General features: G+C 36.9%; 69 protein-coding genes and 1 tRNA gene (2 of these 70 only partly in view). 47 read left to right on the top strand and 23 right to left on the bottom strand.

Features of this window, described 5'->3' with window-relative positions; translation table 11 throughout:
* The 9 genes from K0A91_RS00990 to K0A91_RS00950 form a co-directional block, all read left to right on the top strand.
* On the top strand, positions 1-254 hold the 3' portion of the coding sequence (locus K0A91_RS00990; RefSeq protein WP_295007253.1) for a 3-isopropylmalate dehydratase small subunit. The gene continues 250 nt to the left of window position 1, outside the view; the window shows 254 of its 504 coding nt (coding positions 251-504); its start codon lies beyond the left edge, outside the window; it ends in the stop codon at positions 252-254.
* Positions 254-1,321, top strand: a complete 1,068-nt coding sequence (leuB, locus tag K0A91_RS00985; RefSeq protein WP_295007251.1) for a 3-isopropylmalate dehydrogenase — start codon at positions 254-256, stop codon at positions 1,319-1,321. The genes K0A91_RS00990 and leuB overlap by 1 nt, the downstream gene beginning before the upstream one ends.
* Positions 1,318-1,566: a hypothetical protein gene (locus K0A91_RS00980; protein ID WP_295007249.1), complete on the top strand. Its 249-nt coding sequence runs from the start codon at positions 1,318-1,320 to the stop codon at positions 1,564-1,566. The genes leuB and K0A91_RS00980 overlap by 4 nt, the downstream gene beginning before the upstream one ends.
* Positions 1,557-1,907: a hypothetical protein gene (locus K0A91_RS00975; RefSeq protein ID WP_295007247.1), complete on the top strand. Its 351-nt coding sequence runs from the start codon at positions 1,557-1,559 to the stop codon at positions 1,905-1,907. Before K0A91_RS00980 ends, K0A91_RS00975 begins: the two co-directional genes overlap by 10 nt.
* On the top strand, positions 1,904-2,740 hold the full coding sequence (gene purU / locus K0A91_RS00970) for a formyltetrahydrofolate deformylase (RefSeq protein ID WP_295007245.1): 837 nt from the start codon (positions 1,904-1,906) through the stop codon (positions 2,738-2,740). The genes K0A91_RS00975 and purU overlap by 4 nt, the downstream gene beginning before the upstream one ends.
* An 8-nt stretch (positions 2,741-2,748) precedes the next feature.
* Positions 2,749-3,219, top strand: coding sequence for a tRNA (cytidine(34)-2'-O)-methyltransferase (locus K0A91_RS00965; RefSeq protein WP_295007243.1), 471 nt, complete (start codon positions 2,749-2,751; stop codon positions 3,217-3,219).
* A complete protein-coding gene (locus tag K0A91_RS00960; RefSeq protein WP_295007241.1) occupies positions 3,216-3,353 on the top strand; it encodes a hypothetical protein in 138 nt (45 codons plus the stop codon). Before K0A91_RS00965 ends, K0A91_RS00960 begins: the two co-directional genes overlap by 4 nt.
* A gap of 223 nt (positions 3,354-3,576) precedes the next feature.
* On the top strand, positions 3,577-4,236 hold the full coding sequence (locus K0A91_RS00955; RefSeq protein WP_295007239.1) for a LexA family transcriptional regulator: 660 nt from the start codon (positions 3,577-3,579) through the stop codon (positions 4,234-4,236).
* A gap of 13 nt (positions 4,237-4,249) precedes the next feature.
* Positions 4,250-5,644 (top strand): SH3 domain-containing C40 family peptidase, encoded by a 1,395-nt coding sequence (locus K0A91_RS00950; protein WP_295007237.1) that lies wholly within the window; start codon positions 4,250-4,252, stop codon positions 5,642-5,644.
* A 9-nt stretch (positions 5,645-5,653) separates the two neighbouring features.
* On the opposite strand, the gene K0A91_RS00945 is transcribed toward K0A91_RS00950, so the two are convergent.
* Together K0A91_RS00945 and K0A91_RS00940 are read right to left on the bottom strand one after the other, a co-directional pair.
* Positions 5,654-5,959, bottom strand: coding sequence for a hypothetical protein (locus K0A91_RS00945; protein WP_295007236.1), 306 nt, complete (start codon positions 5,957-5,959; stop codon positions 5,654-5,656).
* Positions 5,960-6,032: 73 nt separating this feature from the next.
* Complete coding sequence (locus tag K0A91_RS00940; protein ID WP_295007234.1) at positions 6,033-7,229, bottom strand: tetrahydrodipicolinate N-succinyltransferase N-terminal domain-containing protein; 1,197 nt, start codon at positions 7,227-7,229, stop codon at positions 6,033-6,035.
* A 76-nt stretch (positions 7,230-7,305) separates the two neighbouring features.
* Between K0A91_RS00940 and K0A91_RS00935 the strand changes: the two genes are divergently transcribed.
* Positions 7,306-7,809: an ankyrin repeat domain-containing protein gene (locus K0A91_RS00935; RefSeq protein ID WP_295007232.1), complete on the top strand. Its 504-nt coding sequence runs from the start codon at positions 7,306-7,308 to the stop codon at positions 7,807-7,809.
* Positions 7,810-7,813: 4 nt separating this feature from the next.
* On the opposite strand, the gene K0A91_RS00930 is transcribed toward K0A91_RS00935, so the two are convergent.
* From K0A91_RS00930 to K0A91_RS00920, 3 genes are read right to left on the bottom strand one after another with little or no spacing between them, the layout of a single operon-like run.
* Positions 7,814-8,473, bottom strand: coding sequence for a DUF6166 domain-containing protein (locus tag K0A91_RS00930; RefSeq protein ID WP_295007230.1), 660 nt, complete (start codon positions 8,471-8,473; stop codon positions 7,814-7,816).
* Positions 8,474-8,481: 8 nt separating this feature from the next.
* Positions 8,482-8,607 (bottom strand): hypothetical protein, encoded by a 126-nt coding sequence (locus K0A91_RS00925; RefSeq protein WP_295007228.1) that lies wholly within the window; start codon positions 8,605-8,607, stop codon positions 8,482-8,484.
* 50 nt (positions 8,608-8,657) lie between these two features.
* Entirely contained in the window at positions 8,658-9,389 is a 732-nt protein-coding gene (locus K0A91_RS00920) for a molybdopterin-binding protein (RefSeq protein ID WP_295007226.1), read from the bottom strand.
* Between the two features lie 98 nt (positions 9,390-9,487).
* Between K0A91_RS00920 and K0A91_RS00915 the strand changes: the two genes are divergently transcribed.
* A complete protein-coding gene (locus K0A91_RS00915; RefSeq protein WP_295007223.1) occupies positions 9,488-9,775 on the top strand; it encodes a hypothetical protein in 288 nt (95 codons plus the stop codon).
* A gap of 41 nt (positions 9,776-9,816) precedes the next feature.
* Here K0A91_RS00915 and K0A91_RS00910 read toward each other — a convergent pair whose 3' ends face one another.
* Positions 9,817-11,061, bottom strand: a complete 1,245-nt coding sequence (locus K0A91_RS00910) for a DEAD/DEAH box helicase (protein WP_295007221.1) — start codon at positions 11,059-11,061, stop codon at positions 9,817-9,819.
* Between the two features lie 120 nt (positions 11,062-11,181).
* Between K0A91_RS00910 and adk the strand changes: the two genes are divergently transcribed.
* Complete coding sequence (adk, locus tag K0A91_RS00905) at positions 11,182-11,829, top strand: adenylate kinase (protein ID WP_295007219.1); 648 nt, start codon at positions 11,182-11,184, stop codon at positions 11,827-11,829.
* Positions 11,830-11,850: 21 nt separating this feature from the next.
* On the opposite strand, the gene K0A91_RS00900 is transcribed toward adk, so the two are convergent.
* Both K0A91_RS00900 and aspS read right to left on the bottom strand, forming a co-directional pair.
* Positions 11,851-12,429, bottom strand: coding sequence for an adenylate kinase (locus K0A91_RS00900; protein WP_295007218.1), 579 nt, complete (start codon positions 12,427-12,429; stop codon positions 11,851-11,853).
* A gap of 36 nt (positions 12,430-12,465) precedes the next feature.
* Complete coding sequence (gene aspS / locus K0A91_RS00895) at positions 12,466-14,220, bottom strand: aspartate--tRNA ligase (protein WP_295007216.1); 1,755 nt, start codon at positions 14,218-14,220, stop codon at positions 12,466-12,468.
* 145 nt (positions 14,221-14,365) lie between these two features.
* Here aspS and K0A91_RS00890 point away from each other — a divergent pair, with 145 nt between their 5' ends.
* The 14 genes from K0A91_RS00890 (at position 14,366) to mrdA (ending at position 25,606) form a co-directional block, all read left to right on the top strand.
* A complete protein-coding gene (locus K0A91_RS00890; RefSeq protein WP_295007214.1) occupies positions 14,366-15,220 on the top strand; it encodes an NAD(+)/NADH kinase in 855 nt (284 codons plus the stop codon).
* Positions 15,221-15,235: 15 nt separating this feature from the next.
* The gene (locus tag K0A91_RS00885) at positions 15,236-15,757 is read left to right on the top strand and encodes a DUF4136 domain-containing protein (protein ID WP_295007212.1); all 522 of its coding nucleotides are present in this window, start codon (positions 15,236-15,238) and stop codon (positions 15,755-15,757) included.
* An 82-nt stretch (positions 15,758-15,839) separates the two neighbouring features.
* On the top strand, positions 15,840-17,387 hold the full coding sequence (locus tag K0A91_RS00880) for an AAA family ATPase (RefSeq protein ID WP_295007210.1): 1,548 nt from the start codon (positions 15,840-15,842) through the stop codon (positions 17,385-17,387).
* Complete coding sequence (locus K0A91_RS00875; protein ID WP_295007208.1) at positions 17,384-18,160, top strand: TatD family hydrolase; 777 nt, start codon at positions 17,384-17,386, stop codon at positions 18,158-18,160. The genes K0A91_RS00880 and K0A91_RS00875 overlap by 4 nt, the downstream gene beginning before the upstream one ends.
* Positions 18,161-18,237: 77 nt before the next feature.
* Positions 18,238-19,464, top strand: coding sequence for a lytic transglycosylase domain-containing protein (locus K0A91_RS00870; protein ID WP_295007206.1), 1,227 nt, complete (start codon positions 18,238-18,240; stop codon positions 19,462-19,464).
* Complete coding sequence (locus K0A91_RS00865; RefSeq protein ID WP_295007204.1) at positions 19,457-20,251, top strand: septal ring lytic transglycosylase RlpA family protein; 795 nt, start codon at positions 19,457-19,459, stop codon at positions 20,249-20,251. Before K0A91_RS00870 ends, K0A91_RS00865 begins: the two co-directional genes overlap by 8 nt.
* A 7-nt stretch (positions 20,252-20,258) precedes the next feature.
* On the top strand, positions 20,259-20,831 hold the full coding sequence (gene hisB, locus K0A91_RS00860; RefSeq protein WP_295007202.1) for an imidazoleglycerol-phosphate dehydratase HisB: 573 nt from the start codon (positions 20,259-20,261) through the stop codon (positions 20,829-20,831).
* Complete coding sequence (locus K0A91_RS00855; RefSeq protein WP_295007200.1) at positions 20,828-21,322, top strand: HAD hydrolase family protein; 495 nt, start codon at positions 20,828-20,830, stop codon at positions 21,320-21,322. The genes hisB and K0A91_RS00855 overlap by 4 nt, the downstream gene beginning before the upstream one ends.
* A 3-nt stretch (positions 21,323-21,325) precedes the next feature.
* A complete protein-coding gene (gene lptC, locus K0A91_RS00850) occupies positions 21,326-21,847 on the top strand; it encodes an LPS export ABC transporter periplasmic protein LptC (RefSeq protein WP_295007198.1) in 522 nt (173 codons plus the stop codon).
* A complete protein-coding gene (lptA, locus tag K0A91_RS00845) occupies positions 21,844-22,341 on the top strand; it encodes a lipopolysaccharide transport periplasmic protein LptA (protein ID WP_295007196.1) in 498 nt (165 codons plus the stop codon). Before lptC ends, lptA begins: the two co-directional genes overlap by 4 nt.
* Positions 22,334-22,945, top strand: coding sequence for a ribosome biogenesis GTP-binding protein YihA/YsxC (yihA, locus tag K0A91_RS00840; RefSeq protein WP_295007193.1), 612 nt, complete (start codon positions 22,334-22,336; stop codon positions 22,943-22,945). Before lptA ends, yihA begins: the two co-directional genes overlap by 8 nt.
* The gene (locus K0A91_RS00835; protein ID WP_295007191.1) at positions 22,942-23,403 is read left to right on the top strand and encodes an N-acetyltransferase; all 462 of its coding nucleotides are present in this window, start codon (positions 22,942-22,944) and stop codon (positions 23,401-23,403) included. The genes yihA and K0A91_RS00835 overlap by 4 nt, the downstream gene beginning before the upstream one ends.
* A complete protein-coding gene (locus tag K0A91_RS00830; protein ID WP_295007189.1) occupies positions 23,370-23,822 on the top strand; it encodes a hypothetical protein in 453 nt (150 codons plus the stop codon). Before K0A91_RS00835 ends, K0A91_RS00830 begins: the two co-directional genes overlap by 34 nt.
* Positions 23,819-25,606 carry a penicillin-binding protein 2 gene (gene mrdA, locus K0A91_RS00825; RefSeq protein WP_295007187.1) on the top strand — a complete coding sequence of 596 codons (1,788 nt, stop codon included), beginning with the start codon at positions 23,819-23,821 and terminating at the stop codon, positions 25,604-25,606. Before K0A91_RS00830 ends, mrdA begins: the two co-directional genes overlap by 4 nt.
* Positions 25,607-25,647: 41 nt before the next feature.
* On the opposite strand, the gene K0A91_RS00820 is transcribed toward mrdA, so the two are convergent.
* The 3 genes from K0A91_RS00820 to K0A91_RS00810 form a co-directional block, all read right to left on the bottom strand.
* Positions 25,648-26,574 (bottom strand): calcium/sodium antiporter, encoded by a 927-nt coding sequence (locus tag K0A91_RS00820; RefSeq protein ID WP_295007185.1) that lies wholly within the window; start codon positions 26,572-26,574, stop codon positions 25,648-25,650.
* Positions 26,575-26,580: 6 nt separating this feature from the next.
* Entirely contained in the window at positions 26,581-27,000 is a 420-nt protein-coding gene (gene ybeY / locus K0A91_RS00815; RefSeq protein ID WP_295007183.1) for an rRNA maturation RNase YbeY, read from the bottom strand.
* A 75-nt stretch (positions 27,001-27,075) separates the two neighbouring features.
* Positions 27,076-27,255 (bottom strand): putative motility protein, encoded by a 180-nt coding sequence (locus K0A91_RS00810; protein WP_295007181.1) that lies wholly within the window; start codon positions 27,253-27,255, stop codon positions 27,076-27,078.
* Between the two features lie 82 nt (positions 27,256-27,337).
* Between K0A91_RS00810 and queC the strand changes: the two genes are divergently transcribed.
* Together queC and K0A91_RS00800 are read left to right on the top strand one after the other, a co-directional pair.
* On the top strand, positions 27,338-28,012 hold the full coding sequence (queC, locus tag K0A91_RS00805; protein WP_295007179.1) for a 7-cyano-7-deazaguanine synthase QueC: 675 nt from the start codon (positions 27,338-27,340) through the stop codon (positions 28,010-28,012).
* Positions 27,999-28,661 carry a SprT family zinc-dependent metalloprotease gene (locus K0A91_RS00800; RefSeq protein ID WP_295007177.1) on the top strand — a complete coding sequence of 221 codons (663 nt, stop codon included), beginning with the start codon at positions 27,999-28,001 and terminating at the stop codon, positions 28,659-28,661. The genes queC and K0A91_RS00800 overlap by 14 nt, the downstream gene beginning before the upstream one ends.
* Here K0A91_RS00800 and K0A91_RS00795 read toward each other — a convergent pair.
* The 7 genes from K0A91_RS00795 to mobB form a co-directional block, all read right to left on the bottom strand.
* A complete protein-coding gene (locus K0A91_RS00795) occupies positions 28,645-29,874 on the bottom strand; it encodes a putative glycoside hydrolase (protein ID WP_295007175.1) in 1,230 nt (409 codons plus the stop codon). The two genes, K0A91_RS00800 and K0A91_RS00795, sit on opposite strands and share 17 nt — an antisense overlap.
* Before the next feature lie 48 nt (positions 29,875-29,922).
* Complete coding sequence (gene dctP, locus K0A91_RS00790; protein ID WP_295007173.1) at positions 29,923-31,056, bottom strand: TRAP transporter substrate-binding protein DctP; 1,134 nt, start codon at positions 31,054-31,056, stop codon at positions 29,923-29,925.
* A 16-nt stretch (positions 31,057-31,072) separates the two neighbouring features.
* Positions 31,073-32,071, bottom strand: coding sequence for a hypothetical protein (locus K0A91_RS00785; protein WP_295007171.1), 999 nt, complete (start codon positions 32,069-32,071; stop codon positions 31,073-31,075).
* A complete protein-coding gene (gene metG, locus K0A91_RS00780) occupies positions 32,068-34,005 on the bottom strand; it encodes a methionine--tRNA ligase (RefSeq protein ID WP_295007169.1) in 1,938 nt (645 codons plus the stop codon). Before metG ends, K0A91_RS00785 begins: the two co-directional genes overlap by 4 nt.
* A gap of 117 nt (positions 34,006-34,122) precedes the next feature.
* Complete coding sequence (locus K0A91_RS00775; protein WP_295007167.1) at positions 34,123-34,329, bottom strand: hypothetical protein; 207 nt, start codon at positions 34,327-34,329, stop codon at positions 34,123-34,125.
* Positions 34,313-35,155 (bottom strand): class 1 fructose-bisphosphatase, encoded by an 843-nt coding sequence (locus K0A91_RS00770; RefSeq protein WP_295007165.1) that lies wholly within the window; start codon positions 35,153-35,155, stop codon positions 34,313-34,315. The genes K0A91_RS00775 and K0A91_RS00770 overlap by 17 nt, the downstream gene beginning before the upstream one ends.
* 4 nt (positions 35,156-35,159) lie before the next feature.
* Positions 35,160-35,663, bottom strand: a complete 504-nt coding sequence (gene mobB / locus K0A91_RS00765) for a molybdopterin-guanine dinucleotide biosynthesis protein B (RefSeq protein ID WP_295007163.1) — start codon at positions 35,661-35,663, stop codon at positions 35,160-35,162.
* 96 nt (positions 35,664-35,759) lie between these two features.
* On the opposite strand from mobB, the gene K0A91_RS00760 reads away from it, so the two are divergent.
* Positions 35,760-36,248: a hypothetical protein gene (locus tag K0A91_RS00760; protein ID WP_295007161.1), complete on the top strand. Its 489-nt coding sequence runs from the start codon at positions 35,760-35,762 to the stop codon at positions 36,246-36,248.
* 5 nt (positions 36,249-36,253) lie between these two features.
* Here the strand turns inward: K0A91_RS00760 and K0A91_RS00755 are convergent, their stop codons facing one another.
* From K0A91_RS00755 to K0A91_RS00735, 5 genes are all read right to left on the bottom strand, one after another.
* On the bottom strand, positions 36,254-36,538 hold the full coding sequence (locus K0A91_RS00755) for a YggT family protein (RefSeq protein WP_295007159.1): 285 nt from the start codon (positions 36,536-36,538) through the stop codon (positions 36,254-36,256).
* On the bottom strand, positions 36,535-37,833 hold the full coding sequence (gene gltX, locus K0A91_RS00750; RefSeq protein ID WP_295007157.1) for a glutamate--tRNA ligase: 1,299 nt from the start codon (positions 37,831-37,833) through the stop codon (positions 36,535-36,537). The genes K0A91_RS00755 and gltX overlap by 4 nt, the downstream gene beginning before the upstream one ends.
* A gap of 86 nt (positions 37,834-37,919) precedes the next feature.
* A tRNA-Glu gene (locus tag K0A91_RS00745) sits at positions 37,920-37,994 on the bottom strand.
* Between the two features lie 88 nt (positions 37,995-38,082).
* Positions 38,083-38,628 carry a response regulator gene (locus K0A91_RS00740; RefSeq protein WP_295007155.1) on the bottom strand — a complete coding sequence of 182 codons (546 nt, stop codon included), beginning with the start codon at positions 38,626-38,628 and terminating at the stop codon, positions 38,083-38,085.
* Between the two features lie 87 nt (positions 38,629-38,715).
* Entirely contained in the window at positions 38,716-38,922 is a 207-nt protein-coding gene (locus K0A91_RS00735; RefSeq protein WP_295007153.1) for a hypothetical protein, read from the bottom strand.
* Positions 38,923-39,198: 276 nt separating this feature from the next.
* Between K0A91_RS00735 and K0A91_RS00730 the strand changes: the two genes are divergently transcribed.
* From K0A91_RS00730 to K0A91_RS00645, 18 genes are all read left to right on the top strand, one after another.
* Positions 39,199-39,900 carry a RepB family plasmid replication initiator protein gene (locus tag K0A91_RS00730; RefSeq protein ID WP_295007151.1) on the top strand — a complete coding sequence of 234 codons (702 nt, stop codon included), beginning with the start codon at positions 39,199-39,201 and terminating at the stop codon, positions 39,898-39,900.
* Positions 39,897-40,301 carry a hypothetical protein gene (locus tag K0A91_RS00725; protein WP_295007149.1) on the top strand — a complete coding sequence of 135 codons (405 nt, stop codon included), beginning with the start codon at positions 39,897-39,899 and terminating at the stop codon, positions 40,299-40,301. Before K0A91_RS00730 ends, K0A91_RS00725 begins: the two co-directional genes overlap by 4 nt.
* Positions 40,298-40,672 carry a hypothetical protein gene (locus tag K0A91_RS00720; protein WP_295007147.1) on the top strand — a complete coding sequence of 125 codons (375 nt, stop codon included), beginning with the start codon at positions 40,298-40,300 and terminating at the stop codon, positions 40,670-40,672. Before K0A91_RS00725 ends, K0A91_RS00720 begins: the two co-directional genes overlap by 4 nt.
* Positions 40,673-40,693: 21 nt before the next feature.
* A complete protein-coding gene (locus K0A91_RS00715) occupies positions 40,694-41,329 on the top strand; it encodes an HD domain-containing protein (protein WP_295007145.1) in 636 nt (211 codons plus the stop codon).
* A complete protein-coding gene (locus K0A91_RS00710) occupies positions 41,330-41,863 on the top strand; it encodes a metal-dependent hydrolase (RefSeq protein WP_295007143.1) in 534 nt (177 codons plus the stop codon).
* Positions 41,860-42,081, top strand: a complete 222-nt coding sequence (locus K0A91_RS00705; RefSeq protein ID WP_295007141.1) for a hypothetical protein — start codon at positions 41,860-41,862, stop codon at positions 42,079-42,081. Before K0A91_RS00710 ends, K0A91_RS00705 begins: the two co-directional genes overlap by 4 nt.
* Positions 42,074-42,955, top strand: a complete 882-nt coding sequence (locus K0A91_RS00700) for a hypothetical protein (protein ID WP_295007139.1) — start codon at positions 42,074-42,076, stop codon at positions 42,953-42,955. Before K0A91_RS00705 ends, K0A91_RS00700 begins: the two co-directional genes overlap by 8 nt.
* Positions 42,956-43,121: 166 nt before the next feature.
* Positions 43,122-43,427 carry a hypothetical protein gene (locus K0A91_RS00695; protein ID WP_295007138.1) on the top strand — a complete coding sequence of 102 codons (306 nt, stop codon included), beginning with the start codon at positions 43,122-43,124 and terminating at the stop codon, positions 43,425-43,427.
* 9 nt (positions 43,428-43,436) lie between these two features.
* On the top strand, positions 43,437-43,787 hold the full coding sequence (locus tag K0A91_RS00690; RefSeq protein ID WP_295007136.1) for a hypothetical protein: 351 nt from the start codon (positions 43,437-43,439) through the stop codon (positions 43,785-43,787).
* A 2-nt stretch (positions 43,788-43,789) separates the two neighbouring features.
* Positions 43,790-44,386, top strand: a complete 597-nt coding sequence (locus tag K0A91_RS00685; RefSeq protein WP_295007134.1) for a TraE/TraK family type IV conjugative transfer system protein — start codon at positions 43,790-43,792, stop codon at positions 44,384-44,386.
* A complete protein-coding gene (locus tag K0A91_RS00680) occupies positions 44,355-45,167 on the top strand; it encodes a type-F conjugative transfer system secretin TraK (protein WP_295007132.1) in 813 nt (270 codons plus the stop codon). Before K0A91_RS00685 ends, K0A91_RS00680 begins: the two co-directional genes overlap by 32 nt.
* 2 nt (positions 45,168-45,169) lie before the next feature.
* A complete protein-coding gene (locus tag K0A91_RS00675; protein WP_295007130.1) occupies positions 45,170-46,732 on the top strand; it encodes a TraB/VirB10 family protein in 1,563 nt (520 codons plus the stop codon).
* Entirely contained in the window at positions 46,729-46,965 is a 237-nt protein-coding gene (locus tag K0A91_RS00670; RefSeq protein WP_295007128.1) for a hypothetical protein, read from the top strand. The genes K0A91_RS00675 and K0A91_RS00670 overlap by 4 nt, the downstream gene beginning before the upstream one ends.
* Positions 46,958-47,503 (top strand): hypothetical protein, encoded by a 546-nt coding sequence (locus K0A91_RS00665; RefSeq protein ID WP_295007126.1) that lies wholly within the window; start codon positions 46,958-46,960, stop codon positions 47,501-47,503. Before K0A91_RS00670 ends, K0A91_RS00665 begins: the two co-directional genes overlap by 8 nt.
* 56 nt (positions 47,504-47,559) lie before the next feature.
* Positions 47,560-47,808, top strand: a complete 249-nt coding sequence (locus tag K0A91_RS00660) for a hypothetical protein (protein WP_295007124.1) — start codon at positions 47,560-47,562, stop codon at positions 47,806-47,808.
* Positions 47,792-48,085 carry a hypothetical protein gene (locus K0A91_RS00655; protein WP_295007122.1) on the top strand — a complete coding sequence of 98 codons (294 nt, stop codon included), beginning with the start codon at positions 47,792-47,794 and terminating at the stop codon, positions 48,083-48,085. The genes K0A91_RS00660 and K0A91_RS00655 overlap by 17 nt, the downstream gene beginning before the upstream one ends.
* 85 nt (positions 48,086-48,170) lie before the next feature.
* Positions 48,171-51,851 (top strand): EAL domain-containing protein, encoded by a 3,681-nt coding sequence (locus tag K0A91_RS00650; RefSeq protein WP_295007120.1) that lies wholly within the window; start codon positions 48,171-48,173, stop codon positions 51,849-51,851.
* A gap of 64 nt (positions 51,852-51,915) precedes the next feature.
* Positions 51,916-55,516 carry the 5' portion of a conjugal transfer protein TraG N-terminal domain-containing protein gene (locus K0A91_RS00645; RefSeq protein WP_295007118.1) on the top strand. It continues 92 nt past the right edge of the window, so only the first 3,601 of its 3,693 coding nucleotides appear in the window; the start codon lies at positions 51,916-51,918; its stop codon lies beyond the right edge, outside the window.

Here is a 55,516-nt window from a genome sequence, read left to right as displayed (position 1 = left end):
CTGTTATCGCGCCTACGTTTGCAAGAATATTTTATAGAAATGCATTTAATATGGGTCTGCCAATTTTTGAACTTCAAGAGAGTGCCGAAATTGCTGAAGGAGACGAGATAAGCGTTGACATGAATAACGGAACAATTACAAATAAAACATCAAAAAAAGTTTATAAATTTATTCCTATCCCACAGTTTATGCAAGAGCTTATAGACGCAGGCGGACTTATGAACTTTGCACAAAATGAAATTAAGGGTAAATAATGAAAACTTATAAAATTGCACTGATAAAAGGCGACGGAATCGGTCCTGAAATTATAGATGAAGCTGTAAAGGTTTTAGACGCTGTGGCTTCGTGCTGCGATATAGAGTTCTCTTACGAAGAGGCTTTAATGGGTGGCTGCGCTTATGATATGACAGGTGATCCACTTCCCCAAGAGACAATCAATATCTCACTAAACAGCGATGCGGTACTTTTTGGTGCAATCGGTGGTCAAAAATGGGACAATCTGCCTCGTGAAAAAAGACCTGAGAGTGGACTTTTAAGATTTCGTAAAGAGCTTGGAGTCTATGCAAATCTTCGCCCTGCAACAGTTTTTGACGAACTTATAAATGCTTCATCGCTTAAGCCTGAAGTTATTAAAGGCGTTGACTTAATGGTTGTGAGAGAGCTAATCGGAGGAATATACTTCGGCGAGCCAAAAGGGCGTGATGAGAACAGAGGGTGGAACACTATGGTCTACACTCGTGAAGAGATTGTAAGAATCGCTCATCAGGCGTTTAAGATTGCCATGACGAGAAGTAAAAGAGTTTGCTCTATCGATAAGGCTAACGTTTTGGATGTTTCTCAGCTCTGGAGAGAGGTTGTAATTGAAGTGGCAAAAGAGTACCCTGAAGTAGAACTCTCTCACATGTATGTTGACAATGCCGCAATGCAGCTCATCCGTGATCCTAGACAGTTTGATGTCATGCTTACAGGAAATATTTTTGGAGATATATTAAGCGATGAGGCAAGTATGCTATCAGGTTCAATCGGTCTTCTGCCATCAGCTTCGGTAGGTGCAAGGATAGGCGTTTATGAGCCTATTCACGGCTCTGCTCCAGATATTGCAGGACAAGGAATTGCTAATCCGATTGCAACGATACTATCCGCTTCAATGATGTTAAGATATGCTCTTGGTGAAAACGAGGCTGCTGATAAGATAGATTCGGCTGTAAAAAGAGCGCTTAAAGAGGGATACAGAACAAAAGATTTGGCTCAGTATGATGCCAAAGAGGTCTGCTCTACAAGTGAGATGGGTTCAATAATCGCTAACTATGCAGCAAAATGAAAACGTTAACACTAGCAAATATCTATGAACTTCAGGGGTTAAAAGAAGAGGCTCTTGAGATATATAAAGAGATTTTGAAAAAAGATTCCTCCAATAGTGATGCTAAAATTGCAATAAGAAGGCTCTCAGGCATGAGAAAAAAGTTTTTACATGTAAACAGTCAAATGAAGGATTATTTTGTAAAAATGGAAGAAGAGATTGAATTTAACGAATTTGAAAGGTGGTTATTAAAGCTATGGAATTAAAAGATGTAATCCTCTCCACTCTAGCAGAGCTGGAGGATATAAAGCCAAATGTTGATGACCAAAAAACAATAATTGATTTTGCACCAAAAGCAAAGATGGAATCTAACACAAAAATAGAGCAAAAAATAGATATAGAAGCTCAAGAAGAGCCGGTAATGAGTAACGAAATGATGTTTTTGACATCAATGCGAGAGAGATTACTAGTGCTTTTTGAGGGCTTTCAAGCGCCAAACAACACAAATATAGAAGCAAAAGTGGATATGACACTGAATTTTTTAGAGTATATTTTGGTAAGTATCGATTCTAGAGTTGAAGAGCTTGAGAGAGGAAACAGAAAATGAGCCAATACCGAGTGCTTATAGATGCAAACGACGAGAAGGGGCTTGTTCATAAAGTATCTACTGTTTTTTATCAAAATAATCTAAATATACTATCAAACAGCGAGTTTGTTGATAGAGAAAATAATAAATTTTTTATGAGAAGCGTTGTCGAGGGAGATATAGCTCTTGACAAACTGTATCAGCTTATTAATGAAGTGATGCCTCAAAATGCAAACATAGAGGTTATCGCACCTAAAAATAAAAATATAGTCATCATGGCAACAAAAGAGATGCATGCGCTTGGCGATATCTTGATACGCCATGAGGCAGGCGAATTAGAGGCAAATATTTTGGCTGTAATATCAAACTACAGCGACTTGGAATCTCTTGTCGGCAAATTTAATATCCCATTTATCGCAATTTCGCATGTTGGACTTGACAGAGACGAGCATGAGAACAAAATACTTGAGTGTATGGCTGAGTTTAACGACATTGATTATATAGTACTGGCAAAATATATGAGAATTTTAACCCCTAAGTTTATAGAGGTTTATGAGAATAGACTTATAAATATCCACCACTCTTTCTTGCCTGCATTTATTGGTGCAAACCCTTATAAGCAGGCTTATGAGAGAGGTGTTAAGATTATCGGTGCTACATCTCATTTTGTAAACAACAATCTTGATGAGGGTCCGATTATAGCTCAAGAGGTTATACATGTAGATCACGCTTACGGCTGGAGAGATATGCAGCGCTCAGGTAAAGATGTGGAAAAAGTTGTTCTATCGCGCGCTCTAAAGCTGGCTCTTGAAGATAGAATTTTTGTATATGCAAACAAAACAGTAATTTTTTAGGCAAGCAGTTGTTTAACCTAGTTTTAGTAAATCCGCAAATCCCAAACAATACCGGTGCAATAGGACGTCTATGCGTTAATGCCGGTGCATCTCTTCATCTTATAAAGCCTATTGCATTTGATATTGATGAAAAAGCCGTAAGACGTGCAGGACTTGATTATTGGCACAAACTTGATCTCCATGTTTGGGAGAGTTTGGATGATTTTTTTGCAAATAATAACATCGGCAATAATTCCCACTTTGCCACTACAAAAACAGACAGACCCTATTTTGAGGCTGAGTTTAAAGATGGCGACTATATATTTTTCGGCAGCGAAACAGCTGGAATTCCTGAGGATATATTAGATAGATACAAAGAGAAAAACATTACTATACCGATGACAAAAGAGGGCAGAAGCCTAAACTTGGCAATTAGTACAGGAATTGTCCTCTATGAGGCGATAAAACAAAACTACACCACTTTCAAGGAGCGGATGTGACTCTTTTAGATATAGCAATGATGATTTTATTTCTGATTTTTATGGTCTTTATATTTGGCGGATACCACAAAACAAAGTCGGCACATAGAGAAGCCGATGAGAAAAAAGCCAAAAATATGGATGATAGTTTCTAAAAGAGAATATCAGCCAGCTTCTCTAGAGAATTTTCAAATTTTTCAAGCAAAGTTTCTACGTTTTTTACAATAATTTTCACTCCAAATCCTTTTCGTTAATTTTCAAATAGTACAAATTTTTTCAATCAAAGATAGAAAATATTGCATTTTGTCATATAAACTTTGACTAAATTGCAAAAATATATTATAATCTTTCAAATATGAGAGATATTTAGGGGAAAGTATGAAAAATTTTCTTGAAATAGTAGAAGAGATAAAAAACATTGTCTCTACAGAGTATAACGGTAGAAAGATTTTTGACAAAGATGTTGCTGATATTTTGGGTGTAAGTCAGATGAATTTTGCCACTATGAAAAAAAGAAACAAAATTCCTTTCGGAGAACTTTTAGATTTTTGCGCAACAAAATCTATATCTATTAACTGGCTGCTTTATGGGCAATCGCCTGAGAGCCTTATAGAAGCTACAAATAGATTTTTTATGGTCAAATACTTCAGCAAAATCAACGCTTCGGCAGGCGGCGGAGCTGACTCTGATGAGGAAGAAGTGCAGGGCATAGAGATTCCGCATGAGTTTGCTATGCTGCTTGGCGGCGAGAGAGAGTTAAAAAACATAGAGGCGATAAATGTCTCAGGCGACTCCATGGAGCCTACTTTTAGCTACAATGACATAGTTTTTATAAATAGGGTAAAAACAGACCTTATAAGAGGAGGCGTTTTTACTATAAGAACAGAGGCAGGGCTATTTATTAAAAGAGTTCAAAAGAGAATAGACGGTAAAATAGACGTAATATCTGATAATCCAATCTACGCAACCCAAACCTTAAATCCCAATGAAATAGAGGTGATAGGAAGGGTTGTAAGCAGATTTGGCAGCGTTGATTAAAAGGTTTTTTAAATTGAGATATATATATATAGTTTTATCGGTAATTTTATTTGTTGGCTGTTCTTCGAGCGGAGTTGGGACAGCAGTTCATAAGATGAAAAAAGATATTTTTATAAATATCGATGAAAATCTCAGCTGTGAAGAGATGCCAAAGCAAGAGCTTGTAAGAGCATTCGAGATTGACGACTTGCAAAACATACCTCAGGATGCTGCATATTTTACGAAAAATATCTCCAATAATTCTCAGCTTTACGATATTCAAAAGAGATTTGAGGAGCACCATTTTAGCATCTGGAATATAGAGAAACCAAGAGAGGATTTAAAAGCTGTAAAGTGGCCGTTTGATGTCTACACCGTCGGTAAAAGCTACGGTGAAAATCTACAGCTGCTGGAGCAGCCTTTTTTTGAGAAGATGCTCTTTAATGCAAATTTTGACGAGTATGCTACTGTCAATGAAAGGGGAGTGACACTAAAAGAGAGCAGTGTAAGGTCGTTTCCGACAATAAGACCGCTCTTAAGAGACCCTTCTGTCGCAGGAGAGGGTTTTCCGTTTGACTATCTTCAAAATAGTGCTCTGCACGCCAATAGTCCAATATTTATTTCTCACTACTCTAAAGACAGAGAGTGGGCATATATATTTAGCAACTTTGCATCTGGATGGATTAAGACAAGCGAATTTGTAGTGCTAGAAAACGAACACGTAAGAGCTTGGCAAAAGGCGTGGCAGGTAGCTATTGTTAAGGAGAATGAGCCCATATATGATGTAGAGGGTACATTTTTATTTAAATCAAAAATAGGGATGATATTCGCTCTTATATCCGAGGATGAAGAGGCATATACTGTTCTAGCTATTTCATCTTACAAAAACTCCAAACCGCTTTTTCTAAGGTCTAAAATATCAAAAGATATAGCAACAAAAGAGATTATGAAACTAAACGATGTGAATTTAACCGCAGTTATAAACGAGGTTTCAAAAACAAATTACGGATGGGGTGGAATGTACGAACAGCGCGACTGCTCCTCCATGCTTAGAGATATGTTTGCTCCTTTTGGTATCTGGCTGCCTAGAAACTCAAATCAGCAGAGCAAAATCGGCAAGGTTATCTCTCTTGAGAGACTTAGCAACAGCGAGAAGATAAAAGTTATAAAAGAGAAAGCAGTTCCTTTTGAAACACTCCTTTATAAAAAAGGACACATTGTTCTTTATGTCGGCACATACGATGATGAGATTATTGTATTTCACAACACATGGGGCATAAAAACCAAAAAAGACGGAGTGGAGGGCAGGGTTATTATAGGAAAGCCTATCTTTAGTACACTAAAGCTCGGAAGAAATCATAAAGACTACGATGAGAGCGGAGAGCTGCTTAGAAATTTAATAAGTATGAATATTTTAACACAGCAGTGAGGCTTTGCATTAAGCTTTTGTGTCTAGAAGCGAGCCTAGCATCTCATCTTGGGTTCTGATGGCCGTAACATTTACAGCCGTAGCATTTTGCAATATTATCTGATCCGATATCTCTTTTGCCAAATCTGTCTGGCTTCTAGTTGAGCCGTTGTTATCAGCCATTCTTGTATTGGCTTTTACACCGCCCTCATTAGCCGCCATTCTCGTATCTCTTGGAATGAAACCATCACTGTTTACGTTTGCAACATTGTTCGCGTTTGTATTCATCATACTCTGATGAGCTTGAATTGATGAGATATTGTTTGATATGTTCATTGTAGACCCCTTTTCTGCTTAATGGAACTATTATAATGCCACTAAGCTAAAATAAATATAATATTTTTACTCACTAGTGAAGGTCTGCGTTTAGCTTAACTTCTCTCGTACTTCTCTGAACCACATATTGACCTGTTTGAGAGTTTTGTCTGAAGTGCAGTCCGTTAAGTCCTGCAAGCTCTGATGCTTTCATGATATTTTCAAGTTTTACATTTGGATTAACTTCTTGTATTTCAACCATCTCTTCATCGTTTACGCGTACTTTTATGCCTGCAAGAACTGCAAGCCCGCCATCAATAATACATCCATCACCAAGTGGGATTCCGCATGTTGAGTTTGCGCCAAGCAGCGTATTCTTACCGATAGTTATAGGATTTCCGTCAGTTCCGCTTAAAACACCGAGTATAGAAGCTCCGCCGCCGACGTCACTGCCTGCTCCAACTATCGCAGAGCTTGAAATTCTGCCCTCAACCATAACAGGTCCCGTAGTTCCTGCATTAAAGTTTACATATGACGCACCTGGCATTACGGTTGTTCCCGCTGCTAATTGCGCACCGAATCTAACTTTTGAAGTATCAAGTATGCGTGTGTTGTCTGCTGGAATAATGTGCTGTAGGAATCTTGGGAATTTATCTACAAAATCAATATGCGGATATTCGTTTGAGAGCTTTAGCTCAATCTCAAATTCTCTTAAGTAGTCAAGCTCGATTGGTCTGCCGTTTGACCAAGCAACGTTTGGAAGTGCGCCGAATGCGCCGTTTAGATTAATGCTTCTTATTGCAACTTTTGCCTGTGACATTGCATATAGTTTTAGGTAAGTTGCTTCAACACTCTTTAGCGGCTCATCTGCAAAAATAAATGTAACTTTGAACTCTCCGTCTTTTGAGCCGTTGGTTATGATTTGATTATAGAGTGCAGAGACTACCTGAATATTTTTATGTGCATCACCACAAGCCTCATCCGAATAAGGGGTAAATGCATTTAAACAGCTCTTCAAAAAAGCCGCATTAATATCATAAACAGCTTCGCTGGCATTAAAGTCTACATCTATCCCCTGTTCACTAAGTGCTTTTATAAAAATAGCCGCGCTGCCGAAGTTTTCATTCCAGTTGATTATCGGATAGGTAGCCTGAAGAGTTTTGCTAAGATTTAACTGTCCCATATCTACACGACATATGCCAAATGCCAAAGGATCTCTATATCCCTTTGTAGATGATTTTATGTTTTCTATAAGTGCCTTAAAAGCATCTGTAGTCTGAATGATTTCCATATATTCTCACTTAAATAATTTATTGAAAGTATTATACTTAAACATTACTAATATCTATTTAGTATATACTGTCGTTATGAATAGATGGATTGAACTTTTTAAAAAAAATGACATTACGGGCATCAAAAAATACCTAAGTGAGGGTGCTGATATTAACGAAGCAAATGAGACGGGGGAGTCTGTTTTAGCTTCGGCTCTAAGGCACAGATGCGACTTTGATTTAATTATGTTTTTAGTCGATAGCGGTGTAGATATTAATGATTTTGACGAAGAGGGCGTTACCATTTTTGATATGGCTGTCACATATGGAAATATAGATTTTGTAAAGTATCTTATCGCTCATGGCATAGATGTCGATAGCACAAAAAGAAGAAGCAGATTTACTCCGCTTATGGCTGCTGTTTGCTATGGAAGAAACGAGATAGTAAAACTTCTTCTAGAGCATGGCGCTAACAAAGATGCGGTTGATTCAAAAGGAATCAGCGTAACGGATTTTGCAAGAAAAACAAACAAGAAGAGTATTTTGGCGCTACTTGAATACGATGAAAACACCCCTAAAAACAGGAGCTACGCAAGATAGTTGTCTAACGCACATCCAGAAGTTTTACAAAGCTTTTGTAGCTGTCTATTATTTGTTGATTTTTTTGATTTTGCGTATAAAACTCGATAGCTTTTTTTCCAAGTCTAGGTATCTCATTTTTTACAGCCCAGCTGCTAACGGTTCCCTCCGGAACTTCTAAAATATTTGCAAGCTCTTTTTGTGTTATTTGAAGGGAGTTACATATATCTTTGACTACATTGCTTTTTGGTTTGGTTCTTTTTTGGCTTATATTAGACTTTAAAACCAATGTATCATTTATTGTCTCTTTTGCCAGCGCTGTTTCTACCGGCTTTTCTTGCTGTTTTACTTCCTCTTTTTCTACTTTATACTGGGTGTTTTTTGAGACCCATTTCATAACGTCTGAGGCGGTGATAACCCAATCTCTGTTATTGAATTTCGAAACTATGTCGGTTGTAAAAATAGAAGCGTTGTTTTTAGCAAACTCTTCGTTGGTCAGCTGAAAAAGCATTGAGAATGCAAGTTGCTGAGCTCCTGCACCTGTATGTCCCCAGTCAAAGCCGCTCTTTGAGAGAGCAAATAGTTCATATCTAAGCGGGAGTTCAAGTTCCCCGTATGTTACATACCTTGTTCCAAGCAGCGTTCTATGCCCCTTGAAGGCATGATTATTCCTAATGAGAGCCATTTTTTACCTTAGATTTTAAATGTGTAGTGATAATCAATCTTGCTAATTTTATCTTTTTTGTTTGATACAGAGAAACGATAAATAACATATATGGCAACGCTAAGCAGTAAGAATGCTATTAACCAAATCATCATGAGAAAATTCCTTGATTTTTACTTATTTAGCGAAATCGGCAATATTATAATTAAATTAAATTGTATTTAATATTTTTATCCTCAAGATAATCCAAAAAGAGCTTAAAATATTTTTCTACATGTAACTTATCTTCTCCAAACAGTGATATTTCAACAGAGGCTTTCGTGTCTTTTAGTATCGGCAGCGATGATAACTCAATGTCGCTCGGAACCTGTTTCATGATGTTTATAAGCGTATTTTCACTTGTCTGGGCGAGCAGGGTGAATCTATACTTTTGTACAGACGTGCTAAATAGTTTCTTAATGACGTCGCTAATCATCGGATGAGACATTTGCGGAAATCCGGGAGTAAAAAAGTATCTATCCTCTAGAGAAAAACCTGGCATGTTGTTTATGGGATTAAATAGAAGTTTAGAGTTCTGCGGTAAATCAGCCATGTAGATTCTGTGCGGAAATGCCTCTTCGCCAAATCTCTCTATGATGTTTTGCTCAAAAATTTTATGTCTCTCGAGAGGTTTAGAGGTAAATACCTCCGCGGCAATTTCCCTTGTCAAATCATCAGGAGTCGCACCTATGCCGCCAAAAGAGAACATAACACCACTCTTATCATCTTTTATAAGCTTGTAGATTTTTTTAATAAGATTTTCATCGTCTTTGATGATAAATGAGGCAAAAAGCACATGCCCATATTTTTGAAGTTCACTCTTTAAAAAGTCAAAGTGTTTGTCTTCTCTGCGTCCGTTTAGTATTTCACTGCCAATAATGCAAGCATAAAAATTCATGGAGTTCCTCTGTTTTTTACTCAATTATAGTTTAGGGATTGTTAGAATACTCTTATATAGAGTATAATTTCAGAACTAAATTATAAAAGGTGTTTTTTATGTCTTATGCACAACAATTACAAGAGTTGATAACGAAGAGCGTTATTCCAGATATTGATGAGAGATTGGATGAGATTTTTCAAGAGATTGCCGATAGCAAAGAGGCAAGTATAGATGCAAAAGATGAGATTGAAGATCTTAGAGAGTTTAAAGCAGACCTTCAAGATGTTTTAGAAGATATAGCAAACAACGATATCGATGAAGATGAGTGCAAAGAGTTGATAGCTGATATTTTAGAGGCTCAAAAGGGCGACGACGAAGACGATTTCGGATTTGAAGAGGATTAATCTTTAAATTCTTACATGTCAATTTAGTTTGACATGTAAAATTACCCTCCGCTAGCCTCTTTTAGAGCTTTTTCTCTTGCTTTGTCTTTTTTACTTTTTCCCTTGCCTTTGACAGGTTCAGGTCCTTTTAGTTTTATTGGAGCTTCTCCCCTTATTTCAAATCCCTCTATCTGCTCCATACTCAGATTTGTTTTACAACGCTTTTGAATGATATCAAAATGCGCTCTGTCCTCATGTGATATAAACGATATAGCCATTCCTGATTTTCCGGCTCTTGCAGTTCGTCCGATGCGGTGGATATAGTCAGTCGGAGAGCGTGGCAAGTCAAAGTTTATAACGCATGAGACATTACTGATATCCAATCCTCTTGCTGCTATATCCGTTGCGAAGAGTATGCGTATCTTTTTAGCCTTAAACTCATCTAGCGTAAGTGTGCGCTCACTCTGAAGCAAATCACCGTGAAAAGACTCAGCCTTGTAGCCGTACTTTTTAAACTTAGCCGCTATGTTGTCCGTGGCTCTTTTGTTCACCATAAATACAAGAACTTGCTCTAATTTTTCGCTATCGAGCAGGTGTCTTAGAAGCGGACCGCGATTTTCTCGGTTTACTAAAATTGCGCGCTGGAGAACACTCTGGACTGTCGGCACCTCTTGCTCTAGCGTTACTTGGAGTGGATTTTGTGTGATTTTTGAAGCAATATCCAAAATCTTTTGAGGATAGGTCGCCGAGAATAGGAGACTTTGACGTTTTTGCGGAATTACTTCAAGGATGGCGTTTAACTCCTCAAAAAAGCCAAGATTTAGCATCTTGTCCGCTTCATCCAGAACAAAAAACTCTAAGTGTGAAAGATTTGTCTGTTTTTTACTAAGCACATCAAGCAGTCTTCCCGAGGTCGCCACCAAGATATCGCACCCTTGCTGAATTGCGTAAATCTGCTCGCCTATGCTCTCTCCGCCGATAATGCTTACTACTTTTGGTTTTCTACTCAAACCTGCGCCAAAAGTGCAAAAAGCATCTGCAACTTGAAGCGTAAGCTCCCTTGTGGGAGTCAAAACAAGAGCTTTAATCTTTGCTTTTCCCTCACCCACACTCTTAGACCAAAGCTCCAAAATCGGCAGTACAAAGCTTGCACTTTTACCGCTTCCGGTCTGCGCCATTGCCATAATGTCGTTATGTTTTAACACAAGAGGGATAACTTCTTCTTGAATAGGAGTTGGCGTTGTAAAGCCGCTTTTTTTAAGTGCGCTTTGAATCTGCGGTGATAGTCCAAGTCTAGAAAATTGCATTTGTATTCCTCTAGTTAATTAAACGTATTTTATGAAATTTAGGCTTCAGAGTAGGTTTGTTTATAGCTAGTTTTAACTACATTTATATATAATCACATCAATAAAACAGAGAGGATAGATATGAGATTAATATTATTAGGAGCTCCAGGTGCGGGCAAGGGCACTCAAGCCCAATTTTTGACTAAAAGATATAACATTCCTCAGATTTCTACAGGGGATATGCTTCGCGCAGCTATAAAAGCGGGAACTGAGATGGGCAAGATGGCTAAGGCGGCGATGGACGCAGGCAAGCTTGTGACTGATGATATTATCATAGGTCTTGTAAAAGACAGAATCAAAGAAGATGACTGTAAAAACGGCTTTTTGCTAGATGGTTTTCCTCGTACACTTCCTCAGGCTGACGCTGTTACAAATGCGGGTATAGCGATTGACGCGGTTATAGAGATAGATGTTCCGGATGAAGAGATAGTAAAACGTATGTCAGGTCGCCGTGCACACTTGGCATCTGGGCGAACTTACCATTTAGTTTATAATCCGCCAAAAGTAGATGGCAAAGATGATGTGACTGGTGAAGATTTGGTTCAAAGAGATGACGATAAAGAAGAAGTCGTGCTCGATAGGCTAAAAGTTTATCATGAGCTTACAAAACCTCTTATCGGCTACTACAAAGAGCAGGCAAAAAAGATAGAGTCTATGACATATATAACTGTTGATGGGACTGCTGATATATCAGAAGTTGAAGCGGCTATCGTCTCAAAATTAGGTTAATTGAGCCCTTGTCGGGTTCAATTATATTTTAGAGTTTATAAAACTTTCCATCTCAAAAACTATTGTCTCAATAGTTCCTTCGCCAGATATTACATGTAAAAGATTTTTAGCCCTATAAAACGCTTGAATATCAGCCAAAGGCTTTGTGTAAACCTTCATACGGTTGTCAAATACTTCCGTGTTGTCGTCAGCTCCGCGAGCGCGACCAAGAACTCTGTCACGAGCGGTTTCTTCACTTACATGCACTTCTATAACGCTTGCAAGATAGAGAGATGAATCTACATGTAGATATTCATCTAAAGCATTTAACTGTTCCATGCTTCTTGGATATCCGTCGATGATGATTATATCCGTTGGAGCATTTTTGATGGCATTTACAATTGTCTCTATGGCTATTTTGATAGGAACAATAAGCCCTTTTGATATGTAGTTGTTTATTTCAGAACCAAGCTCGCTGCCGCTTGCAACTTCCGCTCTAAGCATGTCGCCTGTGGAGTAGTGTGTTATCTTGCTGTTTTGTTTGGCGATTAACTCTGCATCTGTAGTTTTACCGGAGCCTGGCGCTCCGATAATTAAAAAAAGTTTTTTACGACTCGGCATTTAGTGCCTCGCTGCATTGAATTTTAATTCTTATCACTATTTTACTTGTTCACGTAGTCTAATGTGTAAATCGCGAAGTTGATTGTTATCAACCGAACTCGGTGCTTTTGTAAGGATACAAGAAGCTTTTTGTGTTTTAGGGAATGCTATAACGTCACGGATGCTTGATTTTTTGGTTAAAAGCATCATAAGTCTGTCAAATCCGATTGCAAATCCGCCGTGCGGAGGAGCACCGAATTTAAGAGCGTCCAGTAAGAAGCCGAACTTCTCTTTAGCTTCCTCTTCCTCAATTCCAAGAAGTTTGAAAACCTCTTCTTGAACCTCAGGTTTGTGGATACGGATACTTCCACCACCTAGTTCTGTGCCGTTTAAAACGATATCATAAGCGATAGACTCTATCTCTTCCACATCATTCTTATCTGTATCTTTTGGCTGCGTAAACGGATGGTGAAGTGCTTTAACTCGTCCATCTTCAATCTCAAACATAGGGAAATCAACTACCCATACAAATTCGTAAGCGTCTTTGTCAACAAGGTTCATCTTTTCATGCTCTGCGATGAAGATTCTAAGACGTCCCATATAATCCCAAACAGTTTTTTTGTCTCCTGCGCCAAAGAAAACGACATCGCCGAGTTTCATATCTAGTCTCTCAACAAGAAGTGCAATGTCTGCATCGCTGAAGAATTTAGCAAGAGGACCTTTAAGACCATCCTCTTTCATCTGAAAATATCCAAGACCGTGTGCACCGAACTGGCGTACAAAATCCTCAAAACTCTTCATCTCTCTTTTTGAGAAAACCAAATCCGCACCTGGAACTTTTAGGGCTTTTATACGGTTAGTGTGAGGTTTTTTAGCTATATTTGTAAATATCTCGTTGTCACATCTAAGAAATATATCGATAACGTCAACCATCTTAAGGTCATATCTCAAATCAGGTTTGTCGCAGCCGTACCACTCCATGGCATTGCTGTATGTAATTCTGTTAAACGGTGGTTTAATATCTACACCGCAAGCTTTAAACATAGCAGTTAGCAGTTTTTCAGCCACCTCAATAACGTCTTCTTGGTCGCAGAAGCTCATTTCAACGTCTATTTGAGTAAATTCAGGCTGACGGTCAGCTCTTAAATCCTCGTCACGGAAACATTTTGCTATCTGAAAATATCTGTCAAATCCGCCAACCATTAAAAGCTGTTTGAAAAGTTGCGGTGATTGCGGAAGCGCGTAAAATTCTCCGCTGTGAACGCGAGAAGGAACCAGATAATCCCTTGCGCCCTCTGGAGTAGATTTTGTTAAAATCGGAGTTTCAACCTCTAGAAAGCCGTTTTCATCAAGTATATTTCTTGCAGCTATAGCAGCTTTTGAGCGAAGGCGAAACGCTTCATACATTGATGGGTCTCTAAGCTCTAAATAGCGATATTTAAGTCTTGTCTCTTCACCGACATTTTTATCTCCGATCACAAAAGGAATCGGAGCCGACTTGTTTTCAATAATAAGCTCTTTTACGATAATCTCAATCGCACCAGTTTTAAGACGCGGATTAACAAGACCCTCTCCGCGATGACGAACAGTTCCCTTTGCTATAAGCACATACTCATCACGAACACCGTCAGCCGCTTTGTGCGCTCCAGCGTTGTCTTCTGGGTCACATGTAAGCTGAATTATACCGCTCTTGTCTCTTAAATCGATAAAAATAATTCCGCCGTGGTCACGGTAGCTGTTTGCCCAGCCTGCTAGGACAACTTCTTGTCCTACGTTTGCTTCACTTAAATCTGTACAGTAATGACTTCTCATAAATATAGAGTCCTAGGTAATAATTTTTCGCGATTGTATCAAAACTTGGCTTATTGAACAATTAGTTGACTTTTTTGATTTGAATATTTTTATAATTTAACGCCAAAGAGTGTATAATTTACAAAAATATTTTAAAAGAGTTACATTGAAAAACAAAAAAATCAAAAAAATCGGTATTGTTTTAAGACCATCAACCCCCGAACTGAAAGAGGGTTATTCCAAGATGGAGACTATTTTTAAAAAGCATGCCATCGAAGTACTTCTTGAGGGCAACAGTGCCGAGATGATAGGCACTCAGGGACATGATTTTAAGAAAATATGCAAAGAGTGCGATTTTCTGGTCAGTTTTGGCGGTGACGGAACGCTGATATCTACTGTTAGAAAATCATTTGATTTTAACATCCCGATACTTGGCGTTTATGCAGGAAGCCTCGGATTTTTGGCAGATTTGTCTCTTGATGAGCTCGATGGTTTTGTTCAAAAGATGATTAAAAACAGATATAGAATCGATGAACGTGCAATGCTTGAAGCAACTGTTATAAAAAACTCTAAACAAGTAAAATACTATGCGTTTAACGACATTGTTCTCACCCGCACAAGAGTGTCAAATATGATACATATCGAGACATTGGTAGATTCCCAGTCATTTAACACATACTACGGTGACGGGGTTATTGTCTCAACTCCTACGGGTTCTACCGCTTACAATCTCTCGGCCGGCGGTCCTGTTCTATTTCCTATGAGCAATGTATTTGCCCTGACCCCGATATGCCCGCACTCACTTACACAGCGCTCGGTTGTTCTTCCTGGCAAATTTGCGATTGAGATGAAAACTTCCGAGGAGAGAGCCTTGATAATCATTGACGGACAAGATGTGCATGAGCTGGAACTAGGCGAGAGCGTACATATAAAACTCGCATCAAAAACGGTAAAGCTGATACACAAAAAGGAGTACAACTACTTTGATGTGCTAAAAGAGAAACTTAGATGGGGCGAATAGCCAGAAGGAGCTAAAATGTTTAGGTATATACTTCCAATTGTGCTGATTCTGTTTGCAGGATGCTCGACAAAAAAAGCAAATATAGATTATGACCCATCTTTTAATATGGCAACTCTATCTACATTTGCCGTGCTTTACAACGACACCGATAATCAAAGCGCGCTAAACGATGAGCGCATAGCCGAAGCAATTACGCATGAGATGCAAACAAAAGGGTACATTAGTGTGCCCGAGCATGAAGCAGATTTTCAGATAACTTTTCATAGTCTTATAAGAGAGGATGTTCCATCAAACGTAGGAGTAGGTCTTGGACTTGGCACGTTTTCAAGCGGACTTGGTCTCTCGCTGGGAACTGCAAGAGGGTTTTCAAGCGATGAAGGAACTCTTCTTATAAATATGGTTGACCCTGCAACGCAAAAAATATTTTGGTACACAAAGCTAACTAAGAAAATCGAGAGTTTCAAAACGCCGCAGGAGCGTGCCAAATACTTCAATGAGACAGTCACTGCAATGCTTAAAGAGTTTCCCGTAAAATAACTACATGTAGAAACAAAACGATAGAGTTTAGATTTTAACAATAAAAAAGTATAATTTGCAATATTTCAGAAGGTACGTATAAATGATAGAGAGATTTTACCTAAAAGAGTACCTCAGTTTTAAAGAGGTTGAACTGGATTTAAAATCTGGGCTTGTAGTATTTACCGGTCCAAGCGGAAGCGGAAAGTCAATTTTGATGAATTCTGTTTTGGCAACATTCGGTGGCGAGTCTTGCGATGCCGCACTTTGTGAGTCTACCGTAACGTGGGAACTGGCTGCGCAAGATGACGCCATAGAGTTTGACGAGGTAAATATTTTTAAACATATAAAAAAAGATAAATCAAGATACTTTATAAACAACCAAAGCATCTCCAAAAAAGCCATAAACGCTCTTGCTTCTAGATACCTAAAACAGCTCTCACTGAGGGACTTCAGCGATTTTGAAAATGAAAATCTCCTATCAATCATAGATAGCAGACTGGATGCGAAAAAGCATAATGCAAATGAACTCAAAAGCGTGTACAAAGAGGCATTTTTAGAGCATCAAAAAGTAAAAAAAGAGCTTTTTACCATAGAAAATGAGCAGAAAAAAATTGTAGAACTTAAAGAGTTCGCAGCTTATGAGATTAAAAAAATAGAGGATGTGAATCCAAAAATATCCGAAGATATAGAGCTTTTAAATATCAAAAAAGAGCTCTCAAAAAAAGAGAAAGCACTTGAGGCTATATCAAAGGCAGGTGCGATTTTTGAACATGAACACAACGTTTTTAACGCTCTTGATTTGCTAAATGTTGATAGCTCCTTTTTTAGCGACAGCATGAATGAGCTTAGAGCGCTTATGGAGAGTGCACAGGAGAGACTTAACATGCTTGACGAGGTTGATGTCGAGGATGTTTTAAACCGTATTGAGCTTCTTGGTGATTTAAAAAGAAGATACGGAAGCATAGAAGATGCCCTGAAGTATAAAGAACAAAAGATTCAAGAACTTGCAAAATATGAAAATATAGAGATTGCAAAGGGCGATTTAGAGCACAGAGAAGCAGTTCTTGGCAAAAAAGTCAGAGAGATTGCAGATAGACTTAGCGCTCTTAGAAAAAGCGAGATAGAGTCATTCAACAGTGATTTAAACAGATATCTAAAAGAGCTCTATCTGCGTGATGCAAAATCGGAGTTAAAAGATAGGGAGTATGGACCTTTTGGAAAAGATGAGATAGTTTTAAAACTAAACTCAACCGACCTGCAAAAGGTAAGTACAGGCGAGTTTAACAGGTTACGTCTTGCTATTTTGGCTCTAAAGTCTGAGCTTATGAGCAAAGATGGAGGAGTATTGATGCTTGATGAGATAGACGCAAACCTAAGTGGTGAAGAGTCAATGAGTGTTGCAAAGGTGCTAAAACAGCTCTCAAAACATTTTCAAATATTTGTTATTTCTCATCAGCCACAGCTTACCTCGATGGGCGACCAGCACTTTTTGGTCTATAAAAATGGCGATGAATCGCATGCAAGAGAGCTAAATTTTGATGAGAGAGTTGATGAGATAGCCAGAATAATAAGCGGCGAGAGCATCACGCAAGAGGCTAGAGGGTTTGCTAAAGAACTTCTTGGGCTAAATAAAAATGAGAAATTATGATAGTTGACACGCATGTACATCTAGATGATGAGAGATACAGAGATGATTTGGATGAAGTTCTGCACAGAGCCAGAGAGGGTGGAATTAAGCGTTTTATTATCCCCGGAGCTGATCCAAAAAACCTCCAAAGAGCCATAGAGATTGCACAAAACAACGATGACGTCTATTTTGCAGTAGGTGTTCATCCTTATGATATTGATGCGTTTGACACACAAGAGCTTCAAATGTACATAAACCATCCAAAGTGCGTGGCAGTGGGCGAATGCGGGCTTGACTATTTCAGGTTTGAGGGAACTGATGAAGCCAAAGAGAGAGAAAAGGAGCGCCAAAAAGAGGTCTTTATTGCTCAGATAGAGCTTGCAAAGAGCCATAAAAAGCCACTTATCGTGCATATCAGAGATGCATCAAGGGATTCAAAAGAGATACTTTTAAAATACAATGCTAAAGTGGTTGGGGGAGTATTGCACTGCTATAATGCAGATGAGGAGCTTCTAAGCCTTGCAAATGAGGGTTTTTACTTTGGAATAGGGGGAGTTTTAACCTTTAGCAATGCAAAAAAGCTTCTACATGCAGTTCCCAAAATCCCGTATGACAAGCTTCTTATCGAAACAGACGGTCCATATTTAACGCCTACGCCCCACAGAGGCAAAAGAAATGAGCCGCTTTATACCACTTTTGTTGCAAAAAAAATGTCAGAACTTTTAGATATTAGCCTTGAAGAGATAGAAAAAATAACTTCTCAAAATGCCTACAGGCTCTTTGATATTTCTTAATATCATAAATTCTTAGCTTTTTATTAATATTATTTTGATAGAATCTATTCGTTTAAACTAAAAACAAGAGCTGCAAATTGAAAAAAATCATATTTCTTTTATTACCATTTTTGCTAAGCGCAAATCTTATGTACACCACAAATTACACCAAAGAGATAGGCATTCTGGAGTCGTTTGACATAGAGTCATCTTTTTTGTATGACCCAATAATGAACCAGATGAAAAACAGCAAAAAAGAGGTCTACAAAGACCAGCGCTTTTTTCAGGCAATGGATGATGCATATATCTTTATTCCTGCAGTTAAAAACATTTTGGCTCAAAACGGCGTGCCTCCCGAATTTCTTTTTCTTGCCATGGCGGAGTCAAATTTTTCCACAAAGGCATATTCCGTAAAAAAAGCATCCGGATTTTGGCAGTTTATGCCACAGACCGGCAAAATATACGGCCTTAGAATTGATGAGTATGTTGATGAGAGAAGAGATTTGGTAAAATCGACCGAGGCCGCCGCAAGATATCTAAAAGATTTACATAACCAGTTCGGAAAATGGTATTTGGCAGCTATTGCATATAACTGCGGAGGCGGAAGGCTAAGCAGAGCAATCAAGAGTGCGGGTACCGATGAGCTCTCTGTTTTGCTAGACCCTAAAATGAAGTATATCCCAAGAGAGAGCAGGCTCTATATAAGAAGAATTGTATCACTTGCTTTGGTTGGAAATGATGAGCAGTTTTTGTTAAAGAGCGAGTATGAGCATCTTTTAAACAGAGCAAACGCATACTCCATCTCTACTGTAAAAGTACCAAGAGGTGAGTCGTTAAAGAGAGTTTCTGAGTTAGTGGGTATTCCTATCGCGGAGCTGCAAAGGTTAAACAGACACTTAAAATATGACTTTGTACCGCCATATATAAATGGATACGAGATACATATACCATATATCAAACTATTAGAGTTTAAGCAGAAGTATTTTGAGGATGAGATAAAAAATATCTACAGGGTACATATTGTTAAAAAAGGCGACAGTCTCTTTGGAATAGGCAAGATGTATAATGTACCGCACAGTGTAATCAAAGACTTTAACGCTCTTAAACACAATAGACTCAGTCTGAATCAAAAATTAATAATTCCGATAAACAATAAGGCTAATGTGGAAAAAATGACCAAAGAGTTTTATTATATGGTTAAAAAGGGAGATACGCTGGCCTCTATTTCAAAACAATACAAAGTCAGTGTTCAAGATATAAAAATTCAAAACAAGCTTAATGGCAACATAATCAGAGAAGGAGAGAGATTAAAACTGCATGAGTAAAATATCTATTTTTATTATTATATCGTTACTGATACTCTCTACTGGATGCAGCACAAAAGGTAGCAGAACCTACACTAGCTACTCCTCTGAGAAAAATTCTTACAGCCCTGTTGTAAATAAAAAGGATTATAGCCATCCCACAATGAGACCTTATGTCATCAGAGGGATAAGGTATTATCCTACTGTTGTAAACGTAGGCGATGAGTTTAAAGGTAACGCAAGTTGGTATGGTTCTGATTTTCACGGCAAATTAACCTCTAACGGTGAGACATACAACATGTATGATATGACGGCAGCGCACAAAACTCTGCCTATGAACACGATTGTAAAGGTTACAAATCTAAAAAATGGTCTTAATACTGTTGTGAGGATAAACGACAGAGGTCCGTTTATCGCCACTAGAATAATAGATTTGTCAAACACGGCAGCTCGTAAAATAGATATGATTGGTGCAGGAACAGCGCCTGTAAAAATAGAAGTACTTGGTTTTCACTCAAAGGGACAAAAACATGTTCCTATTCAGCAGGAGCTGAAAAAAATCCCTCAAGACCAGGGCATGAACGGCTTTGCTCTTCAGATTGCATCTTTTTCAAGATTTGAGGGAGCTTTGACAACCCAGAAAAAATATGACAATACAGACGGATACAATACGGTTATTAAAGACGTTGAGACGCAAAGAGGCAGGATATTCAAGGTATGGCTAAAGGGCTTTAGAAGTGAAGCAGAAGCAAGAGATTATTTAGCGCTTGGAAATTTTAAAGACTCATTTATTGTGAGAGAGGATTAAAAAAATAATGATTAGCAAAAGCAGAAAAACAAAAGAGACGGATATTTCGGTTTCACTCTCTGTGAATGGAAACGGAAAAAGCAAAATAGATACGGGTATCGGATTTTTAGACCACATGCTTGAGAGTTTTTCAAAGCACTCCTTGATTAATTTGGATATTTCATGCAAGGGCGATACACATATAGATGATCACCACAGTGTCGAAGATATCGGTATTGTGCTTGGTTCTCTTTTGGCTCAGGCTATCTATCCTGTTGAAAATATGGAGCGTTTTGGAAGCGCAAATATCGTAATGGATGAGGCATGCGTGAGCTGTAATCTGGATCTTAGCAACCGCCCATATCTTGTTTATGAAGTTAATGTTGCGGGAAAAGTAGGACAGTTTGACGCGGAGCTTGTGGAAGAATTTTTCAAAGCTTTTGTTTCAAATGCTAGAATAAGCGCACATATAGTCGCTCTTAGAGGAAAAAACAAACACCATATTATTGAGGCCGCTTTTAAATCGATTGCCGTTGCACTTCGCCGTGCTATGCAAAAAAACGATAGAGTCGGCATTCCAAGTACAAAAGATGTACTTTGATTAAGTTGATAGTATTAGACGTAGACGGATGCCTAACTGACGGCAGAATAATATACACGTCTGATGGCGGTGAGATAAAGAACTTTAACGTAAAAGACGGTCTTGCAATCAGCTCATGGATTAATATGGGCAATCATGCAGCAATTATAACGGGCAGAAACTCAAAAATAGTTCAAAAAAGAGCCGATGAACTTGGCATAAAACATCTGTTTCAAGGTGTTAAAGATAAAGAGAAAGTCTTAAACGAACTTATTGACTCTCTAGGCTTTAAATATTATGAAGTCGGAGCCATCGGCGATGATTTAAATGACTACAAAATGCTGCGCAGCGTAGGCAGAAGTTTTACCCCAAAAGACGCTGTTAAAGAGGTTAAAGAGCTTGTTGACACGGTTCTTACATGTAATGGTGGCGAAGGTGCAGTCCGAGAGATGATAGACATCCTAGTTGACGAATGTGATTTGAGAGAACAATTTATGGCTGTTTGGTTATAATAGATGAATATAAACTATTTTTTTATAATAGCGTCAGTTTGTCTGTTTATGATACTTTTTTTATTTAAGCCATTAGAGATAAAAGAGCAGTCTTTTGTGGATGTTCCTCTCTTTAGCATCTCTTCGTTTACGATGTACGAGTTTGACACAAGAGGGCTTATTACACTGATGAATGGGGATAAAGCGACAAGATACAAAGATAGATACGCGGTTGAGAAGATTGATTATACTGACAGCTCTAAAGACTACATTGCAAATATGAAATCTGACAACGGCATATATAAAAATGAGATAGTATATCTTGATGGAAACATTGTCTATGTAAGAGAAGATGGGCTTACTTTTGAGACACAAAAAGCAACCTACAATAAAAAGACAAGTTTAGCAGTAGCTGATGGGAATTTTGTACTTTATCAAGGTGAAAACAGAGTGAGTGGAAATGCATTGAAGTATAATAGTTCTTCAGAAAAAATAGAATCAAAAAACGTGAGTGCAAAATATAATTTAAAAGATGGAAACAAATGAAAAAGAAGATTTTTTTAACAATTTTTTTAGCAGCAACACTCTTTTCGCAAGAGTTAAAAGTTAAGGCAAAACTATTTAATGCAGACCAAAAGGCGGGTATTTCTGTTTTTGAAGGCAATGTAAATATCATAAGAGGGAGCGATGAACTAAACGCATCAAAGGTTACAATTTACACAAATGCCAATCAAGAGCCTACAAAATTTATAGCAGAGGGCAACGCTTCATTTAAGATTCAGACTCTAGACGGCGCTTTATATAATGGGAAAGCCCAGAGAGTGATATATCTTCCTGAAAAAAAAGAGTATCACTTCTTCAAAGAAGTTCACTTAAAACAGGTAAATGAGAAAAAAGAGATAATTGGAGAGGAGGTTATATTGAAAACAATAGAGGGCAAAGCATATGCAAAAGGTGCGGAGAGAGAACCTGTTATAATGATTTTTAATATGCCTGAAGATAACAATAAGACAAGAGAGAAGAAAGAGCAAAATGATTGATATTGTAGATGCAAAATTTGTAACATCTGCAGCAAATATAAACGGCGCGCCACAGAGCGATGAGCAGAATGAGGTAGTTTTTATGGCTCGCTCAAATGTAGGAAAAAGTTCACTGCTTAACACTCTTACAAACCATAAAGGTCTGGCTAAAGTCTCATCAACCCCTGGTAAAACCAGACTTATAAACTATTTTGACGTAACGTTTATAGACAGAGAAAGTTCTGAGAAAAGTTTTGCAAAGTTTGTTGACTTGCCTGGTTTTGGATACGCAAAGGTTTCAAAATCTATAAAAAGTGACTGGGAAAAAAATCTTACAGATTATATATCACTCAGAGCGCAGATAAAAATCTTTATACATCTAATAGACAGCAGACACCCACATTTGGAGATTGACAAGTCGGTGAGTGATTTTTTGCTTGAATTCTCCAATGAGTCTCAACATGTACTGCAGATTTTCACTAAAATAGATAAACTAAACCAAAAAGAGCAGAGCGCTCTAAAAAGAGAGTTTCCTCAGGCTTTGATGGTCTCTAGCTCTAAAAAGAAGGGCATGGAAAAGATTGTAGCGATAATACATAATATTTTAAAGGAATCCTCTAGATGAGCGTTGAATTAACAAAAGCCAGATTGTCTGATATAGAAAATATGCAAAAGCTTGTTATTTCTGAAGTTGAAGCAGGAGTTATTCTTGCAAGAAGTTCTGATGAGATAGCAACAAACATAAGATCTTACATACTTGCAAAAGAGGACGGCGAAATAGTAGGATTTTGCGCTCTTCACATTCATACACCGGCACTAGCTGAGATTAGATCTCTTGTTGTAAAAGAGGGCAGACGAGGAACGGGAATAGGGCAGAGTCTGATTGCCAAGGCGATAGAAGAGGCTAGTATGCTTGGGCTTCAAAAAGTTCTCAGCCTAACTTATAGACAATCTTTTTTTGAAAAACTTGGGTTTGTTGAAATTCCGAAAGAGTCGCTTCCTGAACATAAAATTTGGGCTGACTGTATTAAATGTAAGCACTTTCCAGTATGCAACGAAGTATCTCTTATAAAAACCCTTTAGCACCATATCTATATGTTGTTGCATTTCTTCTGTATACGGCATTAAGCGGGATATATCTGTTTCTTCCGCCACTATTATCCATTCTGTTTATCTATTTTTCCAAAGCGCTGAAAAAAGAGGACCCTGTTTCACTTTTTTTAATATCTGCCTGTCTGCTTCTTTTTGAGGCAGAAAATGGATATGTTCTCTTTAGTACCGTTATATATTTTGCCGTTATCTACAGATATGTTATGCCAAAAATCACTCAGAGCCTAGGTTGTAATTCATGTATAAAATTGCTGAGTGTAATATTAGTATATATCGGCTTTTTTGTTTTTCACTCTGTTTTATCAAGTGTATTTTTGCTCCCAGAGCCAAGCATAGACTACTATGTTATATATTACATAGCAATTGAGTTTTTAATAATGAGCATATTGTGAAAATAAAATTTATACTTTTTGTGTTTATAGCAACGTGGCTGGCTCTTTTGGTAAGAGTTTTTATGCTCTCTGTAGAATCAAACACCTACTATGAGAAACTCTCTTACAACAACACAATTAAAATTGAGCAGATCGCACCGGTTAGAGGAGAGATTGTAGATATAAACAACAGACCTATTGCGATTAATAAACTTGGTTTTAAGATACAGTTGGCTCCGCATCTTGGACTTAAAAAAAATCAACATATCTTTGAGTCTGAGATGGATACGATTATAGCTTTGCTGCCAAATTTAGACAGAGAAAAAATGGTTAAAGATTATAAAAAAGCTGATTCATACTACAACCATAACTTCATTGACATAGTTGAGTTTGTCTCTTATGAGGAGATTATGCCGATTTACTCCGTACTAAATCTAAGAGAAAATATAAACATAGTCTCTTCGCCAAAGAGATATTACCCATATAATGAAGTGGGTGCCCACTCTATCGGATATGTAGGACGTGCCAACAAAAATGACATCATAAATGATGAACTTAAAAAGCTGATAGGATATACGGGAAAAACAGGAATAGAGAATTACTATAACGAATATCTTCAAGGACTAGCCGGAGAGCGTGAGATAAAAGTAAATGCAAATAATCAAGAGGTGGAAGAGTTCTCATATAAAAAAGCTTCTGAGGACAGAAAACTGACTCTTAACATAGATATTGAACTTCAAAAATATATCTCAACCCTATTCAAGGGAAAGGCGGGTGCGGTAGTAGTAATGGGAGTAGACGGTGCTATTTTATCAGCAAGCAGTTTCCCAGAGTATGACATAAACACATTTGTATCAGGCATAAGTAATGAAGTGTGGAACAAGCTCTCCAGCAGCCTTGATAAGCCTTTTACAAACAAACTTATTCACGGACTTTATCCTCCCGGTTCAGTTATAAAAACAGGACTTGGTTTAATATATATTGCTTCGCCTGAAATCGGCCCCAACTGGAATACATACTGTACAGGATCAATGCCACTTGGTACAAGGGTGTTTAGATGCTGGAAAAAAGATGGACACGGAAGTGTGGATATAAAAAAGGCAATAAGAGAGAGTTGCGATGATTTTTTTTATAAAGGCAGTATTCAGCTTGGCATTAAAAAAATGAGTGACGGATTTATGAGATACGGACTTGGCAAAAAAACAGGAGTCGACTTACCAAATGAATTTATAGGCACCATTCCATCACGAGAGTGGAAAAGATTGAAATATAATAAACCGTGGTTTATCGGCGAAACTGTCAATACATCAATCGGGCAGGGTGATTTCTTAACCACTCCAATGCAGATTGCCCAATTTACCGCCCTAATGGCGACATCTAAGCTTCCTCGTCCCTATTTTGCAAGCATGATAGGGGATAAAGTTGTTGAGCCTGAGTTGCAAGATGTGCTTAACGAAGATGAATTAAGCAAAATAGCAACGATTCAAAGGGCGATGTATGAAGTTTGCAACTCTCCAGGCGGAACAGGAACAAACTATATTAGAACAAAAGTTAAAATTGCAGGAAAGACCGGTACTGCGCAGGTGGTCGGTATTTTACAGGACATAAAAGAGAGAGAACTAGAGCATGAGATGGAGTACTATACGCGTTCACACGCTTGGTTTGCCTCATACGGTCCGTTTGATAAGCCTCAGTATGTAGTTGTTGCGATGGTTGAGCACGGCGGACATGGCGGTGCTGCTACCGGAGATATCGTATCAAAAATATATAACAAGCTCTTAGAGACTGGATATATCAAGCAGTAAATATATACAATCTCAGAACTTACCCTAAGATTGTAAAAAAATCAAAAAGTGTTTAGAATAAAAAGAGCCAATATTGTGAGTAAAAATATTGCACCTGCTTTGTTATAAAGTTTGTTAGCCAATATAAACAGAAGTGTCAAAGATGCGGCAACCATTATATAAACATCAAATTTAGTGGCATCCAAGTCTATCGTTAGCGGATTTATAAGCGATGCTGCCCCTAAAACCATCGAAAGGTTTGCAATATTTGAGCCTATTACGTTTCCTATACTCATCTCTGCATTACCATTCTTGATAGCAACCAAAGAGACTACAAGTTCTGGAAGCGATGTTCCAAGCGCAATAAGAAAAAGACCTATTATCCACTCGCTGACACCAAAAATTCTAGCTATGTTTGTTCCGCTCTCAACAACGAAATTTGCACCGCCAATTGTCAGGAGGAACCCTACAGCCAGAAGCATAATGGTCTTTGTCCAATTAAACTTCTCTTTTATTAAATCTTCGTCAATTCCTCCCTCTAAATCATCTTTTGAGCCCGTAAAGAGAAATATCAGATATGAGACCATAATTAAAAGATATAATAAACCATCGCTTCTGCTTATAATCCCGTCTTGAATCATTATCATAAAAATAATAACAGGAACAATAACCCATGCGCCGTCTCTCTCAAATAGATTTCTCTTTGGATGCATGCTTTTAGAGACCAAAAGTACAATTCCCAAGATTAGCACTATGTTAAATATATTACTACCAACTACGTTTGCAACAGCTATATCGCTTTTACCGGCATACGATGCCATCATTGACGCTGCCATCTCAGGCATTGATGTACCGAATGCTACGAGTGTTGCACCGATAACAAAGTGTGATATATTAAAGTGCAGGGCTATTCTCTCAGACTCTTTTATAACAAAGCCTGCCCCATATACAAGTGCCGCCATTGCGGCTGTAAAAATTATAAAATCCATTAAAGTTTATCCTTGGTTTCTGATTATTAGGCTTTGAGGCAGATTGAATTTTTTGATTAAACCTGCTTCCTCTTCTCTCATCTCTCCATTGTCAACTTCATGGTCGTATCCTAGAAGATGAAGCAGACCGTGAATAAAAAGAAGGGCAAACTCGTCACTTTGAGCATGACCAAGCTCTTTAGCTTTTTCTTCTATATGCGAAGAGCAGATAACTATACTTCCCAGCGGGCTCATAGGCATCTCTTCGTAAGGAAAGCTTAAAACATCTGTAGCTTTGTCAATATTACGATGAGTTCTGTTTATCTCTCTCATCTCATTCGCGTCGGTGATAATAAGCTCTATCTCTTTATCTGTAAGAGAGTCGGCAATTGCTTCAATGGTGTCTGTGTTTAGTTGTAATGAGGTTCTATTGTCAAGTTCAATCATAGGCGAGATTATACCAAATGTGGAGGGGTTATTGTATAAAATAAGTGAACTTAATCACTATTTTATACATGTATATTAGCCGGCAATGTTTAAATTATTTCCGATGCCTGTTTTTTGTGCCGCAACCTTTTGAGACTGCTCCGCAGAACCCTCTAATATTTTTAAAACCTGCTGCTCTTGTGTCTCCATAGCCTTTTTCATAACTTCTATATGAGTTGAACTTGGAGCGGCTGCTGTGGAAGATGAAACATTCATATCTTCTCCTTTTTTATATATCCGGCAATTATATTGCTTAATTCTTTCAATGAAGATTAAAATATTATGTTAAAATTGTTTTATGATTTTAGAAAATAAAAAAGCAGTTTGTATTATGAGCGGGGGCATGGACTCTACGCTTAGTGCCTATATGGTGCAAAAAGATGGATATGACATAGTGGCTGTGCATTTTAACTATGCGCAAAGAACGCAAACAAAAGAGCTCTCATGTTTTCATGCAGTCTGTGATGATCTTGGTGTTATAAACAGGTATGTTTTGGATTTGGATTTCTTCTCTCAAATAGGGGCTTCTGCGCTTACCGATAAAAACATAGAGGTGCCGATAAATGGCATCGAAGAGGGTGTTCCTGTAACTTACGTTCCATTTAGAAACGGCATATTTTTAAGTATTGCGGCTGCTATTGCGGAAAAAGAGTCTGCTGAGATTATAAGCATAGGCGTAGTAGAAGAAGACAGCAGCGGATATCCTGATTGCAGGGAATCTTACATTAAAAGTATGCAAGAGAGCATCAACCTAGGAACAAAAGATGAGACAAAGATAGAGATTTATATGCCTCTGGTGCATCTTAAAAAATCACAAATCGTACAGTACGCACTTGAGCTAAACGTTCCGCTGCGCCATACTTGGAGCTGCTATAAAAATGAAGAGAGTGCTTGCGGTGTTTGTGACAGCTGCCGCCTGAGATTAAACGGCTTTAAACTTGCCGGAGTAAAAGATCCAATTGAGTATCAGTAAAATAAGTTTTAACGATTTAGAGATACTGCATGTACGTAATAGAGCTCTAAAAAACAGCTACATCAGTGTTAAGAGAAATGGGCTTATTACCGTTAAAACATCAAATGTCTCCGAAGATTATGTCAGAAATCTTCTTGAAAAAAAAGAGCTTTGGATAAGAAAACAGCTTCAAAAAATCCAAAACAATCCGCAGCCGCAGATAAATATGGAGGATGAAGTTCTGCTTTTTGGCGAGATACTCAGCATAGATATTGATGAGGCGAAAGAGCTAAGAAAAGAGCTTGAGAGGGTTGATGTTTTAAATGCAGAGGCTGTCTTAAAATGCTATGATAAATTTTACAAAAATTATGCAAAAAATTACCTCATTCCAAGAGTAGAGCACTATTCACGGATTATGGAGCTTGATTTTAGTGAAATAAAATTCAGAAAAATGAGAAGCAGATGGGGCAGTTGCAGTTCAATGGGCGTTATCACTTTAAATATTGAGTTAATTAAAATAGATAAAAAATTGATTGATTTTATAGTAGTACATGAGTTGTCGCACTTAGTTCATATGAATCACTCAAAAAAATTCCACTCACTAGTTGAGCGCTATTTACCTGATGCAAAATCTCTCAACCGTGAGCTAAAGGCTATTCGTCTATTTTGACAAAATAGTCCATGTGATATCTGCTAGATGGCGACCACATCATCCAACCGCTTGTGTTTATATCCTCGACAGCTCTGATTTGCTCTCTTATCTCAAATTTTTTATAGTCTCTTCTCGTATGCGCGTAATCTTTAAAGTACTGTAGCCACGGTCTAACTCTTTTTGTCTCAATTCTATCCTCTATGTTTTTTATGCTTTTGTATATAACTTCATGCGGATAATCAGACGGATGTTTTAAAGAAAAAGAGCCGCTGGCAAACCCTGAAGGGTAGAGCATTGGTGCGAGATAGTCCGCATGCTGGGCCATTGAGCTGATAGTTTGACCTATATTGTTATCATCGTCGGTCCAGCAGATATTACCGTACGTATCAGCAGAGATAAAGACTCCATATTTTCTAAGTCTCTTTTGCGCTAAGGCTAAAAAATCACTTATTGCTTTTATCCTGTTTTCTTGTGTACTCTCTTTCGAGTATTTTAATCCATCTTTTGCCGGAAAACGTATATAGTCAAAGTTTATCTCGTTAAACCCGACTTTAGCGGCCTCTTCGGCTATTGAAATTGTGTAATTATGAGCTCTTTTGTCAAACGGGTCTACCCAAGCCATATTGTCATGGTTTCTCCAGATGGTTCCATCTTCTCTTTTTATTGCGTAATCTTGGTTATTTATCGCTTGAAGTTCATCTTTAAATGTAACAACTCTGGCAACAGTGTAGATATTTTTGGATTTCATCAACTTCATAAACTCTGTTATGTTTCTATTTATGATACTTTTATGAGCGCCGTAGCTGTTGCCCTGCTCAAAAGAAGTTTTAAATGATGTCTGTCCATATTCATTCTTAACGTCAACAACAACGGTATTTACCTCTGTCTCATCGATTATTTTTAACATATCTCTAAGCTTAGGCGATTGATTGCTTGTGTGCCAAAAACTTAGATAAAGCGCTTTTACTATAAGCGGTTCAAGCTTGATTGTAGCATCTTCATCTTGGCTCTCTATTTTGTATGGTCTATATCCACATGCTTTTACATGTAGGATTTTTTCGCCGTTATCAATTGAAAAAAATCCCTCTGCATCACTTTTTACGCTAAAATTTGAATTGCTTACGGTGGCATCTTTGATGGGCTTTGAAGTAGTTGCATCTATGATATTTGCGCTAAAAGAAGCAAAAAGCAGATTTTGTAATAAAACGGCGGCAAATAGTAAAATTTTCACTGATATCTCTTTATCTCAAGTTTAAATGCGATTATACATCTTTATTGTTCACCTTGCATTTAAAAAATATCTAAGACTTGCGTCGCTCCACTCTTTTGAGAGAGAAAGATGATTTTGTATAGAGCCGTAGACCCTCTTAAAGTCACTGTTTTTTTCGCCAAGTTCACTGATAACATCCCTTAGTGCTACTTTTCCCGCTTCGATAACATCTTGAGGAAATTGAAGGATAGTTATATCCAGCTCTTTTAATTTTTTAAGCGCATGAATATTTTCGTTGTGAAATTCGTATGTCATATTTGAGTTCATCTCACTCGAAGCTACCTCAATCATACTCTGATGTTCAAAGGATAGTTTGTTCCAGAACTGTTTATTAAAGGTAAGCTCAAGAATTGAGCCCGGTTCATGCCACCCTGAGTAGTAAAACGGTGCAACCTTATAAAATCCCATCTTAATATCAAGCGCAGGTCCAACCCACTCAGTAGCATCAATAACACCGCGCTCCAGTGAAGTATATATCTCTCCTGCACTTAGAAGCACGGAGTTAACTCCCATCTTTGAGAAGACCTCTCCGCCAAGCCCAGGAATGCGCATCTTAAGTCCATTCATATCTGAAAGAGAGTTAATCTTTTTTCTAAACCATCCGCCCATTTGGATATTGGTATTTCCACCCATAAACGGATGGAGATTATATTTTGCGTACTGCTCTCTCCAGAGACTAAGCCCGCCTCCATAAAGCATCCAAGAGTTTATCTCCTCTGCCGTAAAACCAAAAGGGATACCGCTGTAAAGAGAAAACGCACTGTTTTTCCCCTTCCAGTAGTATGGGCCCGAGTGAAAAGCGTCTATTTGACCGCTGGAACACGCGTCAAACACTGCCAAGTCAGGCACAAGTACATTTTTTGGATAAATTTTCACCTCTAAAGAGCCTCCACTGATATCTTTTAGCCTAGCAGCCAATCTCTCAACGCCGACTCCCATGATAGGAAAGCTTCCAGGCCAACTGGTTGCGAGTTTTATTACACTTTTTTTATTTCTATTTACATATACATTTTTTACATCGTTCTGTTTTTGTTCAGGATGCTTTGAGTAGTCGATAGCTTGACGATTGCCATCATTACATCCGCTCAAAGCAAGTGCTGCAGAGGCTGTTGTTGCCGTTGTTAAAAAATCTCTTCTATTCATTTTTTTGCTTCCTTAATTAAAAATCCATAGTAAGCTGGGTTTGGTTGGATAGCGGTTTATTTAATATAGTTTTATCGACACCGACTATCAGCGCAAAGTTGAAGTTGTTGCTTTTTAGTATGTTGATGATATCTTTTTCACCTTTATATGTAAAGATATTTTTCTCATGCTCTTGTATCTTTATGCTTAAGGGTGCTATGAAAATTATGTTTGCCCATGAAGCATGTCGCTTTAAAAAAAGCATCTGTGAATCTATCAGCTCGACATTTGGCTCGAAAATAAGCACTTTATCGCTTGTTCCAAAGTTTTTTATCTCAAATTTTTTGTTTGTAAATACAGGTTCAAAATGTTCTATATGAGTAAATTTTTTAAATTTGTAGTTAATCTTAAGCGACTTATATAGGTGAAGCAGTTCTTCTAGATAGGGAATAAAAAATGGCGATATAAGCTGTCTCTCGTAGTAAATATTGTCATATATAAATGATGTTTCAAATAGAGTCTGCTCCATAATCTCTATTGAGCCCAAAGGAGCATTTGGCATCTTTTTTACTGTTGCGAATATCTCTTTGTCGCATAGGGCAGGGCTAAAAAGGATGACTGTTCTGTTTTGAACATTCCAAAGAGAGTTGAAAACAGACTTTAAATCCCCATGCAGTGTTAATAAATTCGGCTCTGTTGTGATTTGCATCGATAGTTTTAAAACAATCTCGTTGCACTCGTAAGCGGTAATCTCTTTTTCTATTATCTTAAAGCGGAGCAATCTCTTAAGTGCATAATCCAAGCTGCGTGCATGTATCCATGCTATTTCACTGTCTTTGGCATCCGTCGGTTTATCAAAAACAATGCAGTAGGCACCGTTTTGAACTGCCAAATCTATATCATCATAGTCATAGGCAAAAAAAAGGTCGCCTCTTTTTATTTTGGAAGCCTCAAAAACAATGTTTTCAAAGCTGCTTATACATGGCTCATTTACAAGCTTGGCTTGCGTAAGTGCTAGAAAATTCTCAAGTCTCATCCAATAGGTGTGCCTGCTTTCTTAGGTGTCTCAGGTCTAATCAAACATAGACCATCTTCATCCTTAGCAGCAAGAAGCATTCCCTCTGATACCAGTCCCATAAGTTTTGCAGGCTTTAGGTTTGCAACAACGCAAACAGATCTATTTATCAAAGATTCTGGGGTGTAAAACTCTCTTATTCCGGCAACAACCTGTCTTGGTTTATCTTCACCCAAATCAACTTGCAGCTTTAAGAGCTTTTTGCTTTTTTCTACCTCTTCGGCCGCAACGATTGTGCCTACTTTTAGAGATGTTTGAAAAAATTGACCGATTTCAATTAGATTATCTTCTTCAACAGGAGTCTCTATTTCGACTGCTTTAGCACTCTCTTTTGTTGCATTTGGCTGTGCAAGAGGAGCCTCTGGCATAAGCGGCTCTTCAACGCGCGGAAAAAGAGGCGGAACAACTTTGATATTAAATAATTTTAGAAGTTTTTTATTAACTACAAGCTCTTTGTAGCTTGCGTTGTCGATTCTGAAATTGAGTGCATCTGCAATAGTGTTTGTAGTATTTGGCATAATAGGGTGGAGCATAATTGATGCTTTAGCCAATATATTTGCTACAAGCGCAACGGTAGCAAGAGCCTCATCTTTTTTGGCTTCTTTCATCTTAACCCATGGAGCATGCTCTTCTATCGCCTTGTTTCCGATAGAGAATAGTCTCCAAAGCTCCTCAAGATATCTATGCGTTTGGAGGTTTTCCATAAATGTATCAAGAGAGTCTAGAACTATATTCATGGCGTCAAGCTCTTTTTTATGGTACTTCATAACATTAACGCTCTCTATCTCAAAGTCTGAATATTTTCCGCTCATACCGATAATACGGTTTAAAAGATTGCCTAAATCATTGCTTAGTTCAGAGTTTATTCTGTCGATAAATGCTCTTTGCGAGAAATCGCCGTCTTGTCCAAAAGGCACCTCTCTAAGCATAAAATATCTTAAATTCTCAGCACCGTAAACATCTGCAACCTGTCTTGGAGAGATGACATTTCCTTTTGATTTACTCATCTTTTCGCCGTCTCTGGTCCACCAACCATGAGCGCCGATATGTTTTGGAAGAGGGAGATCCAAACTCATTAAAAATGCAGGCCAATATATTGCATGAAAACGGAGAATATCTTTTCCTACAAACTGAACAGAGGCTGGCCAGTATCTCATGTTCTCTTCGGTTGTTCCATATCCAAGAGCCGTTATATAATTAAGAAGCGCGTCAAGCCAGACATACATCACATGCTTGTCGTCTTTAATTGACTCTGGCATCTTTACACCCCATGTAAAGGAGGTTCTAGTAACAGAAAGGTCACGAAGACCCCCTTTTACAAAGTTTATAACTTCATTTGCACGAGAACGTGGCATTATAAAATCAGGATTCTCACTATAGTGCTTTAAAAGTGCATCTTCATATTTTGATAGTCTAAAGAAATAACTCTCCTCTTTGATTATATTGGTGCTTCTGCCGCAGTCAGGGCAAAATTCGCCATCAACAAGCTGAGTTTCAGTAAAAAAAGTCTCACAGCTTACACAGTAGTGACCCTCATAAAAATCTTTGTAGATATCGCCTTTGTTATACATAACTTCAAAGGCTTTTTGTACTCCTTTTTTATGATTATTGTCTGTAGTGCGGATAAATTTGTCGTAATTTATTCCAAAATCATCCCATATATTTTTAAAACCGGCACTTATCTCATCCGCGAACTGCTGTGTTGGCTTAGAATTTTTTTGAGCCGACTCCTCTATCTTTTGTCCATGCTCATCGGTGCCTGTTAAAAAGTAGGTATCTTCACCCTTTAGTTTCTCATATCTAGTCATTGTGTCTGCCATGAAAGTAGTGTATGCATGTCCGATATGCGCTTCGCCGTTAACGTAATAGATGGGTGTCGTTATATATTTGCTCAATTTTTATCCTTTTTACTTATAATTAAAACGCTAATCGGAATAAGTCCCGTTCAGCTACGCCAGCCGCTTTGGCACTGAAGCTTGATGCTAAAGCATCAGATTTTTTAGATAAACATATCAAAACTCAAATCCGCCAGTATCGCCTTTTGACATACTGTTGTAAACCGATTTAACATAGTCACCTCTAAGCTCACATGTCAAATAGAACTCGCAGTTACTGCAACTCATTAAACTCTTATCATTTTGGCAACTATGAAGTTTGATTATCATCTCATCAAGATGCATCTCAAACTTGTCCATCGCAAAGTTACCGTTCTCTTGCATAAACTTCTCTTACTCTTTGTATTTCGTAGTTAGAGCCAAAAAAACATGGCGAAGTGTCATGTATATGGGCACACTCAATTTCCATTAAGTCTACCTTTCCGTTAATTGCTTCTCCGCCCGCCGTTTTAAAAATAAATGCAAAAGGGAATACCTCGAAAAGCTTGCGAAGTTTTCCATTAGGCTTATCAGATGTTGCAGGGTAGCTAAAAAGCCCGCCGCCTTTTAGAAGAATCTGGTGCAAGTCAGGAACCATGCCTCCTGAGTATCTTAGACGGTATCCCTCTGCAAAAAAGCTCTCAACCAACTCTTTATGGTAAGGCTTCCAGTTTTGCTGCGTTCCGCCCGGAGCGTTAAGTTTTCCTTTTTCATTCAAGCGAATTTCTTTGACAAATTCAAACTCTTTTCCTTGAAGCAGGTGAAGCTTTGCTTTGTTGTGTGCAAAGACCATCTCAACTCTCGGACCAAAGACAACATAGCATGATGCAACCATATTTTTGGCATCAAAACCTTTCTCGTAAATGCCGAAAATTGAGCCCACACTTAGGTTTACATCAATCAAAGATGAGCCATCAAGCGGGTCATAAGCGATATAGTATCTGCCACCTTTATTTAGCAATACTTCTCTTTCTTTCTCTTCACTCGCGATAGTGTGAATAGAAGTTACATGTGAAAACTCCTCTTCTATAATCATGTCGCACTTAATGTCAAGCTGAAGCTGTGTCTCGCCAGAGCTGTTTTCTTGCTGCGAATAACCTATATCTTTCGTATCTATCGCATCTTTTATTCTTATGGCCGTTCTTTGTATGGCACTAAATATATCAGTCATCTATTTATACTTCCTTTGCATTTTCAAATATCCATTTTATTACGTCTTCGCAATTATTTATGTTTAAAACATCCACGCCTCTTGGCAACTCATACTCGCTTATATTTATAGTTGCGTCTATTGCCAACGCGTCCATATACGGAAAGTATGTCTCATCAATAGAGTCTCTAAACACGCTTATTCTAGGCAGTGGCAGGTTTTTAAGACCCTCTACGAGCAGTATGTCAAATTTGTCAAAAAGCCTTACCATCTCATCGAGATCTTTGTGCTTTTGAGAAAAATATGTTGTGCGGTTCGGTGAAGCAACAATAACTTCCGCACCCGTATCTGAAAACTTATAGCTATCTTTGCCTTCAACATCAAAACGAGCCTTGTCTTTTGGGTCGTGTTTGATTATTGCAACATCTTTTTTATAGTCATGTATAAGTTTTCTTGCAATTTTCAGTATAAGGGTTGTTTTACCGCTGTTTGAGGGTCCGGTAAATGCGACTGCCAATCTTTTTTTCAATTTATACACTTTATTAAAATTTTAGCGATTATACAAAAGAGTCGTTAAAAGGTTGTTTAATAAGATATAATTCTCTCATTATTTAGAGGAATTTGGATGAAAACTTTTTTTATTTTTTTAACATTTTTAATACTTTTTACTGGATGTTCAAATAAAAACGCATTTTTTGGATTTGAGATGGACAAAACTCAAGAGTTATGCGCATCAAGTCTGCAGAGCTCAAAAATAATGTCAAAAGAGGGCGAGGTTAGCGGTGTATTTTCGGCGGTGTATCTAAACGAGGTTTATCCGAAGGCTTTTTACGGGGAAGAGTACTTCTTTGTATTTTTTTATACAAAAGAAAATAGAGAGCTATATGATTCAAAAAATCCTACAGATGCTGATTTGATGATTAAGTTAAATTCAGAGCTTCCAGTTAAAATAGAAAAACTACCGCAAGAGAATCAGTTTTCACACCTTGCTGATATAAAAAATGATTGGAATCACTACTACTTAATTGCATTTAAGAAGTCAGGTACACTAAATCTTGTGTTAGAAAACGGCAATTCGTCGTCTGCTGTTTTAAAGTATAAAAAAGAGGAGTAGGGTGCCTATAGAGCGCGTAAAATAGCGCTCAATAGAACCGTTATGATTTGCAGTCCTATTACGATAAAAAGCGGAGCTAAATCAATACCATTAAAATTTGTCTTTACAAATTTTCTTACAAAAACATATGCAGGATTTGTGATTTTGTATAGGAATTGAATAATCGGGTTGTAAGGGTCAGGATTTACAAAACTGATAAGAGCCGCAACAATGACCACCCATATATAGACGTTAATCAGGTTAAGAAGTATCGCGCCTGTTCCTAGAATTATCTCTACTAAAATACTCATTTTACAATCTCTCCTAAATAATTTTTAATATATTTATACACAGCGGCAATATCAGGGCCATGCTCTGCGCCCGTGAGTAAAATACGCAACGGTTTGAAAAGGTTTCTGCCCTTTAATCCAGACTCATTCATAATATAATTTTTAAAACCCTCATACTCCTCAAAGTAGGGCGCATCTTTAATAATTTTAACTATTGTCTGGGCATACTCTTTAAACTCATCAGGAATATCTTTTTTTGCAAAAATAGAAGCTATTTTAGCTTTTAGCTCTTTAGTTGTGTTGGACTCTTCAAGATATATTTTTGCAACTTCTCCTATCTCCTCATCAGCAAAACCAACATATCTAGATAGCTCTTTTGCATCAAGCATTTTAAGATGTTCCCTGTTTACATGTTTTAGCATGTTGATATCAAAACGGGCAGGGGATTTTGATATATTCTCCAAGCTAAACCACTCAAGAGCCTCTTTTATAGTAAATATCTCTTTTGGAGTTTTATCTCCTATTAGGATAAGATAGTTTGCTATAGCCGATGGAAGAAAACCCTCTTCAAGAAGCCATTTTACGCTTGAAGCATCATCTCTTTTGCTCATCTTTTTACCGTCATCATTTAAGATGATAGGAAGATGCGCATACTCAATCTTCTTGTCGTAGCCTAGGGCTTCTCTAATAAGAATCTGCTTTGGAGTGTTACTGACGTGATCTTCGCCTCGAATAACAAGTGAAACATCACTTAACATGTCATCAACCGCACAAGCAAAGTTGTACATCGGTGTTTTATCCTGTCTCATAATAATAAAACTATCTATGTCGTTAGGTTCAAATCTTATCTCGCCTTTAATATGGTCTTTTACAACTATGGCTTCATGAGGCTTTCTTATTCTTACCGTAAATGGGCTTTCATTGTCTATAACAAGCTCATCAGGCAGTGAAGCACATGCATCGTCATATCTATAGGCTGTTTTGCTCTCTTTTGCTTCTTCTCTTTTTTTATCAAGCCAATCACTTGAGCAGAAACAGTTAAATGCTTTTAGTTCTAGTAGAAGCTGTAGCGCCATAGCGGAATGAAAGCGGAAGTTTTCACTTTGGTATATCACTTGAGAATATTCTATGCCAAAAAGATCTAAAATCGCAAGTATCTCTTTGTCCTTGCCTTGGATATTTCTCTCTTTGTCGGTGTCTTCAATTCTGATAATGAGATTTTCACCTCTCTGTTTTGAAACAATATAGTTGAATATAGCAACTCTAAGATTGCCGATATGCATATCGCCGGTTGGACTTGGCGCAAATCTTAACATTAAAAATCCTAAAAATAATTTTTGTGATTCTATCGCAATTTAGCTGAGGGGATGTTTTATTTTTTGATTGTTTTTATGAAATGAAGTGGTGACCCCGAGGAGAATCGAACTCCTGTAACATGGATGAAAACCATGGATCCTTACCGCTAGACGACGGGGCCACTTACAGTATTTATTACTGAGCCGAAATTATATAGATTTATTTCTTAATAAACTATAAAATAACTTCAAGCTCAGTAAAAAATTACCTTATTCGTAAAAACTACGAAGCGCTCTGATAATTACGGCGTTTTTAGAGATGCTTTCTGCTTTTGCATTGTCGTTTACGATTTCATACAGGTCAAGCGGTAGAGAGATAGAGAATGTTTTAGTCTCTATTCTTTTCTTTTTATTAATCATAGCAACTACGCTTGTCAATAGTTCGATTATCTTTTTAGTGTCAATAGGTTTTTGTATAAAACTGTTTACACCGACTTCTATAGATTCTGAGATTTTATCTATGTCATTGCTTGCAGAGATAACAATAATGATTTGGCTAGGATTTATCTCACGAATTTTGCGAGAAAGCTCTATACCGTCCATTTCAGACATGATGATATCAACAAATACAACATCGGGAGCCGATTTTATGTAAGCTTCCAAAGCCTCTTTGCCGTTAAAACACGACTTTACATCTGCAAAGAAGTTTTTAAAAGTAGAGCTAAGAAGCTCATTTGCTACTTTTTCATCTTCCACTATCATAACTGAGAGTTTTTTTGTTTGTTGGGCTAATTGAACTAGGTCTACATTAGACATACTAAAATCCTTTTTAAAATGTTGTGCAATTGTAGCAGATAATTTGGTAACAAATCAAACGAATTTTAGTTAAAATAAACCAAATTTCTATTTGTATGTTTTAAATTTCTCCAGCCACTCCATGTCAGACTCTTTTGAAGCCTCTTTCTGGTCGAGTAGGGAGTCTATAATGCTCAGCAGGCTCTCTTCATCCATAAATTTTAACAAGTCAGGATTGATTGATGTTTTATGAATGCCTTCGTATGTGTTTAACAGGTTTTGTATATCGTTAATTAGTTTATCTTTTCTGTCCATCTGATTACTTCTTGCATGTAAGTTTAGTTTTATTGTTTATTTACACAATGTATACGCAGTTTTATTATATTGGTTAACATATTGGTTAACATAATGTAAATTCTCTTGAAAATAGTTTGTTCTCTCCTACGTATAAAATATTAGTTCAAAACAGAGCTAATTTGCTTAAATATTTTATTTACATTTATTTTTTAAGATATATTTTATCTAAGGAAAAACATGTGTAACAATAAAGTGATAATTTACAAACAGAATCCGGTGATAAGAGGACATTTTTTGGATGCGAATAACAAGAATACACTTTTGTCTGAGTTTGCATTGGATGTGCTTAATTGTATCTATATAACTGTTCAACAGAATCTCTTTGCTGTACATCCAAAAGAATATCAGGAGCGAATAAAAATTGAAATAAATATACAAACATTACAAGGTCTGCTGCTTCGCAAGCGCAAAGACATAGATGATGTCAAAAACGCAATAGAAGAGCTATATCAGACAGATGTTGTATTGAAAGATTTTGTACATCCTGTTTCCGGCTCTAAATACAGGGAGTTCCATACAAGAATTATAGAGTCTTACGGTTACCGAAAAGAGGACAAAAATACATGTGATATGCAAATGAATGAGATATTTTTAGTCAACATCATGCGTCATCCCAAAGATGGGGCTAGGAACATAGGTAATTTTACCCCAATCAGAATGAATATCGCTGCTGCTTTAAAGGGTAAGTATACCAAACGCCTCTATGAATATATAGAAAGTGTCATAACCATTAAAAGTGAGTTTAGCCTCAATATGGATTCTTTGAATAAGCTCTTTGGAACAGACCATAAACATTTCTCAAGAATTGTTGAGATGGTAAAGCGTTCCGAAAAGCAAATGCAAGGTTTGTTTAACTTTAAATATTTAGTGTTTAAAGAAGACAAATTGATTTCTTTTTCCGTAGCTCGTAAAACAAAGCTTGAGGATTTTCAATGAAAAATTATTCAAATCTTGTTCAAAAAGTGTACGCATTTGGTCAAAATTTAAAAGCGTATAATATAAATAATTGTAATAACAAAAATGCTTTTATTGTGCGTAAAAACATCACGCATTTGCGTAAAAACATCACGCATTTGCGTAAAAACATCACGCATTTGCGTAAAAACATCACGCATTTGCGTAAAAACATCACGCATTTGCGTAAAAACATCACGCATTTGCGTAAAATAAATTCTTTACACCGCCCTGCTCCACGGGCTATAACTGACTTATTCACATGCACTAAATACTACAAATATTATAAAGTTTTAAAAAATAGATTTACGATTGAAATTTTCATACCGATTGAAAATCTATTATTTATAAATTTACAGATCAAAAAAGGAGTCATAAAATGAAAAATAAAAATATATCAAGAGAGGAACTGCTTAAAAAAAGTTTGATTATCAAAACTTACAAATATGAATCTACGTTATTCGTAAATATCTTATCTGCGATTAAACCATATGCTTTTAGCTGTGCAATAGATGACCTGGATGTATATTTAAAAACATTGGGAAATTACCCTATTGCTACGAAGTTAACAATTGATAAAAAAGAAATAGACGTCTTTCTTATTAGACATTTGCATGTCGATAATCGCAATAAGTGCAAAATAATTTTGCATGACGGAACAATAATTACTGGTAACGCACTCGATTATAATGCTATTTCACCTTCTCTGCAAGAGTTTAAAAAGATGATTCTCGAATCGATTAAGGAATTCTAAATGCACATGGCTTGGAGAAAAATGATGATAAACAAAGTACTATCTAATATTTCTCATAAAAAAGTAATCTCAAATCAAAAGAAAATTACGCTTGACGTAAAAATAAAAAATAAACAAATTTTTTATGATCTCGCAAAAATAATGGAGAAAACTAACGGATATAGAAAAATTTTAATAAAAATTTTTGAAGATATGGATAAGTTTGAGTTTGATAAGGCGTCGTCTGTGACAAATGGAGATACATTGTTCGCTGAGTATGATTTTACTGAGATCAAATTATACGAACATACTTTAAATGTTTTTGCAGAAATGTTAAAAATTGTAGATAAAGAAACGCAAGGCAGAGAAGTGCTTATTTTGTTGGCACTGCTTCATGACTTCGGTAAATCAAATGCACTTTGTAAGCACTACAAAATCACAAAAGAAGAGAAGCACTGGATAAGAAGCAGTCAGTATTTTAATACAATTATCGAAGAAGATAGAGATTTTTTTGACCTAGATGAAACCGCGATCCAGATCATTAGATATGTTCTTTCAATTCATCATGACTCTCTAACTACTGAAGCAGATAAGCAAAACAGATACAGGAATGAACTCGTTAAAGCAGATAGAGCCGCTAGAGAGTCAGAAAAATTAAAGCTCAAGAAGGCTGTATAGATGACTGTTAAAGGGCACGTATTATTAGCATCCGCATTTGCATATCCTATTATTGATTATGTAGCTATGGATTATGGAAATTCAGAAGCCTTGGCTATATATATAGCAATTATTTTTGGATCACTACTTCCAGATATAGATGAACCCAATAGTTATATTGGTAATAAAGCGTTACTCGTGTCGTATGGATTAAAAATCATTGGAGTTAGACATAGAACAATAACCCATTGGCTTATTACTCCTGTATTATTATCGGCATTTGGTTTTAGTCTTGATAATTTTTATATTTCAGCAATATTGTATGCAGTTGCTTTTGGAATTTTGCTTCATGATGTTGGAGACATGCTTACAAAAGGGGGAATTTATGGATTTTTCTTTCCTTTTTTTTCAAATACAAAAATAGCGTTATTGCCAAGAGTGCTAAGATTTAAAACTTTTTCTATTCAAGAATATATTATTGTCTTTTTTTTATTGCTCCTTAATGCATACATTTATTTTAAATTAATATATAACACTAGAGGGTTTTTGTTTTGAAAAAATTTAAATACTCCCTGGCACACAGAACTTTTGCCCTTTCAATTAAGCTTGAAAGAATATACAAGGAGATGGCAACAGCTAGATGTGTTAATAAAATAGAGCGATTCGCAATATTCAATGGGGAGTTAAGTACTAATCTGGATGAAATGTTTGAGATAACCAATGAAGTTGAAAAATTAATTAAAAATTTAAAGAAAGGTGCACAAAATGAATAATAGCAGCAATAATAATGCGTATGCAGGAATAGGCGGATACGGAGATTATCAAACAAGAGACAATTATGGGAAGGATGCTTACGCCGGAAAACAAGACCCGTATAAAAAAAATAATACGGAGAGGATTGGAGAGGAAAAAGAAAAACAAGGACCATGGGGGCTTGACTTTGAGATATTACGTTTCTTTCGAGAAAACTACAATGCAGGGGTAGACTTTGAAGAGAGCCCAAGAGCATTTTTTGATGAAGAATTTATGCTTTCAATGAGAATAAAACTTCTAAAAAGAAATTTTTCAACAATATTTGCCAAGATATTAATAATGACGATATTTTCTTTTTCCACGCTCTTTATGAGCACAAAGTTTACAATTATCGCCGGCGCATTTTATCTAATGTTGTTTTTATATCTTGTCGCTATTCCTATGGGATTTGTTAAATACGCACGACAATATGTTGCCAATAATGGAAAAGACGGCAAGCTAAAAAAAATACATAAGACCTATCAGGGATGGGTAAGACCATTAGAAACTATTGCGATGAACTTCCTTACAGTATTATTTATTTTTATACAAATTTTAATGCTTTTCAACCTAGAAGTCTTATACAAATATATACTAAAAATTAGTGAACAATATCTTAATAAAATGGAGAAAATACATACATACATTTCTTCTTTAAGCACCTCAGACATGCAAAATTCTATTTTAATAGTTTCCGCTTTTTATGTAATTTCATACTTTCTTTATTGGATAGTTATATATAAATTACTTGCACCTAGATGGGAAGCCGTTAGGCAAGAAAACGAAAAAGCTTACCGCAGAACAAATCAAAGAGCAGCCAGAAATTTAAAAGATGAACTAACAGGGGAGGTGTAAAAGTGTATTTTATAACAAAAGTAAAAGGGCGACTGATAATTACTGTTTTTCAGATGCCCCCATGAATTGATAAAAGAAAAGAATTGCTATTGTTTAGTTGAGATTTTATTCTCTCAAAACAAAGTTGCGTGATTCACGCAACTTTTAAAATAAAGGAAAAAACAACATGAAAAAAAATATGTTTTTAAGAGCATTTGTTTTTTTAGTCGGTTTAGGTTTTATTACGTCTGCTTCTGCGGTTACGGAGCCGGGAGCTTTTAGTAGTTATTTGGAAGTGCTTTTAGCAATGATTTCTGGAACAGCCGGGAACCTTGTTATGGTGCTTATTCTGGCGTTTGGTGCTCTTAAAGCTTATCAAGTTGGTGATAAAACGCCTCTTTTATGGGCTGCGGGCGCAGTTCTTGTTATTGCAGCGGCACCTCTTATTGCACCAAACTTAACGTCTAATATAACTTCAATTCTCGGTTTTTAGGAGGAAAAAATGAGCCAGAGAGTTAAATTTTTGCGGTATATGGATTCATATAGGCTTATTTATAGATTTGAATGGGATATTGTTGCTGTTACTATCGGCAGTGGTATTGCATATTTTATAATCTTAGTTTTATTGCAATCTCCAATCTGGCTCTCTCCTCTTTTTGCGGCCTATGGGGCATATAAAACTTTAAAACTTTATAAGTCGTTAGTGAAAGAAGCAGCCCCTGGTTATTTGGAACATTTTGTTTATTCAATTGGACTTTATAACCCAACTGTAAAGATTAAAAAAAATGGAAAATACATAAAAACAAATTCGGAAAACATACCTTTCGGTTTTGAAAATGATTTTAGGGATTAATAATGAGTGACAAAATAGGAAAAAAATGGCTTGATAGGCTAGACAACACTATTGCTGAAAACAGTAAATTATCGCTTTTTTTAATTATACAGATTATCATAATAGCGTTATTGATTATTGGGTACATGAAAATGATAGACAAAATTCAAGTAACGATAGATCTTCCAACAACGATTAAAGAGGAAGGTATGATTTTTGTCGGTAAAGAACAAGCGAATGAGAGGTTTTTCAAGATGTGGGGAAGAGAAGACGTAGAGAATATTTCAGTTTTTAATCAAAAAAACATTAAGGACAAAATGGAATATCTCAAAAATAGAATGTATCCAGCAGTTTATTATAAATATGAAAAATTATTAAAAGAATATGAAACGCAAGTTTCTAACGATTTAATTTCTCAGAAATTCACTTTTGCTCGTGAAAATATTCGTACAGAAGTTAAGCAAGATGGCAGAAAAGCTATAGTTTCAATTGAGGGGTTCTATGAAAAATATATAGACGAACAGCCAATAGTTCAAGCTCAAGAGTGTGCATATAAACTTGGATATAACATTGAAGGAGGACACATCTATGTTGAGTCTTTTAAAACTACTTGCAAGTAGAAAATTTTTTATTTTATTTATTCCTATTTTTGTAATGGGCAAAGAACTGCCAATTACACAAGAAGTTGAAATTGTTGTTCCCGTGGGAGAATTTTCGGTCATTGAGTTCCCTTTTAAAATTTCAGCAAAAAACATTACTTCTTTTATGGTAAAACAAAAGGTTGTGGAAGGCAAGGAATCTAATCAAGAAAAGAAAGAGGCGGTGAGTGATTTACTTGCCGAAAAAAACAAACAAGGTCCTGTGCAAAAAGAGATGCCAATGAAAACTAAAAACATTTCAATTATTCAAAATGTGAATAGCTTTACTTTCTTTCCGAAACAAGAAGGTGTCATGAAAATGGTTGTTTGGGGATATGATCATCCTATACTGCTTACAATTAAAGCAGACAAGAAAAATGGGTTTGGGCATTATCAATTTATTCTTCCTCAATCTAAATCAGAATTTGCGGCAAAAACAGAACAAGGCTCGCACGAAGAGACAATAAATATGTTAATGGTCCATTTATTTAATCAAACACTGCCAAAAGGATACAAAAGCAGTTCTAAAGATGTTTCATTTGAATCCAACGGTTTTTTAATACGCTCAAACAGAGAGTTGATTGGTAAAAAATATTTGGCTGAAGAGTGGATTTTAACAAACAAAGACAACGATGACACCATTATTCATGAAGAATCTTTCTATGAAAAAGGTATTTTTGCTATTTCTCTTGAAGATAATTTTATAAAAAACAGTGAAAGCATAAGAGTTTTTGTCGTAAGAACAAACGGGGGAATGGAGTAAAGATGCAAATAAAAAACATAATTACAGAAATAAAATCTTTTACAACGTCTCTTTACAATGCTGTGTCCGGCAGTATAGTTGGCAGTATTAAAAAAGACAGCCCTCGGGAAGAAAGGTATGACATAGGCATTGACGATATTAGGGTTGCTCATGAAAAAATCCCTAAAAAACTCGGTGTTCTTGTTATTGGTTTCAGTGCGCTTATCATTATTGTAATGTCTTTTGTAACATGGTCAACCCAAATTTCAAAAGCCGACGACAAAAGAAGTACTGTTGATGAAAATAAAACAAAAGAACCTGATGTACAAATATCAATTGACGAGCAAGGATGGAAACATTTTCAAAGCAAAAGAATTGATATGCTGGCTGAAAACACACAAAAAAGTTTAGAGGCAACAAAAAAAGAGATACAAGAAAACTCCGAGGCACTTACAAAAGCAGTAAAAGATGATTTGAATGAAACAAGAAATATTGTAAAAGGATATGTAGACCAATTAAGCTTGAATATGAATGAGCTGAAGTTTAACATATCAGAACAGCTAGATCAGACATTGAAAAATGTTGATAAAAAAATAAAAAGTAATGCTGCTGCGGTTAAAGATTTATCAGATATAAAAAATAAACACACCATATTAAATGAAAATTCAAAATTGCTTCCGCCTCCTCTCTCTGAAATACCGAAGCCCAAAAACGTTATCGTAAAAAAAGAAGAAGTTAAAAAAGAAGAAGTGCAAAGTAGGATTATTGAGCCGGATAGCGAAGAATATTCCTATCAAGAAGTATCGATAGATTCCTTAGAGGTTCAAAGTGGTGAAATAGTAACTTCTCTGTATTTAGAAAACGAAGAAAAAGAAAAAAATATTAAAAAATACCATATTATGAAAGGACTGGTAAATGCAACATTGCTTACCGGAATTAATGCGCCTACTTTTGGTGGCAGCAATAGCAAGAACCCTGCTCCGGTTTTATTTTCGGTTGACGGCGAAACTCTAATAGCTAATGACGAAGTTGGGAACATTGAAAATTGTCTCATCTCGGGTTCTGCAACCGGAAATGTCAATACATCTAAAGCGGATATTTTACTTACGGAAATAAGTTGTAGCGGATATGATCAAGAGGGCAACAAGGTTCGCATTGAAGAACAGATAAAAGGTTGGGTAATAGGTGAAAATGGAAGCTTTGGCTTGCAAGGGAGACTATTGGATAGCTCGGGAAAAGTCATTACAAAAATGATAGCTCTTGAAATAATAGGCGCAATTTCCGATGCAATGGTTGCAAAATCAATGCCAGAGGGAACATCGACGTTTGGTGGCTTGGGTACGGGAACCGACTTAACATATAGTTCTGCTACACAACAAGGGCTCGGAAAGGGTATAAGCTCTGGTCTTGATCGTACTTTTGAGCACTATAGCCAAATTTTGACAGGAATGTATCCAACGATATCTGTTATGTCAGGGAAGAAAGTAACGCTGCATCTAAAAGGCGGAGAAACACTTGAGCCGTCAAGATATAACGGATTTGACATCGATGAAAAATTGGATGTTTCAATAAAGGAGAAAAAGTGATTTTTAAAGTAATTTTAGTACTGGTGCTATCTCTGTTTTTTCTAAATGGTTGTAGTAGCGCAAGTCAATTTTTTTCGGTTGGCGAAGAGAAAAGTCGTTGCGACGAAATTGGATGCGATTATACAGATGTCGGTGTTTGTGCCAATCCAATCGAGATACTACAGAACAAGAATGATTTAAGAGAATTAAAACTAAGAAATGAAATCGCAAGAAAGGCAAAAGAAGATGAATAATAGGCTACTCAAAATAATATGGTTCCGTGCGTTTATAGGTATTTCCGTCTTATTGGTATTTGGCGGTTGCTCACAAAAAAAAGATGTTATACCAGATATGATTAGTGATATCGAGAGAGATAAGATTCATACAAAACCATATCAGCTTAAAATCACACCAATTATAGGAACAAGACAAGACGATGCTAAAGTTGTTATGGATATGGGGAAGATTATTAAAGTATGGGTGGCTCCATATAAAGACGGGAAAACTCTAGTCAGCTCTCATGACAATTATGTAGTTGCACAAGCACCGGATTTTATTATTGGCGAATCAGTTCCGAATAAAAACTGGAAAGGTCTTGTAGCTCCGGAGAATAAAATACCGTTTTTGTTTAGGGACTCTGAACTAGATAACGCAAATAAAATTGAAGAGGAGGAGATTATCAAATATAACAACATTGTATATCAGCAACAAAATGATACAAACGAGTCCGTAAAAAGATTGGAAAAAACAACCGTTTTTGATAGTGAAATTAAAAAATTTCTCGATCAATAAGAAAAATTTAAAAAAGTTGCGTGATTCACGCAACTTTGAATTAAAGGAGAAACGAAATGAAAATTTTAAAATATAAAGAGTTGGAAAAACTAAGAAAAGAAAACCCCAAAAAAGCAGATAAAGTAATTTTTAAGGCGGGAATAGTATCGGTAGCGGTTGCTTTAATTGTCGTGGCTTTAGCGCCAGTGGTAGAGGAGAATGTGCTTTTTGTTAGCTTAACAACTGCATTTATCGTTTTCGCATCTATGTTAAATGTCGGAATGCAAGACAAGACGGAAGGATTAAACGATGCAAAAGAAGAGTAATGTAAAAAAAATAGCAGTTGTGGTATGTATTTTTGCTTGCGCCTCTCTTTTGCAGGCAGGAGACAATTCTCATGCGACCATGGGAGATGTAAAAGAAGCCGTTTACAAGCTTATTCTTAAAAATAAAAAAGCAGAAGAAAGCTTGAAAACTCTTGAAAACAACCTTCAGTTGGCTCAAGGCAAAAATGACGATGAGTTATCGTTATATATAGCCCAATATGTCAATGACAACAAGTCTGAATTGCCCAAAATAGTATCAAAAACAGAGTTGCGTTAATCACGCAACTTTTAAAACAGAGTGTCAAAATAAACATAAAAACAGAGTTGCGTGATTAACGCAACTTTTAAAAAAAAGGATATTCATGATTGGAAAAAATAAAAATTTAACAGAAGAAGATAGTAAATCAATAGCAATAAGTAGTTTTGGTTTAGGTTTTTTTTTCGGGGCATTGGCGTATGCAATTAATGATTTAAGTCTTGTCTCAACCGGAATTATATCTTTTGTGTTGAGTTTTTTATTTTATAATTTGTCTACACGCTCTAATGCTATTAGAAAAATATTACTTGAGCCAAAAGAGATTTTTAAAAGTACAGAAGGGCTACAAGAGAAAAACTTAACGGCTCTTTTAAAAAGAAGGACCGTTTCTGATTTTTTAGAATATAGAGCATACGGTGAAAAAGACGGCTTGGGCTACTACACAATGAGAGATGGAAGAAGGGGTTTCGTATTTAGAGTTCATCCGGGTGCATTTATTGGTTCAAATGTAGAATCTATATTAACTTCTTGTTTGGAAACAATTAGCGTAGAAGGGGCGGTTGCTAATTTTTTTACTTTTGCAAGTAGAAATGTTGAAAATAAAATTAAAGAATTTGAAGAGATACATCTAGATAGTAATATTAATGTTGCGCACCCTGATATTCTTCACGATATGATTAGATCAAGAGCAAGACATCTAAGGAAATGGACTCATAAATCTATGTTAAAAGGGGTTGATTTAAGAATCAGAGATTTTATAAACTTAGTCTCTTTTTCTTTTCCCAAAGGAACGCCGCAAGACAAACTCGATTCATATTTTGCTCAGATAAAAGGTACTTTGTCGGAGCTGCATCCAAAAGAATTTAGTGGTAAAGAGATGATTACAATGGTAAAAGAAATTCTTTCTCCTGAGATTGAATCATGGGACTCTCCCGCTGATTACTCTATTGATATGAGTACCCAAATGACGAGTGAAGGAACAAGAATAAGAACTACCACCAATGGAGAAATTCTTATTGGGGAAAAGTGGTATGCAAAAACGATTACTACTAAAAATTTTCCTGAATCCATCTCACTTTCTGAATTTACCGGCTTATTTTATGATCGTTTTGGTACTTCTGTCCAAAATACAGTTCCATCTCCGTTTTTGGTCTCCCTCGTAATTTCCTATGACAATGTAGAAGAAACTAATAAAAAACTAGCAAATATTGCTACTTGGAACATTAAAGAAACAAACAAGTTAAACAGTACCATAAGAGATTCTTTTCCTGATGTACAAAAAAGAGCAGAAGAAGCAAGACTTGTTACGAAATATCAAGATGCAGGGCAAGTTCCATTAAGAGCCATGTGGACATTTGTAATATTCGACGATAATAAAAGTAGGCTCGATGAGTATTATGGAAAAGCGATTGCCCAATTTAAAAAAAAGAACTGGAGTTTAATTCAAGAAAGTTTTGGAAATATAGCCCTGCTTTCATTAATGGCGACATTGCCCTTAAATTTTAATCAGAACGTTAAAAAGCTACTGAAAAGGTTTAGAGTTCTTTTCCTATCAAACAACACTCAAATTGCTCCTTTGATTTCAGATGCGTCTGGTTCGAGAATGGTTATTCCTTATTTTGGAAGAAGCGGACAATTGTTTGGTTTTGATTTTTATGATAGTGACACCAATTACAATGTTGTAGCAGCCGGAGAATCTGGTTCCGGTAAGTCTTATACGCAAAATGATATTCACGCCATGGTTCTTGCGGCCGGGTACAACGTAAGAGGCATTGACGCAGGGCACTCTTACAAATATCTTAATGATTTTATAGGTGGGCAGTATATAGAATTTTCTGATGGTAACGATATTTGTCTGAATTTTTTTACAAAAATTATTATGCAGCGAAAAATCTTGACAGACGAAAATGGAGAAATGGTTCTTGATGAAAATGACCAGCCGATAGAAACCGATGAGATTTTACAGGTTAAAGACGAGAAAGGCATCTTAAGAAGTGTCATTCACGCAGATGAGTATAAAACAATCGTTCCCATCATCGGACAAATGGCGGGTGTGCGATTGGCATCGACAACATCAGAAAATTCAAATATTATAAATGATCTTACAACAAAATTTATAGCTTCAAGCGTCGAAGGGGCAATCCAAGAATCATACTGGCAATTGGGCGAAAATGCCGGAATGGAGACGGTATATAGAGCATTGAAAGACACAGTAAAAGAATTATTGGCTAAAAATAGAAATAAAGATGCAGAAATCCTTAGTAGATTTATAGATTCGATATCTTCGTATTGTGTTCCACAGGGGATGTTTTATAAGTATTTCAATGGACCAAATAATATTGATTTCAAATCTGCCTATGTTATTGCTGAACTTGATGATTTAAAAAGCAAAGGAGAGCTCTATAATGTAGTTCTTATGGCATTCGCACAAACAGTAATGGCTGAATTTTTTGGAGACAGAAGAACACCAAAGATTTTTTTTGTGGATGAAGCGTGGATGATTTTTGACAATATGATTGTTGTTGCTTTTTTAAACGATCTCTATAGAAGAATTAGAAAATATAATGGAATTGCGATCACAATTACGCAGGGGGTTCAGGATTTCTTTCTTAATAGAATGACAGAAGCGATGTATAACAATGCAAACTGGAAATATTTTTTACAAATTGGGAGTGACGGACTTGAACAAGCGGTAAATGCAAAAAAAGTATATTTGCCTGAAATAATTGTTAGATTAATGAAATCCATCAGGAATAATAAGACCTTAAAAGTCGGAGAGGCGATGATACGTAGTGAAAAAATGATTATGGTAAGCAAATTGAAAACCGATCCTTTGTCGCATTACACATATGCAGGCATGGGACCGCAAGAAAGACCATTTTTAGAGTATTTGGCTCAAAAATATAAGTTAAGCATACATGATGCGGTAAGAGTTGCCGCCTTAAAACTTGAAAATAATCTCGAAGATGACGAAGCCTACAAGATGCTTAAAGGTGATAGCGCCGAAATGGTAGGCGAAATTGAAGAAAAAGAGCGCTTAGAAAAAATGTTAAATACTCTTGAAGATGCTATTAATACGGATAAAGTTTTGGTTTATAAACAAAAAATTCAATCCATTGAAGAAGATATTAATGAGCCGATGTATGAAAATCTAATACGAATAGAAAAAGAGAATAAAGAGCTGTTGTCTCCTGCCCTATTCCTTGATGATGCAAAAAAACTTGGTATTTATACTTCTATTAGTAAAATAGTTATAGATAAAGTATTTGAAAGTTATGAAAACGAACAGGAGCAATTCTCGATAAATATATCTATTTGTGATATTAACAATTCTGAATTAAGCAAATATATAATAGATAAGGTGTCTTCGTCTAGTGCGAGCAACAGATTTATTATTGAAATAGATGTTGATTGCGGTAATGAAGTTGTTGAAGATTTCAATACAGTAAAGGATTTCGTTAAGAAATTAAAAGATTATAATGTAAAAATTGCGCTTGACGGCATAGGTATTAAAAATGCTGATTTCAATCAAATATTTGCGATAGATGTTGATTACATCAAACTAAACAATACACTAATAAGAGAAATTGAAGAGAACACGGAAGCTTATATTTTCGCCGAAATGCTTGTCGGCTTTTGTAAAAAAACCAACATAAGAACTGTTGCAATTCATGTAGAAAGAGAAAGTACGTTGGAATTAGCAAGAATCCTCGGAATTGATTATGTGCAAGGTTTCCTAGTCGGCAAGCCTGTACCGCTAGAGACAAACAAAAATACGTTAAGATAAGAATAAGACTATATAAATTATTTTTTAGGTAAAATAATTTATTTGAATTGAAAAAGGCAATACCATGAGAATCTTTTTACTTCTTTTGTTGATGACAGGTATGGCATATGCCACATCGTATGACGATGAATGGCCGATCTATGTTTACGGCGATGCTTCATATTACAAGTTAATCTTCGATGCAATAGCCATGATTATACAAAACGATGCATTTATGAATCCAGTGCTAGGCTTTGTTGCCCTTGCGTCCACTATTTTTATTGCACGGGGATTTTATCAACAAAACATTTCTGATGTATCGTGGAATACTGCGGCAAGCATTGGTTTTATATCAATGTTGCTCTATCCGTCAGCTACTGTTCATGTGTTAGATGTAAGAACTCTTCACGGGTATGTTCAAGAAGATATTAATGGTGCAACGACGGGAGATTATGCAGGATATTCAAAAACAGATAATATACCGTTTTATATAGCTGTTTCCGCTTCGTTTGCTACGTCAATTAAATATCATATTATTGATGCATCAACAGACGCTCTGTCACCCATTGACGGCGGCTCTCTTAGAGATAGCGGATTTGCTACACCAATGACACTCGCAGAAGATATGATTGCAACCGCTTCTTTTAAATACTCAAAAGATGATCAATATATAGCTCCGATATTCGGTCAGGCACTTTCTCACTACACAGAGAAGTGTATTGTAGAAAATGCACTCTATATAGATCAAACGCAGGTTCATAAAGTTATGGATCCGAAAATTGAACAGCTTGAAGCTTTAAAGCCTGCGAATTTTCCCGGATTTAATACCACGCATATTCCTGATTTGCGTGGTCAAGATACAACTTGTACAGACTTTTGGAATGCTAATATATTAGGACAAATAAACACGGTAAAAAATGAGATGCTTGAAAATCTGCAACTAAAAAATACTGACGTAGATGTTTCTGCCATGGCAGAAAGCTTAACATTTGTGGCGGGGCTTGAGTCCGATGCAGCAGTTGCACTCTCTAATATGCAAAAAGCTATGTTAAATATAGCAAGTTCTGCCGTAGTTATGAATGCTTTTTCAAAGTCGGGTGTAGGGCTTTCAGGAATAGATCTCTCCAATGAAATGACCGCGCAACAATCATTGCTTCAAAATATGACAGATTCAACAGGACAGTTCAAGTGGATGATTAGAGTAGTACCTGTGTTAGAGTTTTTAATATTTGGTATCTTACTCTTTTTGGCAATTCCTATGGGAATTGTGGCAGGAATAAGTGGGGCAGAAAAAGGCGGTAAAATGCTTATGAACTATACTTTTGGTCTTATTGCTTTTTCTTTTATTGATGTTGCATTGGCAATAGTACAAGCCATCTCTCTTTATTATTATAAAAACAAAATGGCAGATGTCGTTATAGCGCTTGGTAATAATCCATTCACGGCAAGCGGCATTCCCGCATATATGCAAGAGATGGCTTATATGAGTGGAATGATGGGGTTGGCAGCTGTTATTGTCGTACCTATCGTTGTCGGAGTTGTTTTTAAAGGAGAAACTGCCGCCGCTATGGGTGCATATGGTAGTGTTATGGGTAAATATAAAGGCGATGCCGGTGGGCAAACAGCTTTGGATTCGACGGTAAAAACCGGCGGGCTACATAATGCTGAAGCAGCAGCGTGGGAAGAAGCAGCGGCTAGAAGAGAGCTCGAAGGAGGCTATGGAATTACATCTATACCAAAAGATATGCTTGCTTCAAAGTATCTTAATCAAATATCATCAGAAGCAGCGGCATTAGGTTCCTCATACTCTTCGCAAAGAATGGTTGACGGAGAATATGGCGGTGATTGGCAGAAGTTTTCACAAGCTAGATCAGGTGCGGCAACCGGTACGGGTATTCAAAATCTAGCATCTGAAATTGGTTCTGGTTCAGCATTGTTAAATCAAGTTAATAGTAAACCGGGTAGCGTTAGTGATTTTATGCATCAAGCGGGAACTAATGCCGCTTCAGGCTTTGCGGCACAAGCACATCAAGGTGAACTATCACTAAATAACTCTAAGCTTAGCAGAGAGAATCAGATCGAAGCGGCGAAAGGCAATGCCGAGATGAGCTTAAGAAAAACCGTTGGTTCTGGGCTTGGGGCGAGAGAAGCATTTTCAAAAGATGGCATCGGGGACAATTTTCAGTACCAAACACAGACTGATTCAGAAGCCTCAATAGAATCTCAAGCGGCTAAAGGTAAGTTCTCGAAAGACAATAAAGACTACAGCAGGGATGCTCAAATAGATGCCGCTAAAGTAATGGCGAATGACGCACTTGTGAAAGGTGTTGAGAATGCGGCAGGTCTTGTAGCTTCAATGGCTTTCAATAAAGATGGAACGAAAGGAGATTCTACCGAGTTTGCTGAATACGCTAAAGGTATTTCAAATCAATCAAGAATAGCGGCTAATAAAGTGATGGGTGCAGGTAAAGAAGACTTAACTCATGATGATATGGCAGATGTTAAAAGAACAGAACAAGCTAACGTAAAAGCACTTGTAGCCAAAGGGAACTCTCTTCAAAAAAGCTTTGGAAACAATCTTGATCAAACCTTAAACGGACAGTCGTATAGCTCTATGGTTCAGGCACAGGAGATGGCAAATTTCACTGCTTCAACCCAAGCTATTAAAACAGCAGGTGGTGAAAGTGGCTTTGTGGCACTTCAAAAAGCCAGTTCAGCTATGAAAACGGGTCAGTCTATGGCAAGTGTTAATGCTAATCAATCAGCCGGCTTTTTAGATAGCAATGGAAATATGACAAGTGAAGGAGAAAAAGCATTTGCTATCACTCCTGGTGAGCAAGCAAGCGCTTTAAAAGGTAAGCGCATTTTAGGGGAAAAAGCCGAAGAGATTGTAAGACAAGCCGGAGATAAGGCTTTTAGCTTAGAAATGTCAAAAAGCGGTGATAGCTTTAAAGCTAATGTAGCCGCTAATAAAACTATGGCTCCGTTCTTGGACGCAAAAGGCAATATTCTAACCGGGCAAGACTTTTGGAACAAGCAAGCAGAACTTAAAGCAGGCTCTTTTTCAGCAAGCAATTCTATGCTGTTTGGAGGTGGGCATGTGTTTTCAGGTGGGCTCTCTCAAGATGGTGAACTTTCAGGAACTTTATCCTCTGGCTTTTCCGGTAAATTCGATGATCAAATCAAAGCTTCTACAGGTAAAAAACTAGATGCAGGATGGAAAGGAGAGCATCTCCAAGAAGACCTTAAAGGTGCAGCTGCATCAGAAGCAGCAGAGTTTGCCATGAGTCCAAAAGAGTGGGTTAAAGGAATCGCCGCAAAGGGGCATAATAAAGGAGTGGAAGCACTGCAAGCCATAGGTTTCGACGAGAAAGAAGCAGAAGAACTCTACAACACGATTGCATCACCCGGTGTTGGTGTGGCAGGAGCAGTTGCGATTGCAGAAGCGACCAGCAGGATTTCAGGTAGAGGGAGTTTTGTGGGAAAAATGTGGGACGCTCTCCCAAACCCTCTTAATAAGACTAACAGAAACCCTGAAAACCCAACCAGTCACAGCAATGATAGTAGCCCCGATAGCAAGGTAAACAATAAAAGTAATCATGATAAATCCTTTAATTCAGATAAAGATAGTATGCCAAATAAAAACGAAAGTGTCAAGGGGTATAAAACTACAAGCAGTGGAATAC

This window comes from Sulfurimonas sp. (assembly GCF_019429335.1).
Taxonomy (GTDB): Bacteria; Campylobacterota; Campylobacteria; order Campylobacterales; family Sulfurimonadaceae; genus Sulfurimonas.
Note: the sequence above shows the minus strand (reverse complement) of the source record. Positions and strands in the feature narration are given on the sequence as shown.

Bases quoted from the DNA above. Each gene is read 5' to 3' on its own strand.
- leuB (WP_295007251.1), top strand. From the start codon at position 254: ATGAAAACTTATAAAATTGCACTGATAAAAGGCGACGGAATCGGTCCT.
- K0A91_RS00980 (WP_295007249.1), top strand. From the start codon at position 1,318: ATGAAAACGTTAACACTAGCAAATATCTATGAACTTCAGGGGTTAAAA.
- K0A91_RS00975 (WP_295007247.1), top strand. From the start codon at position 1,557: ATGGAATTAAAAGATGTAATCCTCTCCACTCTAGCAGAGCTGGAGGAT.
- purU (WP_295007245.1), top strand. From the start codon at position 1,904: ATGAGCCAATACCGAGTGCTTATAGATGCAAACGACGAGAAGGGGCTT.
- K0A91_RS00955 (WP_295007239.1), top strand. From the start codon at position 3,577: ATGAAAAATTTTCTTGAAATAGTAGAAGAGATAAAAAACATTGTCTCT.
- K0A91_RS00945 (WP_295007236.1), bottom strand. From the start codon at position 5,959: ATGAACATATCAAACAATATCTCATCAATTCAAGCTCATCAGAGTATG.
- K0A91_RS00940 (WP_295007234.1), bottom strand. From the start codon at position 7,229: ATGGAAATCATTCAGACTACAGATGCTTTTAAGGCACTTATAGAAAAC.
- K0A91_RS00935 (WP_295007232.1), top strand. From the start codon at position 7,306: ATGAATAGATGGATTGAACTTTTTAAAAAAAATGACATTACGGGCATC.
- K0A91_RS00930 (WP_295007230.1), bottom strand. From the start codon at position 8,473: ATGGCTCTCATTAGGAATAATCATGCCTTCAAGGGGCATAGAACGCTG.
- K0A91_RS00925 (WP_295007228.1), bottom strand. From the start codon at position 8,607: ATGATGATTTGGTTAATAGCATTCTTACTGCTTAGCGTTGCCATATAT.
- K0A91_RS00920 (WP_295007226.1), bottom strand. From the start codon at position 9,389: ATGAATTTTTATGCTTGCATTATTGGCAGTGAAATACTAAACGGACGC.
- K0A91_RS00915 (WP_295007223.1), top strand. From the start codon at position 9,488: ATGTCTTATGCACAACAATTACAAGAGTTGATAACGAAGAGCGTTATT.
- K0A91_RS00910 (WP_295007221.1), bottom strand. From the start codon at position 11,061: ATGCAATTTTCTAGACTTGGACTATCACCGCAGATTCAAAGCGCACTT.
- adk (WP_295007219.1), top strand. From the start codon at position 11,182: ATGAGATTAATATTATTAGGAGCTCCAGGTGCGGGCAAGGGCACTCAA.
- K0A91_RS00900 (WP_295007218.1), bottom strand. From the start codon at position 12,429: ATGCCGAGTCGTAAAAAACTTTTTTTAATTATCGGAGCGCCAGGCTCC.
- aspS (WP_295007216.1), bottom strand. From the start codon at position 14,220: ATGAGAAGTCATTACTGTACAGATTTAAGTGAAGCAAACGTAGGACAA.
- K0A91_RS00885 (WP_295007212.1), top strand. From the start codon at position 15,236: ATGTTTAGGTATATACTTCCAATTGTGCTGATTCTGTTTGCAGGATGC.
- K0A91_RS00880 (WP_295007210.1), top strand. From the start codon at position 15,840: ATGATAGAGAGATTTTACCTAAAAGAGTACCTCAGTTTTAAAGAGGTT.
- K0A91_RS00875 (WP_295007208.1), top strand. From the start codon at position 17,384: ATGATAGTTGACACGCATGTACATCTAGATGATGAGAGATACAGAGAT.
- K0A91_RS00865 (WP_295007204.1), top strand. From the start codon at position 19,457: ATGAGTAAAATATCTATTTTTATTATTATATCGTTACTGATACTCTCT.
- hisB (WP_295007202.1), top strand. From the start codon at position 20,259: ATGATTAGCAAAAGCAGAAAAACAAAAGAGACGGATATTTCGGTTTCA.
- lptC (WP_295007198.1), top strand. From the start codon at position 21,326: ATGAATATAAACTATTTTTTTATAATAGCGTCAGTTTGTCTGTTTATG.
- lptA (WP_295007196.1), top strand. From the start codon at position 21,844: ATGAAAAAGAAGATTTTTTTAACAATTTTTTTAGCAGCAACACTCTTT.
- yihA (WP_295007193.1), top strand. From the start codon at position 22,334: ATGATTGATATTGTAGATGCAAAATTTGTAACATCTGCAGCAAATATA.
- K0A91_RS00835 (WP_295007191.1), top strand. From the start codon at position 22,942: ATGAGCGTTGAATTAACAAAAGCCAGATTGTCTGATATAGAAAATATG.
- K0A91_RS00830 (WP_295007189.1), top strand. From the start codon at position 23,370: ATGCAACGAAGTATCTCTTATAAAAACCCTTTAGCACCATATCTATAT.
- K0A91_RS00820 (WP_295007185.1), bottom strand. From the start codon at position 26,574: ATGGATTTTATAATTTTTACAGCCGCAATGGCGGCACTTGTATATGGG.
- ybeY (WP_295007183.1), bottom strand. From the start codon at position 27,000: ATGATTGAACTTGACAATAGAACCTCATTACAACTAAACACAGACACC.
- K0A91_RS00810 (WP_295007181.1), bottom strand. From the start codon at position 27,255: ATGAATGTTTCATCTTCCACAGCAGCCGCTCCAAGTTCAACTCATATA.
- queC (WP_295007179.1), top strand. From the start codon at position 27,338: ATGATTTTAGAAAATAAAAAAGCAGTTTGTATTATGAGCGGGGGCATG.
- dctP (WP_295007173.1), bottom strand. From the start codon at position 31,056: ATGAATAGAAGAGATTTTTTAACAACGGCAACAACAGCCTCTGCAGCA.
- K0A91_RS00785 (WP_295007171.1), bottom strand. From the start codon at position 32,071: ATGAGACTTGAGAATTTTCTAGCACTTACGCAAGCCAAGCTTGTAAAT.
- K0A91_RS00775 (WP_295007167.1), bottom strand. From the start codon at position 34,329: ATGCAAGAGAACGGTAACTTTGCGATGGACAAGTTTGAGATGCATCTT.
- K0A91_RS00770 (WP_295007165.1), bottom strand. From the start codon at position 35,155: ATGACTGATATATTTAGTGCCATACAAAGAACGGCCATAAGAATAAAA.
- K0A91_RS00760 (WP_295007161.1), top strand. From the start codon at position 35,760: ATGAAAACTTTTTTTATTTTTTTAACATTTTTAATACTTTTTACTGGA.
- K0A91_RS00755 (WP_295007159.1), bottom strand. From the start codon at position 36,538: ATGAGTATTTTAGTAGAGATAATTCTAGGAACAGGCGCGATACTTCTT.
- gltX (WP_295007157.1), bottom strand. From the start codon at position 37,833: ATGTTAAGATTTGCGCCAAGTCCAACCGGCGATATGCATATCGGCAAT.
- K0A91_RS00740 (WP_295007155.1), bottom strand. From the start codon at position 38,628: ATGTCTAATGTAGACCTAGTTCAATTAGCCCAACAAACAAAAAAACTC.
- K0A91_RS00735 (WP_295007153.1), bottom strand. From the start codon at position 38,922: ATGGACAGAAAAGATAAACTAATTAACGATATACAAAACCTGTTAAAC.
- K0A91_RS00725 (WP_295007149.1), top strand. From the start codon at position 39,897: ATGAAAAATTATTCAAATCTTGTTCAAAAAGTGTACGCATTTGGTCAA.
- K0A91_RS00720 (WP_295007147.1), top strand. From the start codon at position 40,298: ATGAAAAATAAAAATATATCAAGAGAGGAACTGCTTAAAAAAAGTTTG.
- K0A91_RS00715 (WP_295007145.1), top strand. From the start codon at position 40,694: ATGATGATAAACAAAGTACTATCTAATATTTCTCATAAAAAAGTAATC.
- K0A91_RS00710 (WP_295007143.1), top strand. From the start codon at position 41,330: ATGACTGTTAAAGGGCACGTATTATTAGCATCCGCATTTGCATATCCT.
- K0A91_RS00700 (WP_295007139.1), top strand. From the start codon at position 42,074: ATGAATAATAGCAGCAATAATAATGCGTATGCAGGAATAGGCGGATAC.
- K0A91_RS00695 (WP_295007138.1), top strand. From the start codon at position 43,122: ATGAAAAAAAATATGTTTTTAAGAGCATTTGTTTTTTTAGTCGGTTTA.
- K0A91_RS00690 (WP_295007136.1), top strand. From the start codon at position 43,437: ATGAGCCAGAGAGTTAAATTTTTGCGGTATATGGATTCATATAGGCTT.
- K0A91_RS00685 (WP_295007134.1), top strand. From the start codon at position 43,790: ATGAGTGACAAAATAGGAAAAAAATGGCTTGATAGGCTAGACAACACT.
- K0A91_RS00680 (WP_295007132.1), top strand. From the start codon at position 44,355: ATGTTGAGTCTTTTAAAACTACTTGCAAGTAGAAAATTTTTTATTTTA.
- K0A91_RS00675 (WP_295007130.1), top strand. From the start codon at position 45,170: ATGCAAATAAAAAACATAATTACAGAAATAAAATCTTTTACAACGTCT.
- K0A91_RS00665 (WP_295007126.1), top strand. From the start codon at position 46,958: ATGAATAATAGGCTACTCAAAATAATATGGTTCCGTGCGTTTATAGGT.
- K0A91_RS00660 (WP_295007124.1), top strand. From the start codon at position 47,560: ATGAAAATTTTAAAATATAAAGAGTTGGAAAAACTAAGAAAAGAAAAC.
- K0A91_RS00655 (WP_295007122.1), top strand. From the start codon at position 47,792: ATGCAAAAGAAGAGTAATGTAAAAAAAATAGCAGTTGTGGTATGTATT.
- K0A91_RS00650 (WP_295007120.1), top strand. From the start codon at position 48,171: ATGATTGGAAAAAATAAAAATTTAACAGAAGAAGATAGTAAATCAATA.